General features: G+C 67.3%; 36 protein-coding genes and 1 tRNA gene (2 of these 37 cut by a window edge). 18 read left to right on the top strand and 19 right to left on the bottom strand.

Annotated features, from left to right (window positions below):
- Nucleotides 1-51: transfer RNA gene (locus YM304_RS17165), tRNA-Arg, on the top strand (it extends 23 nt beyond the left edge of the window).
- A gap of 379 nt (nt 52-430) precedes the next feature.
- Nucleotides 431-817 (top strand): TIGR03618 family F420-dependent PPOX class oxidoreductase, encoded by a 387-nt coding sequence (locus tag YM304_RS25115; RefSeq protein WP_015442984.1) that lies wholly within the window; start codon nt 431-433, stop codon nt 815-817.
- Nucleotides 818-874: 57 nt separating this feature from the next.
- Here YM304_RS25115 and YM304_RS17155 read toward each other — a convergent pair whose 3' ends face one another.
- The 3 genes from YM304_RS17155 to YM304_RS22960 all read right to left on the bottom strand — a co-directional run bounded on the left by YM304_RS17155 (nt 875) and on the right by YM304_RS22960 (nt 3027).
- The gene (locus tag YM304_RS17155) at nt 875-1534 is read right to left on the bottom strand and encodes a VOC family protein (protein WP_015442983.1); all 660 of its coding nucleotides are present in this window, start codon (nt 1532-1534) and stop codon (nt 875-877) included.
- Nucleotides 1535-1601: 67 nt separating this feature from the next.
- Nucleotides 1602-2285 (bottom strand): M23 family metallopeptidase, encoded by a 684-nt coding sequence (locus YM304_RS22965; protein ID WP_015442982.1) that lies wholly within the window; start codon nt 2283-2285, stop codon nt 1602-1604.
- Nucleotides 2286-2391: 106 nt separating this feature from the next.
- On the bottom strand, nt 2392-3027 hold the full coding sequence (locus YM304_RS22960) for a TetR/AcrR family transcriptional regulator (RefSeq protein ID WP_015442981.1): 636 nt from the start codon (nt 3025-3027) through the stop codon (nt 2392-2394).
- Nucleotides 3028-3096: 69 nt separating this feature from the next.
- On the opposite strand from YM304_RS22960, the gene YM304_RS22955 reads away from it, so the two are divergent.
- Complete coding sequence (locus tag YM304_RS22955) at nt 3097-3669, top strand: PPOX class F420-dependent oxidoreductase (RefSeq protein WP_015442980.1); 573 nt, start codon at nt 3097-3099, stop codon at nt 3667-3669.
- Nucleotides 3670-3776: 107 nt separating this feature from the next.
- Complete coding sequence (locus YM304_RS17135) at nt 3777-4460, top strand: TIGR00266 family protein (protein ID WP_015442979.1); 684 nt, start codon at nt 3777-3779, stop codon at nt 4458-4460.
- Nucleotides 4461-4670: 210 nt separating this feature from the next.
- On the opposite strand, the gene YM304_RS17130 is transcribed toward YM304_RS17135, so the two are convergent.
- Nucleotides 4671-5876 (bottom strand): MFS transporter, encoded by a 1206-nt coding sequence (locus tag YM304_RS17130; protein ID WP_015442978.1) that lies wholly within the window; start codon nt 5874-5876, stop codon nt 4671-4673.
- Between the two features lie 124 nt (nt 5877-6000).
- Between YM304_RS17130 and YM304_RS17125 the strand changes: the two genes are divergently transcribed.
- The 6 genes from YM304_RS17125 to YM304_RS17105 all read left to right on the top strand — a co-directional run bounded on the left by YM304_RS17125 (nt 6001) and on the right by YM304_RS17105 (nt 19195).
- Complete coding sequence (locus tag YM304_RS17125; RefSeq protein WP_015442977.1) at nt 6001-7665, top strand: WS/DGAT/MGAT family O-acyltransferase; 1665 nt, start codon at nt 6001-6003, stop codon at nt 7663-7665.
- Between the two features lie 138 nt (nt 7666-7803).
- On the top strand, nt 7804-13638 hold the full coding sequence (locus YM304_RS17120; protein ID WP_015442976.1) for a beta strand repeat-containing protein: 5835 nt from the start codon (nt 7804-7806) through the stop codon (nt 13636-13638).
- Between the two features lie 72 nt (nt 13639-13710).
- A complete protein-coding gene (locus tag YM304_RS17115) occupies nt 13711-15552 on the top strand; it encodes an amidohydrolase (RefSeq protein WP_015442975.1) in 1842 nt (613 codons plus the stop codon).
- A gap of 162 nt (nt 15553-15714) precedes the next feature.
- Complete coding sequence (locus tag YM304_RS17110; protein WP_015442974.1) at nt 15715-16971, top strand: acyl-CoA dehydrogenase family protein; 1257 nt, start codon at nt 15715-15717, stop codon at nt 16969-16971.
- A 51-nt stretch (nt 16972-17022) separates the two neighbouring features.
- Entirely contained in the window at nt 17023-17505 is a 483-nt protein-coding gene (locus YM304_RS24860) for a hypothetical protein (RefSeq protein ID WP_154723518.1), read from the top strand.
- Nucleotides 17506-17521: 16 nt separating this feature from the next.
- Nucleotides 17522-19195: a M14 family metallopeptidase gene (locus YM304_RS17105; protein ID WP_015442973.1), complete on the top strand. Its 1674-nt coding sequence runs from the start codon at nt 17522-17524 to the stop codon at nt 19193-19195.
- A 284-nt stretch (nt 19196-19479) separates the two neighbouring features.
- On the opposite strand, the gene YM304_RS17100 is transcribed toward YM304_RS17105, so the two are convergent.
- Nucleotides 19480-20364, bottom strand: coding sequence for an LLM class F420-dependent oxidoreductase (locus tag YM304_RS17100; RefSeq protein ID WP_041298395.1), 885 nt, complete (start codon nt 20362-20364; stop codon nt 19480-19482).
- A 63-nt stretch (nt 20365-20427) separates the two neighbouring features.
- Between YM304_RS17100 and ilvA the strand changes: the two genes are divergently transcribed.
- Nucleotides 20428-22005, top strand: coding sequence for a threonine ammonia-lyase, biosynthetic (ilvA, locus tag YM304_RS17095; RefSeq protein ID WP_015442971.1), 1578 nt, complete (start codon nt 20428-20430; stop codon nt 22003-22005).
- 27 nt (nt 22006-22032) lie between these two features.
- Here the strand turns inward: ilvA and YM304_RS22950 are convergent, their stop codons facing one another.
- The 4 genes from YM304_RS22950 to YM304_RS25110 form a co-directional block, all read right to left on the bottom strand.
- Nucleotides 22033-24018: a putative bifunctional diguanylate cyclase/phosphodiesterase gene (locus tag YM304_RS22950; RefSeq protein WP_015442970.1), complete on the bottom strand. Its 1986-nt coding sequence runs from the start codon at nt 24016-24018 to the stop codon at nt 22033-22035.
- Between the two features lie 79 nt (nt 24019-24097).
- On the bottom strand, nt 24098-25273 hold the full coding sequence (locus YM304_RS17085; protein WP_015442969.1) for an acyl-CoA dehydrogenase family protein: 1176 nt from the start codon (nt 25271-25273) through the stop codon (nt 24098-24100).
- Between the two features lie 424 nt (nt 25274-25697).
- The gene (locus tag YM304_RS17080) at nt 25698-26471 is read right to left on the bottom strand and encodes an alpha/beta fold hydrolase (protein ID WP_015442968.1); all 774 of its coding nucleotides are present in this window, start codon (nt 26469-26471) and stop codon (nt 25698-25700) included.
- A gap of 139 nt (nt 26472-26610) precedes the next feature.
- Nucleotides 26611-27189 (bottom strand): TetR/AcrR family transcriptional regulator, encoded by a 579-nt coding sequence (locus YM304_RS25110; RefSeq protein WP_015442967.1) that lies wholly within the window; start codon nt 27187-27189, stop codon nt 26611-26613.
- 134 nt (nt 27190-27323) lie between these two features.
- On the opposite strand from YM304_RS25110, the gene YM304_RS24850 reads away from it, so the two are divergent.
- Nucleotides 27324-42833 (top strand): SdrD B-like domain-containing protein, encoded by a 15510-nt coding sequence (locus tag YM304_RS24850; protein WP_162142103.1) that lies wholly within the window; start codon nt 27324-27326, stop codon nt 42831-42833.
- A 66-nt stretch (nt 42834-42899) separates the two neighbouring features.
- Here YM304_RS24850 and YM304_RS17065 read toward each other — a convergent pair whose 3' ends face one another.
- From YM304_RS17065 to YM304_RS17055, 3 genes are all read right to left on the bottom strand, one after another.
- The gene (locus tag YM304_RS17065; RefSeq protein ID WP_041298393.1) at nt 42900-44987 is read right to left on the bottom strand and encodes a hypothetical protein; all 2088 of its coding nucleotides are present in this window, start codon (nt 44985-44987) and stop codon (nt 42900-42902) included.
- Between the two features lie 11 nt (nt 44988-44998).
- Complete coding sequence (locus YM304_RS17060; protein WP_083908437.1) at nt 44999-45532, bottom strand: SigE family RNA polymerase sigma factor; 534 nt, start codon at nt 45530-45532, stop codon at nt 44999-45001.
- A 123-nt stretch (nt 45533-45655) separates the two neighbouring features.
- The gene (locus YM304_RS17055; RefSeq protein ID WP_015442963.1) at nt 45656-46279 is read right to left on the bottom strand and encodes a VOC family protein; all 624 of its coding nucleotides are present in this window, start codon (nt 46277-46279) and stop codon (nt 45656-45658) included.
- Nucleotides 46280-46307: 28 nt separating this feature from the next.
- On the opposite strand from YM304_RS17055, the gene YM304_RS17050 reads away from it, so the two are divergent.
- A complete protein-coding gene (locus tag YM304_RS17050; protein ID WP_015442962.1) occupies nt 46308-47051 on the top strand; it encodes an SDR family NAD(P)-dependent oxidoreductase in 744 nt (247 codons plus the stop codon).
- Nucleotides 47052-47126: 75 nt separating this feature from the next.
- Here YM304_RS17050 and YM304_RS17045 read toward each other — a convergent pair whose 3' ends face one another.
- From YM304_RS17045 to YM304_RS17020, 6 genes are all read right to left on the bottom strand, one after another.
- The gene (locus YM304_RS17045; RefSeq protein WP_015442961.1) at nt 47127-48356 is read right to left on the bottom strand and encodes a thiolase family protein; all 1230 of its coding nucleotides are present in this window, start codon (nt 48354-48356) and stop codon (nt 47127-47129) included.
- A 340-nt stretch (nt 48357-48696) separates the two neighbouring features.
- Complete coding sequence (locus YM304_RS17040) at nt 48697-49104, bottom strand: Zn-ribbon domain-containing OB-fold protein (RefSeq protein ID WP_015442960.1); 408 nt, start codon at nt 49102-49104, stop codon at nt 48697-48699.
- Between the two features lie 14 nt (nt 49105-49118).
- Nucleotides 49119-50357, bottom strand: a complete 1239-nt coding sequence (locus YM304_RS17035) for an MFS transporter (protein ID WP_162142102.1) — start codon at nt 50355-50357, stop codon at nt 49119-49121.
- A gap of 77 nt (nt 50358-50434) precedes the next feature.
- The gene (locus tag YM304_RS17030) at nt 50435-50800 is read right to left on the bottom strand and encodes a VOC family protein (RefSeq protein WP_015442958.1); all 366 of its coding nucleotides are present in this window, start codon (nt 50798-50800) and stop codon (nt 50435-50437) included.
- Between the two features lie 54 nt (nt 50801-50854).
- A complete protein-coding gene (locus YM304_RS17025; protein WP_015442957.1) occupies nt 50855-51745 on the bottom strand; it encodes a MerR family transcriptional regulator in 891 nt (296 codons plus the stop codon).
- Nucleotides 51746-51817: 72 nt separating this feature from the next.
- Nucleotides 51818-52249, bottom strand: a complete 432-nt coding sequence (locus tag YM304_RS17020; RefSeq protein WP_015442956.1) for an acyl-CoA thioesterase — start codon at nt 52247-52249, stop codon at nt 51818-51820.
- 34 nt (nt 52250-52283) lie between these two features.
- Between YM304_RS17020 and ybaK the strand changes: the two genes are divergently transcribed.
- The gene (gene ybaK / locus YM304_RS17015) at nt 52284-52763 is read left to right on the top strand and encodes a Cys-tRNA(Pro) deacylase (RefSeq protein ID WP_015442955.1); all 480 of its coding nucleotides are present in this window, start codon (nt 52284-52286) and stop codon (nt 52761-52763) included.
- Between the two features lie 67 nt (nt 52764-52830).
- Here the strand turns inward: ybaK and YM304_RS22940 are convergent, their stop codons facing one another.
- Entirely contained in the window at nt 52831-53739 is a 909-nt protein-coding gene (locus YM304_RS22940) for a M48 family metalloprotease (RefSeq protein WP_083908436.1), read from the bottom strand.
- Between the two features lie 170 nt (nt 53740-53909).
- On the opposite strand from YM304_RS22940, the gene YM304_RS24165 reads away from it, so the two are divergent.
- The 4 genes from YM304_RS24165 to lgt all read left to right on the top strand — a co-directional run.
- Nucleotides 53910-55616 carry a tetratricopeptide repeat protein gene (locus YM304_RS24165; RefSeq protein WP_154723517.1) on the top strand — a complete coding sequence of 569 codons (1707 nt, stop codon included), beginning with the start codon at nt 53910-53912 and terminating at the stop codon, nt 55614-55616.
- Between the two features lie 372 nt (nt 55617-55988).
- The gene (locus tag YM304_RS17000) at nt 55989-56297 is read left to right on the top strand and encodes a 4Fe-4S dicluster-binding protein (protein ID WP_015442951.1); all 309 of its coding nucleotides are present in this window, start codon (nt 55989-55991) and stop codon (nt 56295-56297) included.
- Nucleotides 56298-56414: 117 nt separating this feature from the next.
- Complete coding sequence (locus YM304_RS16995) at nt 56415-57185, top strand: alpha/beta hydrolase (protein WP_041300440.1); 771 nt, start codon at nt 56415-56417, stop codon at nt 57183-57185.
- Nucleotides 57185-57671, top strand: partial view of a prolipoprotein diacylglyceryl transferase gene (lgt, locus tag YM304_RS16990; RefSeq protein ID WP_015442949.1) — the 5' portion only. The gene runs 473 nt beyond the window's last position; 487 of the gene's 960 nt are visible here — the first part of the coding sequence; the start codon lies at nt 57185-57187; the stop codon falls past the right edge of the window. The genes YM304_RS16995 and lgt overlap by 1 nt, the downstream gene beginning before the upstream one ends.

Here is a 57671-nt window from a genome sequence, read left to right as displayed (position 1 = left end):
AGCGGTCGCCTCCTAAGCGATAGGCCACAGGTTCGATTCCTGTCGAGGGCGCGTACAACAGCGGCGCGCCACGGGTTCGGTTCCTGTCGAGGGCGCAGTTGACAGTGGCATCTCGTGGTCGGCTCCTCAGCGAGAGGCCACGGGTTCGGTTCCTGTCGAGGGCGCAGTTGACAGTGGCATCTCGTGGTCGGCTCCTCAGCGAGAGGCCACAGGTTCGATTCCTGTCGAGGGCGCAGTTGACAGTGGCATCTCGTGGTCGGCTCCTCAGCGAGAGGCCACAGGTTCGATTCCTGTCGAGGGCGCGTACAACAGGGGCATCTCGTGGTCGTCTCCTCAGCGAGAGGCCACGGGTTCGGTTCCTGTCGAGGGCGCGGTTGTGAGTGGCGCGACACGGTTCGATTCCTGTCGAGGGCGCTGCGATAGTGGTGCGGTGAAACTTCCCGAGGCGTACTTCGATCTGCTCGACGCACCGGTCAACGGGCTGTTGGCCACCGTCATGTCGAGCGGGGCCCCACAGGTGTCGCCGGTCTGGTTCCTGCGCGACGGCGACGAGATCCTCGTCAGCTCGGTCGGCGGGCGGCTGCGCGAACGGCACGTGTCGGCCAACCCGTCGGTCGCGTTCACCGTCGTCGACCCCCGGAATCTCATGCGCTACATCGAGATCCGGGGCACGATGACCGTCACGGCCGATCCGACGGCGTCGACGCGAGATGCCGTGTGTCGCAAGCACGGGTTCGAGGACGGCACGGCGTTCGACAAGCCCGGCACGCCCCGCATCACGTTGCGGCTCACGCCGACGTTCGTCGTCGAACACTGAACGTCCCGTTGCGACCCGTCATGTCGCGATGGCGACGGCTCGGGCGACGCGGCGTCGTCACACGAGCGTGAAGGTGACCCCGCAGAGTTCGACGACCTCGCCGGTGCGCGACCGGTCGACCGACACCAGATCGACACCGTCGATCCCGTCGCCGCGCTCGCCGGCCTCCGTGAACCGGACGGAGACATCGAGGTCGAGCGTGCTCCAACGGGCCGACATCGCCTGCGGGTCGGTGGCCGCCACGGTGAAGCCGGCGATTCCGCTCGCCACGCTCGATCGATGCGGTGCCCAGTCGGGCCCGGCCCACGTCCAACTCCCGGGTGGGGTCGCCTCGTCGATCGACACGATCGCGCCGCCGACATCTCGCGGATGAAGGTGGCGGCCGCGGATCGTCGAGAAGTCTCCAGCCCACACGACACGGACGCCGTGTTCGGCCAAGCGGTCGATCCGAGCATCGAGATCGTCGACCTCGTAGATCGCCATGTAGCCACCGTCCCCGTCACGCTTGTCGAGCAGACGACCGGCCGTGGTGCCGGGTGCGGTCGGCGACACGACCTCGAGAAACTGGTCGCCGATGACCATGAGCGCATTGTGGAGGCCGAACTCCCCGACGCCCGGATCTCGGAAGCACACCGAGAGGTCGAACGTCGAGCACAACGTCTCGACGACCGGGTCGAGGTCGGCAGCGACGAGTGCGATCTGGCGGAGTCGGATCATCCTGAAACGGTAGCCAGGTCGACCTCCTCGACTGGCCGCGGCGGTGGCGACTTCGTGACCCCGCAGATCAGAGCTGCGTGCCGAGCCGGTTCGACGCGTGCATCTGGGCGATCTCGTTGACCACCGGGGGCGGGGCGGGCACGCACGCGCCGAGCGTGTGAGGGAACGGGTTCTCGACCACGCCGTCGGGCATCGTCTCGAAGTGGAGATGCGGGCCCTGCGCATTGCCGGTGCTCCCCACGTAGCCGATCACGTCGCCGGCAGCGACGGTGCGACTCTCGCCCTCCCAGTCGTCGAGGTGGGCGTAGTAGAACTTGTCGCCGTTGTCGGCGGTGAGCCACACGGCGCGTCCGCCGAGGTTGCTCGTCGTGAAGTTCGCCCAGCCGTCACGGACGGCGATGATCGGCGTGCCCCGGCTGGCGATGAGGTCGACACCTTCGTGGCTGCGTCCGCCGGAGCGAGCCCAGCCCCAGCTGTCCTCGAAGGTCGACGACCCGTCGATCGGGCAGGCGTCGAGGAGCAGTTCGTCATCGGGGCGAGCGCTCGAGCCCGCGACATCGTCGGTGGCGAACTGCGTCACGATGTCGGTGTGGAGTGGCCGCGGTTCGGCGCGGGCGCCGAACGGCACGCTCACCACGGCGGCGGCCACCGCGATACCGACTTTGAGGTGCTTGGCGACGACGCGTGTGCGGCGACGGCGAGGGATGGCGCGCCGCTCGGCCCGCGTGGAGGTTGCGTCCGGTCTGAACATGATCGCCGAAGTTACAGTTGTATTACGAACCTGTTGCGGTCAGGTGGCGGGAGTCACGAACGGTGATCTTCTCGTCTCGCCGCGTGGAGGCGAGGGCCTCGATGCGCTAGGCGGGCCGCCGGGTGGTCGAACCGTTGAGCTGGCTGAGGCGGATGAACGTCTCGACCGTGTCGTCGAACTCGACGTCGAAGTCGCACGAGGCGAGCGCCGCGCCGTACTCGGCGAGGGCGCGGCACTCGTCGACGCCGACCTGGTTCTCGAGGGGTCCGGTCTGTTGGCGGGCGGCGGTGGTCTCGCTCAGGAGTGCGCCCGACGTGAGGTTGACGAACAGTCGAAAGCTGCGCACGACGTCGTCGGCGCCGAGGCCGCTCTCGTCGAGTGCCTCGAGGATGCCGTCGATGCGGGTGCGGACGGCAGGGCATGCCGGAGGCGAGGTGATCATGGCGATCAGGAGTTCGGGGTGGCACAGCGCCACGCGTCGCAGTTCGCGTGCGGCGTGTCGAATTCGGTCGTCCCACGGATCGGAGGGATCGGGCGGTGTCATCTCCGCGTATGCCGCCTCGATCACCGCGTCGAGAAGCGCCGCCTTGTCGGTGACGTGCTTGTAGAGCGCCATTGCCTCGTAGCCCAGTTCGTTGCCGAGGCGTCGCATCGAGAGCCGCTCGAGTCCGTCGCGATCGATCACGGTGATGGCGGCGGCGACGATCGCGGCGCGCGACAACGGTTGGCGATCGGTGCTCATGGCGCCTGATTCTACGTTGCGAGGGGACGGAGGTTTACGCCGTACGCCGATCTGCGCTACGTTGCCGACATGGATTACACCGTAAACTCATCCGGCGCTTCGATCACGCCACTCGCAGCACTCCCGTTCGCACCGCTCGGTGGTCAGCCCGGTTTCGACGCCGAGGCACTCGATTCGTTCCTCGCCGACACGCGAATCGCCACGTTCACCTACGTGCGCAAAGACGGCCGCCCCAACGCGGCACCGCTCTGGTACACGTACCGAGACGGCGTGATGCTGTTCGTCGTCTCCACCGGGTCCGACAAGCACCGGGCGCTGCAACGCGACGACCGCGTCTGCGTGTCGGTGCAGGACGAGCGGCCGCCGTATCGCGCCGTCATCGTCGACGGCCGAGTCGAGCTGGTCGACCTCGGCACCGACGGCACGCTGTCGAAGGCGATGGCGGTGAAGTACTTCGGCAAGCTCGGCGCCGCCGAGTACGACAAGATCTCCGCCGCCGACCGCGAGGCGACCGGTCAGACGTTGATCCGGCTCGTTCCCGAACGGGTGAAGGGCTTCGACAACACCAAGGCCATCAACAAGGCGCTGCTCGGCTTCGTGCGGCTCCGAGATCGCCTGCCCATCCCACGCCGCTGGCTCTGAGCTCGCCACCGCTCCCAACCCGCCGGTGATCGCAGCGACCGGACGGTTTGTCTCTGAGACAAACCGTCCGGCCCGGCGCACCCGCTGTGTTCTGCAACGATGGGCGCATGGAGATCCAGGAACGCCACAACCCATCCTTCTCGGTCGCTCGCGCGCTGCTCGCGCCCGGTGAATCGATCCGCGCCGAGTCGGGAGCCATGATGGCCATGGCCCCCGACATGCAACTCGCCGCCAAGGTCGAAGGCGGCATGATGAAGGGCCTCAAGCGCAGCGTGCTCGGCGGCGAGTCGCTGTTCATCACCACCGCCACCGCCGGCCCGCAGGGCGGCTGGATCGACTTCGCACCGTCGTTGCCAGGCGACCTCACCACGTTCGACGTCACGCCCGACGCGCCGCTGCTCGTGCAGAAGGGGTCGTTCCTCTGCGCCGAGAGCACCGTCGAGATCGACACGAAGTTCGGTGGGCTCAAGACGATGGTCGGCGGTGAGGGAGCTTTTCTGCTGCGCGCCTCGGGCCACGGCAAGATCGTCGTGTCGCTCTACGGCGCGCTCGATCGCTTCACGCTCGCCGAAGGCCAGCAGGTCATCGTCGACACGAACCACATGGTCGCGTTCCACGAGTCGGTCACGATGGAGCTCAAGCGTGTGAGCGAGGGCCGCATCCAGTCGATGAAGACCGGCGAAGGGTTCATCTTCCTGTTCACGGGGCCGGGCGAACTGGTCATGCAGTCCCGCAACCCCGACGACATCGTCCGCTACGTCGCAGCGAACATGCCGGGCAACCGCAACTGACCAGGACGAGGGCCACCGCACCAACCCGTCGCGACGATTTCTGGCCTGGCTGAAAATCATCCTCTGGGAGAACGGTTCGCGACGATTTCTGGCCTGGCCGAAAATCATCCTCTGGGAAAACGGTTCGCGACGATTTCTGGCCTGGGCGAAAATCATCCTCTGGGCTCACGCGACGATTCTTGGCCTGGGCAGAATCACCCTCGGTGGGGGTCAGGCGTGGCGGGGGCTGGTTTCGCCGACGACGAGGACGAGCCATGCGATGACGAAGACCATCAGTCCGGCGAGCACGAGGGATGCCGTGCCGAGTGACGCGGCCGAACCGACGAACCCGACGAGGAGCGGTCCGATGATCTTGCCGACGTCTTGGATGACGGCGATCGCCGCGAGGAACGGGCCCGGCGCGTCGGCCGGAGCGAGATCGGAACCGAGGGTGAGCAGCGAACCCGAACTCAGCCCGTTGCCGATGCCCATGATCGCGCCGGCGACGACGGCCGCTCCGGTGGTGTCGGCGAAGCCGAGCACGACGAGTCCGATCGCGATCAGACCGAACGAGGGCACCATCGCAGCGAGCCGGCCGAACCGGTCGAGCACGTAGCCCGCCACCGGAAAGAGCACGAGGTCGGCCGCCGTGCCGACCGTGACGAGCGCGCCGACCGCTGTCGGCGACAGGCCGAGGTCATCGCCGATCAGCGGCACCACGACGTAGCGACCCTCGCGCACTGCCATGGTGAGCATCGGAACGAATGCCACCAGCGCCAGCACGCGGCGGTGCACGCGGATGGACTCGAAGAGCCCGATCGGGTCGACCGGCGATCCGTCCTCGGCGTCGAGCACATCGTCGCGCTCGGCAGCCGGTTGCAGCAGCGGCGGGATCATGCCGAGCGCCGTGACCGCCCCGGCGATGGCGAACGTCGCCTCGAACCCGAGCGTGTCGGCGAGCACCCCGCCGAGCAGCGGACCCACGAACAACGACATGCGGAACGAGCCGCCGATGGTCGACATCGCCCGCCCGCGCACGGTCCTTGCGACACGTCGGGTGATGTACGTCTGCCGCGAGAGGCGCAGCGCGATGTTCGCCGCGCCCGTACCGAGACGCATCGCGACGAGTGCGATCGACGCCTCGGTGAGACCGAGTACCGCGGAGGTGATCGCCACGGCGGCGATGGCCGCGAACATCACACGCCGTTCACCGAACCGCGCGATGAGCGCACCGGCGGGCAACCCGCCGATCGTGGCGCCGATGCCGACGCCGGACAGGACCACCGACGTCATCCGCAGCGACAGGCCGACCTCGGTGAGATACAGCGGAAGCACCGGGACGAGCAGCGCCAGTCCGAACGTGCCGGCGACGATCGGGAGGTAGACGGGCAACACGAGCCGGCGAAGCACTCGGCTCACTCGTTCGTCGGGTGCCACACGTCGGACCGTATCCGCGGACCGTCGAGCAGCCGCTGCTCGGGTTCTGGCGCGCGGCACCTCGTGGATGGTGCATGATGCAGACGTGCCGAGGTGGATCGGTGCGATCGACAAGAGGGGGATCATGAAGCAGCTCACCGGACTGGATGTCAGCTTTCTCGTGATGGAGACGCCCACCACGTATGGCCATGTGAACGGCCTGAGTATCTACGAAAGACCGTCCGACGACTTCGACCCCTTCACCGAAGTTCGCAAACGGCTGAGCATCATGGTCGATCACCTCGAGCCGCTGCGTCGCAAGCTGGTCGAGGTCCCGTTCGAACTCGATCGGCCGTACTGGATCGAGGACGCGGACTTCGACATCGACTTCCACGTGCGTCACCTCGGCCTCGCCCCACCGGGCGCCACCGATCAACTCGCCGAGCAGGTGGCGCGAATCGTCGGGCGCAAGATGGATCGCAGTCGGCCGCTGTGGGAGGCGTACGTCATCGAGGGCCTCGCCGACGGTCGGTGGGCGCTGCTGCAGAAGACGCACCACGCCACGATCGACGGCGCCTCTGGCGTGATCATGCTGAAGATGTTCACCGAGGACTCGCCCGACGAGGTGTACGGCTACGAGCACCAGCCGTGGGTCGGCGAGGAGCCGCCGAGCCGGGCCGAGATGCTGCAACGCGCCGCTCGCAACCTGGCGCTCAACCCGCTCCGCGGGGTACGGCTCGGGCTGAGCATGGTGCGAGACGTCGCCGATGCCGCGGGCGTGTCGAGTGTGAGCGGGGCCGTCACGACCGCGCGCAAGCAGCTCGGCGCGATCTCGAAACGCAACGACCCGTCGCACGCCACCGAGACCGATGGTTCGTCGGTGATGATTCCGCTCACGCCCGCGCCGCCGACGCCGTGGAATCACACGGTCACGCCGCACCGCCGCTTCGCCATGCGTTCGATGCAGCTGTCGAACCTGAAGCGGTTGAAGGAGGCGACCGGTGGCACGCTCAACGACGTCGTCATGGCCATCTGCGCCGGCGCACTTCGCGAGTACCTCATTCGACACGAGGCGTTGCCCGACGATCCACTGCGGGCGATGGTGCCGGTGTCGATCCGAACCGGCAAGGAAGAGGATCCGTGGACCAACCGGGTGTCGGCGATCGTGGCCGAACTGCCGACCAACTGCGCCGACCCGCTCGAACGAGTCGGGCTCTGTCGTGACGCGATGCAGACGGCGAAGCGTCAGTTCGAACTCGTTCCGGCCGAAGCGCTCGCCGAGGCGACCACGTACACGTCGCCGGTGATCGCTGCGTCGGCCGCGCGGCTCATGCAGCGGCTCAAGTTCGCCGATCGCATCAACACGCCGATCAACGTCGTGATCTCGAACGTGCCGGGACCGCGTCAGGCGCTCTATTTCGCCGGCGCGAAGCTCGACGCCTACATCCCGGTGTCGACGATCTCCGACGGCGTGGGGCTCAACATCACCGTCCACAGCTACGAGGACCGGATGGACTTCGGGTTGATCTCCGACCGCGAGCTCGTCCCCGATCTCTGGGATCTCGTCGATCTGCACATCGAAGAGATCCATCGACTCTTCGAGGCGACCGGTGCCGACTGGGCAGAGGAGCCGCTCCCGCCGACGATGCGACAGGGCGGCGATGGCGTGGCCGCCGTACCGCCACGCTCGCAGGCGAAGAAGGCCGCCACGAAGAAAACCGCGACCAAGAAAACCGCGACCAAGAAAGCCGCGACGAAGAAGACCGCGGCCAAGAAGACGGTGAAGAAGAAGAGCTCGAAGAAGTCGTAGCGCCGAGCGGCGCACGCCGGACCGGCCGGCGCCGCGAGTCGGGCGGCGCAGGTCGAGATGGCGGCATGGAGCCTCGACGGGGACGAAGGTGGTGCAGGCACACCTGTTCCGCCATCGTGAATCGGTCAGACTGGGCTGATGGTCTTGTCGAAGCGCCGTGTCGGAGCCGTGCTGATCGCTGTCGCGTCGTTGGTCGGGTCGATGCTCGTGCCGGTGACCGTCGCGGCAGAGACGCACACCGGCGCCGTGCACGCCACGGCAGAACTCTCGGTCGCTCCGGCGTACCAGGCCGTGCCGGTTGCCCGCGTCGCCGACACTCGCGGCGACGTCACGGCGGCGCTCCAGGTGCCGATCGGTCGGCTCACACCAGGGGTGCCGCTGGTGCTCGACCTCGCCGGGGAAGCGGGCATTCCGAACGACGGTGTCGCAGCGGTCGACCTGAACGTCGCCGTCACCGCGGTGGCCCGGACCGGCTACCTCGCCGTGTACCCGTGCGCCGATGGCGACGACGGTACCGCCAGGCTCAACTACACCGCGCCGGCGACCGGTTCGTCCGCCATCGCTGTCCAGGTCCTCGCGCAGCTCGACGTCGACGGTGCGGTGTGCATCGCAGCGTCGGCACCGGCCCACGTCATCGTCGACACGAGCGGCTACCTCGCCGACGGCGGTCCGCTCCGGCCGCTTGCTGCAACCCGGTTGTTCGACACCCGCACGGGTGACGGCGCAGTTGCCGTGAAGACGGCGAAGCCAGCGGTCGAGACGCCCTTCCCGATCGAGGTCGCCGGTGTGGCCGGTGTTCCCGAGTCCGGTGTGTCGGCGGTGTTGTTGAGCGTCGCCGCGGTCAAGGGCACGGCACCAGGGTTCGTGTCGGTGTACCCGTGTGCCGACGGCTACCAGGGCACCGCCAACCTCAATCACCGAGTGACCGACCCTGTCGCCAACTCGGTCATCGCACCGCTCGATGAGAACGGCGAGATCTGCTTCTACAACTCGGCGTCGGTCGATCTCGTGGTCGACATCTCTGCTTGGTTCGCCGACGACGGCGGGTTCGAGGCGCTCGAACCGACCCGTGTCGCCGACACGCGAGATGGTGTCGGCGACATCCCGATCGGACGCCTCACTCCGTTCGAGCCGCTCGCGATCACGCTGGCCGGAGAGGGCGGCGTGCCCCCGACGGGAGTCGATGCCGTGTCGTTGAACGTGGCGGTCGCCCGCTCGACGGCCGCAGGCTTCCTGGCGATCTTCCCGTGTGACGAGGAGTGGAACGGCACGGCCTCGCTCAACTTCCGGCTCGGCGAACCGATCTCCAATGCCGCGCTCACGCCGCTGGCCGCCGACGGCACGGCATGTGTGCTGGCGAGCTCGCCCGTCGACGTGATCATCGACGTCAACGGTTGGTTCGGAAACGGTGAGCAGGCGGTCGACGACGAGTTCGCCATCGACGAAGACTCGGGGTTCAACCAGTTCGACGTGTTGGCCAACGACGTCGGTACCGACACCGTGACCGCGGTGACGCAGCCGGCCAACGGCTCGGTTGCCATCACCAACGACGGCGACGATGTCAGGTACATCCCGCAGGCGAACTACTGCAACACCGGCGACGAACCCGACGAGTTCACCTACACCGCCGAACCCGGCCCGACCACGGCCACGGTCAGCGTGACGGTCACGTGCATCGACGACGCTCCGAGCGCCGTCGACGACGCGTCGACCATGACCGAAGATGCGGCCACCACGTCGATCGACGTGTTGTCCAACGACACCGACGTCGACGGCGGCCCGATCAGCATCGCCTCGGTGACCCAGCCGGGCGACGGGGTGGCGACCACCGACGGTGCGACCGTCGCCTACACGCCCGACGCCGACGCGTGCAACGACGGATCGCCGACCGACGACTTCATCTACACCCTTGCGCCGGGCGGCGGCACAGCGACCGTGTCGGTCACGGTGACGTGTGTCCCCGACGCACCGGTCGCGGTCGACGACGAGGGCGTCGGCTTCGTGATCGCCGAGGACGACACGCCGCTGACGATCATGCCGCTGGCCAACGACACCGACGTCGACGGCGGGCCGATCTCGATCGTCGCCATCACCGACCCGGTCAACGGGACGGCCGAGATCACCAACGGTGGCGCCGATCTGACATACGAGCCCGATCCCGGCTATTGCAACGACGGGTCGCCGACCGACGACTTCACCTACACCCTCGAGCCCGGAGGCTCGACTGCGACGATCGCGATGGCGGTGACGTGTGTGAATGATGCTCCACTGGCGGTCGACGACGTGTTCGCGTCCGACGTCACGCCGGGCAGTGCGAACGATCGCAACGCCATCGGCAACACCACGCTGAAGGTCGGCGCTGCCGCCGGCACCGGCATCGAGCGGGCGGTGGCGGGCAGCTTGCTCGACAACGACACCGACGGCGACGCCGGACAGGCCGACGCCGACACGTTGAGCGTGTCCGACGTCGAGGCGGTCGGCGGCGCGGCTCCGTTCACGGCGACCACCGCCGAGGGTGGCACCGTCGTGGTGGACGACGACGGGACGTTCGTCTTCACGCCGGCACCTGGCTTCGGGAGCGACGTGGCACCGTTGCCGACCGACTCGTTCGAGTACACGATCACCGACGGCACGGCCACGTCGACGGCGACCGCCACGATCGAGGTGTCGGCACCGGTCTGGTACGTCGATTCGGCGGCTCCGGCCGGTGGCGACGGTCGTTCGACGTCTCCCTTCGACGGGCTCGACTCGTTGAACGGCGAAACGGCAGACCTCGACGACCCCGGCGACACGATCTTCCTCTACACGGGGAGCGTCTACGAGGGCGGGCTGCCACTCCAGACCGACCAGCGGTTGATCGGCGAGCCCGTTGGGCTGTCGGCCGACGGCACACAACTGCTCGCGCCGAACGGCGGTGTCTTGCGCCCTGAGATCACCACGACCGGCAGTGGTGAGATCGGCATCGAACTGGCGAGCGGCGTGATCGTCGACAGCGTGGCGACTCGGAACACCGGATCCGGGCCGTCGGGCCGCGGCGACGGATGGTCGGCCGACGGTGTCGGCGACATCTCGCTGCACCACGTCGCGCACTTCGGCGTCGGTTTCCACGGCTTCGACATCGACGGACTCGTGGGCGACCTCGCGGTGACCGGCACCCTCGCCGTCTTCCCGGCGGTCGAGGGCACCACGTCGGCCGATGCGGTCGCCATCGCCGGGTCGACACCCGCCGCGTCGGTCACGATCGACGACCTGGCCGTGTTCGGTTCGGGGTCCGGGGGAGTCGTCATCGCCGGCAACGCCGGGCCGGTCACCATCACCGACGGCTCGATCCACGGCAACGCCGGCACGGGACTGTCGATCCTCACCGGGTCCGCCGCCGTCTCGTACGGGGGCACCGTCGGCGTGCCGGTCTCGAACGACGGCGCCGTCTCGATCTCCGGGCGCCAGGGAACCACGACGCTGACCGGCGCGATCTCCGACAGCGGTGGTACCGGCGTCGGAATCCTCAACACCGCAAGCGGTTCGACCATGTTCTCGGGGGCGATCGATCTGAACGACGGCGCCGGGCTCCACCTCGTGGGCAACGCCGACGGCTCGACGTCGTTCGACGGCCCGGTCACGATCACCGGCGGCACCGGCATCTCGGTCACCACGCCCGCATCGAGCACCGCCTCGACGACGTTCAGCGAGTACGTCGATGTCGACATCACCACCGAGACCGGCGTGCACGTCAGTTCGGCCAACCCGTCAGCGGCGGTCGTGGCGTTCGAGGGCGGTCTCGAGGTCGACACGACGAGCGGAACCGCCGTGTCGACCTCCGGTGGACGACTCGACATCGTCGACTCGACCGGTCAGGGCGAAACCCTCCGCACGACCAGCGGCATCGTGCTCTCGATGAACAACACGTCGGGGACCATCGACCTCGAATCGGTCGACAACGTGCTCGCCACCGGCGTCGGCACCGTGATCCTCGACTCGGTCGGCTCGGTCGATCTGGGCGTCGCGACCCTCGATGGGCAACACGTCGCGGGTGGCGGCGGGTTCCGGTACGGGCAGGTCATCACGGTCGACGGCGCGACGCGGTTCGCCACCGACCCGGCATCGGCCATCACCGGCACGACGGTCGGCTCCGTGAACCTCGCGAACGTCACCGACCTCGCATTCGCTGCCGCCTCGCTCACGTCCACGCCCGACAACGGCGGGAGCGGCGTCGTGCTCACCGACATCGCCGCCGGCACGTTTGCCGTGTCCGGGCAGACGAGTTCGGTGGGCGGCTCCGTCGGTGTTCGAGTCACGAGGTCAGCGGCCGATGTGACGATGGGGTCGCTGGTGCTCGGCGACGCGGTGACAGCGTTCGGTACCTACGGGGTGGTGCTCGACGACGTGTCGGGTTCGGTCGACATCGACGGCGGTGCGATCCAGAACGCGCTGTCACGAGCCGTCTGGGTCACCGGTGGCTCCGGCGCCGTCTCGTACGCCGGTACCGTCGCGGCCGACACGGGCCACAGCGTGCGGGTCCAGGACCGTACGTCGGGTCTCGTCGAGTTCACCGGACTGGTCTCGGCGAGCGGTCCGGCGTCGGGCGTCGACGTCAGCAACGTGTCCGGCGGCGTCTCGTTCGTCGGAGGCATCGACATCGACGTCTCGTCCTCACTCCCGGCGTTCCAAGCTGTCGGCAGTGCCATCACCGTCGTGTCGCCGGCCAGCGGAACCAACGAGCTGTCGAACACGGGCGGGGGAGCGGCCCTCGTCCTCACCAACTCGACGATTCCCGTCGCCGGCGTCACCTTCGACTCCGTGTCGGCGGGAGGGGCCGGCGGCGCGGTCTCGATCTTCGGAGTCGACGGGCCCGGAGCGTTGACGCTCGACGGTGGTGCGATCACCGGCGACACCGCCGCAAATGCGATCAGCCTGTGGAACACGACTGCTCCGATCACGATCTCGTCGATGACGGTCGACGGGTCGGCCGGGCGGGCGGTGTACGCCCAGAACTCGGCCGACGTCACGATCAGCGACATCAGCATCACCGGATTCGGCGGCGACGCAGCGATCGCCGCGATCGCCAACGGAACGGCGGGCGCCTTCACGCTCACCGCTTCCGATGGCCAGCACTCGACGATCACCCAGCCCGGGCCCAACGGGCGAGCCGTCGACGTCCGCAACTTCGGAACGACCGACATGACCGCTGTCGTCGAGCGACTCGTCACCAACGGCGGCGCGACCGGGGTGTTTCTGCGAGGCGAAGGCACCGGCGAGTTCCTGGCCACCGTCGGGCACCCGGGAGCGGATGATCCCGACGACACGACGGGCGGTGCCCCGGCGAACGTGACGATCACCGACCCGTCCGACGTCGCCGTCGACCTCGAGATCTTCGCGTCGGTGTCGACCCGTGTGCTGCTCGACGACGTCGAGCACTCCGGAGCGCCAGCGAGCACCGGCGGACTCGCCGTCGACGTGACGGCGATCGGTTCGGGCGCCGAACTCGATCTCGTCATCGAGGACTCGTCGCTCCAGCCGACGTCCGGCTCCGGCATCGACATGAACTACGACACCAGCGCTGCGTTCCAGACCGCGCTCGACGTGCTGCTGCGACGGGTCGACGCCGGCGGCGACGGCTTGACCGCCGAGGTCGCCAACGCTGCCGAGATGAACATCGTGGCGACCGACTCCACATTCTCCGGCGCGACGACCGGGGCCGCGCTCACGGTGCCTGGAGCCGGAGGACTCGCGGCTGCGATGTGCCTCGACCTGTCCGACAACTCGTTCTCCGGAGCGACGAACGACGTGACCATCGACGGACAGGGTGCCCGCTACTCGATGGTCGACCTCGCCGGATCGCTCCCCGCCGATGTCCAGACCTGGCTCGACGCATCGAACGACGACGGCGGTGACCCGGGAACCGCGCTGGAGACCGTCATCGCCGACACCGGCTACAGCTCAGCCACGACCTGCACACAAGCCACCGCTCCCTGACCCGGCCCAGCGACTCCGCAGTGAGCTTGGTGCGCAGCCTCTGACGTCGCGGAGCAGCACTAGGTTCAGACGATGAGCGGAATCACGATTCACACCGCCGCGGCCGTGGTGACCGTCAGCGATCGGTGCCCGGCCGCGAACGCCGTGGCAGTCCGAGGCGATCGCATCGTGGCGGTCGGGATGCTCGACGACGTGATCGCTGCGCTCGCCGACGAGCCCTACGACGTCGACGAGTCATGTGCGGGCCGGGTGATCTTGCCCGGCCTCATCGACCAGCACCTGCATCCGATCCTCGGTGCCACGACGCTGGCGACGGAGGTCATCGCCACCGAGGACTGGGTGCTGCCCGACGTGACCCACCCGGCAGCTCATTCGCACGAAGAATACGTCGAGCGGCTGCGAGCGGCCGACGGCCGACTCGACCCCGACGAGTGGCTGTTCTCGTGGGGCTATCACGAGCTCTGGCACGGAGAACTCAGCCGCGAGATCCTCGATTCGGTCAACGACACCCGCCCCATCGGGGTGTGGCAACGGTCGTGTCACGAGTTCTACCTCAACACGCCGGCGCTCCAACAGCTCGGTCTGCTCGACCGCGACCTCGCTGCCGAAGTCGCGGCGGGGACGCTCGACGCGGGCATAGCCGACACCGCCAGCATCGAACGCGGACACTTCTGGGAGCGGGGAAACTTCGTGCTCGTGTTCCCGCTCGTCACGCCGATCCTGTTCGAGCCCGGCCGCTTCATCAACGGACTCCAACAGATGGTCCGCTATCTGCACCAGAACGGGGTCACCGCGTTCAACGAGCCGGGAGCGATCCTCGTCCCCGGAGCGTGGGAGCTGTACGAGGCCATCCTCGGGGCCGACGACACCCCGTTCTCGTCGTTCTTCCTCACCGACGGTCGCGGGCCTGCCGAGCAAGGCATGTCGCACGACGATGCGTTGGCACGCGCCGAACGCGAACTCGCGATGGCACCCACCGGCAAGGTGCGCTTCTTCGAGAAGCAGGTCAAGCTCTTCGCCGATGGGGCGATCATCAGCCAACTCATGCAGATGTCCGACCCGTACCTCGACCGAGACGGAAACCCGAACCCTCACCATCACGGAACCTGGCTGATGGAACCCGACGTGTTCGACGACCGGGCAAAGCTCTACTGGGACCACGGGTTCCAACTCCACATCCACGTCAACGGCGACGCCGGACTCGACATGGTGCTCGACACGATCGAACGGCGCATGCGCGAGAACCCTCGCCCCGACCACCGAACGGTCATCGTGCACTTCGCGAACTCGACCGAAGACCAGGTCGATCGGATCGCCCGGCTCGGCTGCGTCGTGAGCTCGAATCCGTACTACCCGGTCGGATTCGCCGACAAGTTCGGAGAAGTGGGTCTCGGTTCAGCACGCGCCGATGTGATGACTCGTCATCGCTCGGTGCTCGACCGAAACATCCCGCTGAGCTTCCACTCAGACCTGCCGATGGGGAGGAGCGACCCGATCGGCATGATGTCGTGCGCGGTCAATCGCGTCACGCAGTCCGGTCGTGTCGCCGGCCCGGAGCAGCGGATCACGATCGCCGAAGCGTTGCGGGCGGTCACCATCGACGCCGCGCAGTCGTGGCGGCTCGAACACGAACTCGGTTCGATCGAGCCCGGGAAACTCGCCAACTTCACGGTCGTCGACCGCAACCCGCTCGACTCCGACCCCGAAGCGCTCGACGACATCGACGTCGTCGGCACCTTCTACGAGGGCCGTTGGTATCCCGTCCCCGCCGGAGGTTCGCGGCGAGACCTCTCTGTCGGGCGCTCCTCGGCGCGTCGACAACATCGGGCCAACCTCCACCGGCTCCACGCCGCCGGGACGGAGTCGGTTGGCTGCATCTGCAGCGTCGCGCACGAACTGGGCCGGGCCAGCTGACCAAGCCAGTCATCCGGTGTCAGACACCCGATGACGCTGACACCGCTCTCTGGCGCTTGCGCTTTGGCCAGCCGCCCGAGACGCTCGTGATCGATCGACCCGGATCGTCGGCGGCGGCGTTCGATTCTCCCCGAGCGCGATCGTCGCCGTACGGTCGGCGACATGGATTTTGCCATCCCCGACTCCACACAAGAACTGCTCGGCCGTCTCGACGACTTCATCGAATCGACGATCAAGCCGATGGAGCAGGAGGACGACAACATCCGGTTCTTCGATCACCGTCGCGAGGATTCGCGCACCGACTGGGATCGCGACGGGCTGCCCAACGCCGAATGGGAAGCACTGCTGCGTCGGATGCGTGTCGCCGCCGACGAAGCCGGTTTCTACCGACATCAACTCCCCGAGCGTTTCGGGGGCAACGGCGCCGGCAATCTCGAGATGGCGATCATCCGTGAGCACCTCGCCCGGAAGGGTCTCGGTCTGCACAACGACCTGCAGAACGAGAGCTCGATCGTGGGCAACCTCGTCACCGTGTTGATGATGGAGCGCTACGGATCGGAGGCCCAGCAGGCCGAGTGGATCCCGAAGATGCTCGAGGGCACGGCCCGAATCGGGTTCGGTCTCACCGAGCCGTTGCACGGGTCCGACGCCACGTGGATGGAGACCACAGCAGTGCGTGACGGCGACGAATGGGTCATCTCCGGCGAGAAGACCTGGAACACCGGGCTGCACCACGCCACCCACGACTACATCTTCGCTCGCACGTCGGGTGACCCTGGCGACGGTCGAGGCATCACGTGCTTCATCACGCCGACCAGCTCGCCTGGCTTCGAGATCCAGGAGTTCATGTGGACCTTCAACATGCCGACCGATCACGCTCACGTGAAGCTCGACGAGGTCCGCGTGTCGAACGACGACATCCTCGGTGAGGAAGGGCTCGGGCTACAGACGGCGCAGTTGTTCGTCCACGAGAACCGGATCCGGCAGGCCGCCTCGTCGCTCGGTGCCGGGCTGCACTGCATCGACACGGCGGTCGCGTATGCGAACGAGCGAACCACGTTCGGAAAGCGGCTGTCGACGAACCAGGCCATCCAGTTCCCGCTCGCCGATCTCGCCGCCGAGGCCGAGATGCTGCGCGCGTTGATCCACAAGACGGCCTGGCAGCTCGATGAAGGCATCGACCACATGGAGATCACCGACAAGGTCGCGATGTGCAATTACCGCGCCAACCGGTTCTGCTGCAACGCGGCCGACCAGGCGATGCAGACCTGCGGCGGCCAGGGCTACAACCGCGCGATGCCCTTCGAGCACATCTACCGGCATCACCGTCGCTACCGGATCACCGAAGGCTCTGACGAGATCCAGATCCGCAAGGTCGCCGGCAAGCTCTTCGGCTACTCCGGCCGCGCCAAAGGCTGAACCTCCCGGCCTACGTGGTCGACATCACAGGAACACCGCTCGCTGCGTTCCGTGAGCGGCTCGGTGACGGCCACAGTCAACGTCGCCGCCACGCGCCTTGCGAGCGGCGCCCCTGAGCGCCCTCGACACATTGTCGAAGGCAACGGGGCTGGCCGCCAGACCTTCTCGCGACGACTTTTGGCCTGGGCAGATATCGCCCTGTGGCGACGACTTTTGGCCTGGGCAGATATCGCCCTGTGGCGACGACATTTGGCCTGGGCAGATATCGCCCTGTGGCGACGACATTTGGCCTGGGCATATATCACCCTGTCGCGACGACATTTGGCCTGGGCAGAAATCATCCTGTCGCGACGACATTTGGCCTGGGCAGATATCGCCCTGTCGCGACGGCATTTGGCCTGGGCAGAAATCATCCTGTGGCGACGACTTTTGGCCTGGGCAGATATCGCCCTGTGGCGACGACTTTTGGCCTGGGCAGATATCGCCCTGTCGCGACGACATTTGGCCTGGGCGAAAATCGTCGTCTGGAGGTGATCGGTAGGTTTGCGGGATGGACTACGGCTTCGATCGGTACCTGCGCTACGACGAGTTGGTCGAGTGGCTCCGAGGGGTCGAGGCGGCTCGTCCCGGTCTCGTCAGCATCGAGTCGTACGGCACGTCGCACGAAGGGCGCGACCTCCTCATCGCCACCGTGACCGACACGTCGAGCGGCTCGCACGACACGAAGCCGGCGCACTGGGTCGACGCCAGCATCCACGCCACCGAACTCACCGCAACGGTCGCTGCATGCGCGTTGATCGACCACCTCGTGTCGGGTCACGGACGTGACGAGCAGGTCACACTCGCGCTCGCGACGCGCACCTTCTACATCGTCCCCCGGGTCAACCCCGACGGTGCGGAGTGGGCGCTCGCCGACTCACCGAAGTTCCGCCGATCGAGCACGCGCGCCTGGCCCTGGACCGACGGGCATCGCTGGCCGGGCCTGCACCGTGAAGACGTCGACGGTGACGGGCGACTTCTGCAGATGCGTCTCGCCGACCCGAACGGTGCCTGGATGCCGCACCCCGACGACGAACGACTGATGATCCCGGTGCCACCCGACGGACGGGTCACCGACGGTGCACCTCGCTACCGACTGCTCGCCGAAGGAACGATCTCGGAATCGGACGGATTCACGATCCCGACGCCGTCGCCGGTCGAAGGACTCGACCTGAACCGCAACTTCCCGGCCGGATGGGGCACGTCGGTTCCCGGCAGTGGCGACCATCCACTCAGCGAACCCGAGATCGACGCACTCGTCCGAGCGATCGTGGCCCGGCCCAACATCTGCGGGTCGAACGCGTTCCACACCAGCGGCGGTGTTCTCCTGCGGCCGTCGTCGACGCGCCCCGACTCCAAGGTCGCCCCGATGGACGTGTGGGTCTGGAATCAACTCGCCGAGCGGGGAACGGCGCTCACCGGCTACCCGGCGCACTCGGTCTACGAGGACTTCACCTGGGACCCGTCGGAGACGATGAGCGGCGCCGCCGACGACTGGACCTACGAACACCTCGGCGTCTACGGATGGACCACCGAGTTCTGGGACATCGTCCACGCGGCGACCGGGACGAAACAGTCCACGCACTTCTGGTACACCGGTCCGACCGTCGACGAGGCGATCGCCGTGCTCCGCTGGTGCGACGACAACCACCCCGAAGGCCACGTCGACTGGTACGACTTCGACCACCCTCAGCTCGGGCCGGTGCAACTCGGCGGTTGGAACACGTTGTCGACCTGGACCAACCCGCCGCTCCACCTCCTCCACGACGAGGTCGCGACCCACGCCGACTTCGCCGTGTACCAAGCGCTGTCGTCACCGCGACTCGAGATCGTGCACCACGCCGTCGAGAGCCTGGGCGACGACATGTGGCGGGTCGAGATCGGCATCGCCAACACCGGCTGGCTTCCGACCGACGTGAGCGCGCTGGCTCGCAAGGAGAAGCTGGTCGCACCGATCACCGCCCGAGTCGGCGGCGATGGCGTGACCGTGATCGGGTCGGCCGGTCGAGTCCAACTCGGACAGCTCGACGGGCGAGCGGCACTCCGTTTCCGGAACGGCAACGACGGCACGCCCGACCGAGTGCTCGCCACCTGGACCGTTCGTGCTGCTTCCGGATCGCGCCTCGACGTGGTCGTCGATCACCCGCGCTGCGGCTCGGTCACCACCGACCTCACCCTGGCCTGACCACCATCATCCGCTGAGCCCGGTTTGCGTGACCGAAAGCGCGTGCCACGCACGGATTCGGTCACACAAACACGGGGGTGCGGCTCTGCGTGACCGAAAGCGCGTGCCACGCGCGGGATCGGTCACACAAACTCTTGCCAGGTTTGCGTGACCGAAAGCGCGTGCCTCTCGCGGATTCGGTCACGCAAACACGGGGGTACGGGCTTTGCGTGACCGAAAACGCGTGCCTCGCGCGGGATCGGTCACACGAACCGGGTGGATGGGCGACAGGGTGGCCGGGCGGGTCAGACGTTGGCGATGGGGCCGATGATGGTTTCGGCGAGTTGGGTCGCCTTGGCCTCGGCGCCTTCGGAGCCGAGCAGCATGAACGCCGGGATGATCGTCCGAGTCACGCCGATCGATGCCAGCTCCTGCGCGGCGCCGACCGGGTCGTCGCCGAACAGGCCGGGGTGCGCAGCCGTGATCTCGATCGCGGTGCCGTCACGATCGTGCTCGGCGGCGGTCTGATGCACGATGTCGATCATCTCGGTGAGCTCGGCGATCGACCCCTTGCCCGGGAAGAAGCCATCACCGAGCCGGCCAGCGCGCTTCGCCGCAGCCGTCGAGTGACCGCCGATGACGAACGGCACGGAGCCTCCCGGCGGCTTCGGGTTCGAGCTGACGTTCGTGAAGTCGACGAACTCGCCGCTGTACGACGCGTCGTCGCTCGCCCAGAGCTCGCGCATCGCGTGCACGTACTCGTCGGTGCGCGCACCACGCTTGCCCCACGGCACGCCGATCGCGTCGAACTCCTCCTCGAGCCAGCCGACGCCGATGCCCAACTGGAGGCGTCCGTTCGACAGGTCCGCGAGGGTCGCGACCTCCTTGGCGAAGACGACCGGGTTGCGCTCGGGCAGGATGACGATGCCGGTGCCGAGCACCAACGACGTCGTGTGCGCCGCGACGAACGACAACCAGATGAGCGGGTCGGGAATCGGCGAGGTCTTGTCGCCGGGCATCTTGCCGGTGGGGGAGTAGGGGTACTCCGAGTCGTACGAGCTCGGCCAGATGACGTGTTCGACCGTCCACAGGGATTCGATCCCGGCACCCTCGGCAGCGGTCGCGAGTGAGACGACACCATCGGCGGTGCTGAAGGGTCCGGTGTTGGCAAAGGCGAGTCCGACTTTCATGAGGGCGAACCTAATCCGCTCCGGTCGCCGACGACGCATGTGCCCAGCCGCCAGACTGGGGCGGTGAGCACGCCGTCCCAGGAGTCATCAACACCCACGCCAGCCTCCGCGGGGCCAGGGCTCTCCGGAGACGACGACGCGCAATACCTCCGACGCATTCTCAACGCACAGGTCTACGACGTGGCCATCGAGACGCCGCTCGAACCCGCACCGCTGCTGTCGGAGCGCATCGGCAATCAGGTGTTGCTCAAACGAGAAGACCTCCAAGAGGTCTTCTCGTTCAAGCTGCGCGGCGCCTACAACAAGATGGCGCAGCTCAGCCCCGACGCCCTCGAACGCGGGGTCATCGCCGCCTCCGCCGGCAACCACGCTCAGGGTGTCGCACTCGCGGCAAACGAGTTCGGCTGTCGCGCGGTGATCGTGATGCCGACCACCACCCCGCAACTGAAGATCGATGCCGTCGTCGCCCGTGGCGCCGAGATCGTGCTGCACGGCGAGTCGTTCAGCGAGGCGAACGCCTTCGCGCAGCAACTGATGGAGGAGAAGGGCCTCACCTACGTTCATCCGTTCGACGACCCCGACGTGATCGCCGGGCAGGGCACGGTCGGCATGGAGATCCTTCGTCAGCACGGCCGTCCGATCCACGCGATCTTCGTCGCGGTCGGAGGCGGCGGGCTGATCGCCGGCATCGCCGCCTACGTCAAACAGGTGCGCCCCGACATCAAGGTGATCGGCGTACAGCACGAGGACTCCACCGCCATGGCGCAGTCGCTCGCCGCCGGGCACCGCGTCGAGCTGACCGACGTCGGCCTCTTCGCCGACGGAACGGCAGTCAAGAAGGTCGGTGAAGAGACGTTCCGCATGGCGTCGAAGTACGTCGACGAGATGGTCATCGTCGACACCGACGAGACGTGCGCGGCCATCAAAGACGTCTTCACCGAGACGCGCACGCTGCTCGAACCCGCCGGCGCGCTGGCGATCGCCGGAGCGAAGAAGTACGCCGCGACCATCGGCTGTACCGACAAGACGCTCGTCGCCGTGTCGTGCGGCGCGAACATGAACTTCGACCGCCTGCGCTTCGTCGCCGAACGCGCCGACATCGGCGAACAACGCGAAGCGGTGTTCGCCGTCACGATCCCCGAACGGCCCGGGAGCTTCCGCGAGTTCTGCGAGGTCGTCGGGGCACGCAACGTCACCGAGTTCAACTACCGCATCAGCGACAGTTCCGACGCGCACGTTTTCGTCGGCGTCAGCATCGGTCGGCGCGACGAGGCGACCGAGATCGCCGCCTCGTTCGAAGCGGCCGGGTTCGCCACGATCGACCTGACCGACGACGAACTCGCCAAGGTGCACATCCGCCATCTCGTCGGCGGGAAGTCACCGATCGCATCCGACGAGCTGCTCCACCGCTACGAGTTTCCCGAGCGTCCCGGCGCGCTGATGCAGTTCCTCAATGCGATGAACCCCGAGTGGAACATCTCGCTGTTCCACTACCGGAACCAAGGCTCCGACCACGGACGTGTGCTGGTCGGCATGCAGGTCCCCGCGGCCGACCACACCGAGTTCGACGCGTTCCGTGCCGCTCTCGGATACCGGTCGTGGGACGAGACGCAGAACCCCGCGTATCGCCTCTTTCTCTGACCGGCGCCGTCGACTCGCTCGACGTCGTCAGCCGGCCAGCGCGTGGCGACGCTGCAACTCGGTCGACCCGACGAGGCGTTCGAGCTCCGAGATCGGCATCGCATGGTGATACAGGAATCCCTGTGCGAGCCGGCAGCCGATCAGCTCGACCGCCGACGCCTGGAGCGGCGTCTCGATGCCTTCCATGATCACGTCGAGACCCAACGCGTCGCAGAGCGTCACCAACGACGTCGTCACGGCGTACGCCACCTCGTCGTCGAGGAGATCGGCGACGAAGGTGCGATCGACCTTGACCACGTCGACCGGCAACTCCCGAAGGTGGGCGAGCGACGAGAAGCCCGTACCGAAGTCGTCGAGCGCGATACGGAACCCGGCAGCACGCAGCTCGCCGAGCACCTCGATCGCCCGACCCGTCGTGAGCACCATCGACTCGGTCACTTCGATGAGAAACATCGACGGATCGAGATCGGCCCGGGCGACACGATCGATCAGATCGGCCGCGAAACCAGCGATGTGCAATTCGGGGTCCGACACGTTGATCGACATCTGCAGCGGACGCCCGCCAGCCGCCAGTCGTTCGGCAGCCGCGACCGTGGCACTGATCACCAATCTGCTCACCCGGGGCAGCAGGCCGGCGTCTGCGGCAACGTCGAGGAACTCGCCCGGAAGGACCAGCTGCTCGGGAGTCTGCCAACGCACGAGTGCCTCGGCGCCGACGATCTCGCCGTCGGGAACCGACACGATCGGTTGGAAGTGCGCCACGATCTCGCCGTGGTCGAACGCGCGCCGCAGACCGGCCTCGATCTCGAATCGCCGCTCGGCTTCGTCACGGAGCCCTTCGTCGAAGATCACGCAACGCTTCCGGCCGAGTGACTTCGCCTCGTAGGCCGCTCGGTCGGCGTCGCGCAACATCTCGTCGACCGTGCGCAGGTTCTCCTTGTTCTGGAAGCAGATGCCGATGCTCATCGTGAGATGGACCGTGCGACCCAGCGCTTCGAACGGTCGCTCCAGACAGTCGAGCAAGCGGGCCGCAACGAGCCGAGCGCGTGCCTCGCCACCATCGTCGAGCATCACGATGAACTCGTCGCCGCCGAACCGCGACACGAGCGCATCGTCGCCGAGGTCGAGTGAATCGATGCGCTGCGCCAGTTGCGCCAGCACCTGGTCGCCCGCCAGATGGCCGAGAGAATCGTTGACGACCTTGAAGCGATCGAGGTCGCAGAACAACAGCGACGGATGTCCGCCGGCATCGATCACCTCGTCGAGGTGAGCAACCAGCTGTGACCTGTTGGCCACGCCGGTCAACTCGTCGTGCGTCGCCCGATGCTCGAGCTCGGCGGTGACCATGTCTTCCTCGGTCACGTCACGACCGATCCCGAAACACCGGCCGACCGAGATGTCGAACTGGAGGGTCCAACGAACACGCCGGTAGCTCCCGTCGGCGGTCCGCATCTGGAAGCACGTCTCGGAGCGGCCGTCCTCGCGAAGCTCGCGCTCCACACGTTCACGGTCCGACACCTCGTCGTCGGGCAACAACGACCACGAATCGATCCCGAAGATCTCCTCCGTCGTGTAGCCGAGCAACTCCTCCCACGCGGCGTTCGACTCGATGATCAGACCGGCCTGGTCGTAGACCACGAACAAGGCGTCGCCGTTCGCGAAGAAGCGACGCAGCAGATGGTCGCCCGCGTCTTCGTGCTCCTGGGTCGCGAGCAGGACGTCGCCGCGTTCGTCGATCGGTCGAGCTCTCCAGCGAGCGCCGTCGACCCCCGAGCGAAGCGGGACGATGTGATCGAGCGGTTCCTCACGGAACAGCGGGTCGCCGACGGCGACGTCGAGCCAGCGGTTCGCCGCAAGTACCTCGCCATCGACACTCACCAGCGCGCCCGGTATCGGCATCGCGTCGACCACGGCCGACCATGCATCGAGCTCCGGTGTCTCCGTGCTCGTCGCCGGTTTCGACCGCTCGTCGTGTTCGTCGATGCCGTCGCTGTGTTCGTCCGCCAGGCCCATGCAGCGTCATCGGTCTGCCACATCGACGAGTTGAGTAATTTCGTGACGCAACGAGATCGAGCGTCACGGGCCGTGGTCGTCAGACGGAAAGCAGATGCCCCGCGATGATCATCTTGCGAACCTCGGTCGTGCCCGCACCGATCTCGAGCAGCTTCGTCCCCCGGAACAACCGGTTGACCTCGCTCTCCCAGATGTAGCCGTTGCCGCCGTGGATCTGCACGGCGTTGTCGAGCACCTGATTGCACATGTTCGCGGCATACATCACCGACGCCGCCGACTTCGCGTGGATCTCACCCATACCCGCCTCGCCGTGCTCGAGTTGGTCGCACTCCGCCAACACCTGCCAGCAGAACGTCTTCATCGTCTCGACCCACACGTACATGTCGGCGAGACGCGACTGGATCATCTGGAACGACCCGATCGGCTGATCGAACTGCCGGCGTGTCTGTGAGAAGTCGACCGACAACTCCAGCGCCCGCTCGGCCATACCCACGTTGATCGTGGCGATCATCGCCCGTTCGAGATCGAGGCCCGACATGACGACCTTGTGGCCCTGATCGAGCTCGCCGACGATGTTCTCCGCCGGCACGACCATGTCGTTGAACACGAGCTCGGCGGTCTGGCTCCCGCGGAATCCCATCTTCACGAGTTTCTGCGCCACTTCGAATCCCGGCGTGTCGCACTCGACGGCGAACGCCGTGATTCCCTTCGACCCGGCATCGGGCGTCGTCTTCGCATACACCAGACACACGTCGGCGACCGGGCCGTTGGTGATGTACAACTTCGAACCGTTGAGGATGAAGGTGTCGCCATCACGCACCGCGGTGGTGCGCATCGAGCCGAGCGCATCCGAACCCGCCCCCGGCTCGGTCAACCCCAACGACCCGATCCACTCACCACTGCACAGTTTCGGAAGGAACCGTCGACGGATGTCGTCATTGCCGTTCGCGTACAGATTGTGCGCACAGAGGTTGTCGTGCGCCACCCAGCTCAGCCCGAACGCATGGTTGTAGCGGGAGAACGCCTGCAGCACGAGACCACTCTCGAGCATGCCCATCCCCGCCCCGCCGAACTCCTCTGGCACCGTCGCGCCCAGCAACCCGTTCGCGCCCAGCGTCCGCATCAGCTCCGGCGGCCACCACTCCTCGTCGTCCATCTTCGGCGCCAACGGCAACAGCTCGTTGCGACCGAACCGGTCGGCGAGATCGAACAACGCCTCTTGCTCCGCAGTGAGTCCGAACTGTGTGGCGACCATGAACTCACCCTAGATCGGATTCGCCCATCGCGGTACTGCAATGCCCATTCCAGTACCGCGATGTCGGCCATTGGTAGATCCCACGCCGGTGAGACCACTCTCCGACCGCGTGCCTGGCGTTCGCGACGATTTTTGGCCTGGGCAGAAATCATCCTCAGATGTCGGCCGTTGGCAGAACCACTCTCCGGTCGCGTGGGTGGCGTTCGCGACGATTTTTGGCCTGGGCAGAAATCATCCTCAGATGTCGGCCGTTGGCAGAACCACTCTCCGGTCGCGTGGGTGGCGTTCGCGACGATTTTGGCCTGGGCAGAAATCATCCTGAGATGTCGGTGGTTGGCGAATCCGACGTCGGTGAGACCACGCTTCGACCGCGTGGGTGGCGTTCGCGACGATTTTTGGCCTGGGCAGAAATCATCCTGAGATGTCAGAGGTGATTCCAGAAATCGAGGAGGGCGTCGGCGGCCGGCTCGGCATCGCTCACCATCCACCAGTGGCCCGCCCCGTCGAGCACCAACTCGGAACAGCCCAACTCCGAGGCCACCGGGTGTGCGAGGTCGGCGCTCACATAGGCATCGTCGGTCGCCGTGATGATCAGGCCGGGGGAGCGGTCGGCTCGCCGCAACGTGTCGGCGAACCCCCGAATCGCCGACTCGGGGGCCGACCGATACAACGCGAGAATCGCGACGCCCATGTCGGCATCCATCGCGTCGGCCAGCTCGGAGGCGATCGACTCGGGCAACCCGAGGCCCGTGTATGTCGCCACGCGATCAGCGCGTGACATCGACACCATCAAGTCGATGACCTGCTCGCCGACCTCCGGCGTCTGCCACGCCTTGGCTGCCTCGTGCCACACGTAGTCGGGATGGAGCAGCCCACCGATGTCGGCTGCCCACGACCGAACGAGATCGGGTCGCTCGCCAGCGAGTCGATACACGTGACCCGCACCCCAGTCGTGGCCGACGAGGTCGATCGAACGCCCGTGCTCGCTCCGCAGCTCGTCGAGCGCTCCGATCAGCCAATCGAGATAGCCGTCGCTCGTCGGCTCGAAGTCGGGAGGAAGCGGCGCACCGAACCCTGGAGGAGACAACAACACGATGTCGTCCGGAGCGACCGACCGACGGCTCAGCTCGTCGACGAGCGGTCGCCAGATCGCCGCCGTCTCGGGGTTGCCGTGCACGAACACCTTCAGCGACGTCATCGAGGAAGTATCACACCACGCCGAGCCGCCGCTCGACTCACAGTCTGTTCGGCAGTGTTGGCAGTGACTGTCACATGCGTTCATCCTGCCCGTTCGTCTTCGTGGGCGTGCCGGCGGAACGCGAAAAGGATGTGAGGTGCTACGCGGGAGTGACTCTCTCAGCGAGCGCGATCGCCTCGAACGACTTCGCCAGCAGCTTGTCGAGTGGCTTCACGCCGCCTGCGCGTTGCCAGCCGAGAACCGCTGTGGCCAGGACGGCGATGGCAGCCGCGGCGAGCGCCTCGTCTTTGGTCCCCGGTGTCTTCTTGCCACGTCGGCGCGCGAAGAGTTCGGCGACGGCCGGGCGCTGATCGAGGAGCTGGCGCTCGAACCGCTCGACGAGCGCCGGGTTCGCGACCACGAGCGACACCTCGGCGGCGAGGGCGTCGTCGCCGTTCCAGACCTTGTTGGCGGCGCGCTCGAACGCGGCGAGCGCGGTGCGATCGGACTCATCGCGCGCGAGTCGCTCGACGAGTTGGATCGGACGCTCGGTCGACAAGACGAGCGCCTCCTTCGTGCCGAAGTACCGGTACACGGTCGACGGTGACACGCTCGTCGCCGCTGCGATCTGTTCGACGGTCACCGCGTCGAACCCGTGCCGGTACATCAATGTGAACGCCACGTCTCGAACCTGTTCGATCGCCGCCGCCTTGTTTCGCTCCCGCAAGCTCCCCGTCATGGGCGGAAATGGTAGTCGGTTCCGCGAACACGTCTGTCCGGCGTCGCCCGTGTGGCGGACGAACACGCAGCGTGGCGGCCTTGAGCCAGTTCAGAAACTCTCAAGTTGGCAGTGAGACTGGCCGAAGAATATGGGTGAATTTCGTGTCGTCCGCCGTGCGCTCCGCCACCCGTCTGGGTCGCGCCGGCATCGCTGTGCTCCTCGCCATCGCTGCCTTGCCTCTCGTCCTGCTCCAAGGAGCCTCCACCGTGTCGGCGGGTGAACGCCCCGTCTTCACCATGTACGTCCCGTTCGAAGACGCCGACGTCATCGCGGGACTCTCGAGCATCTATCCACCGGGAACGTTCACCGATGCGGTGACCACGATCGACATCACCTCTGCAGCCGACGGCTCGGTCATCTACTGGGACCACTGGGAAGACGGCTACGAGACCGACATCGCCAACCCGGCCCCGGGCTCGTCGACCCTCGTGTGGGGCGACAACGACAACAGCAACGGCTCGACGCCCGGCGCCGCGACCGACGACGTCGACGCCGGCACCGTCATCTTCCTGCAGAACACCGTGGAGTTGCCGCGCAACAGCAGCGACTTCCGCTTCGACGGACGCGACAAGGTCGCCTCGACGCGAGGCTTCGCCATGACCCGCGCCGGCTGGAGCACCGACGTCGGCACGCTGCACGCCGGTGCCGTTGCCGCCACCGACCTCTCGAAGTGGGGCACGCAGTTCGACGTTCCGGTCGGTGAGAACATCGGCTTCGCCGCGTTCGACTACACCGGGCTGAGCGTGATGGCCTCCGACGACGACACGCTCGTCGAGATCGACACGAACGGCGACGGCGCGTACGACTCGGTCTCGACGCTCCAGGAGGGCGAGTCGGTCTACATCGACGGCGGCGTCAACGCCGGGGCCTCCGTGCAGTCGTCGAAGCCGACGCAGGCGCACCTGCTGACGGGCCGAACCGGGCTGACCTACGAAGGTCGATGGTTCGAGTTGTTCCCGAAGGAGATCCGAGGTGACGAGTACGTGGCCGCCGCTGGCTCGACCAGCGACACCGAGAAGGTCACCGTCTTCCTCCACAACCCGGGCACCGACACGATCACCATCGCGGTCGATGCCGAAGGCACCGCGAACGACGCCAACATCACCGTGGGTCCGTCGGCGGTCGGTTCGTACACACTGCCCAACCAGTCGGGTGCTCGCTTCTCGTCGCCCGGCAACCCCTTCATCGCGATCTCCGGCACCGTGGCCGTCACCGGCTTCACCTACGGGTACGACTGGGGCTACAGCCTCGTCCCGACGTCGAGCCTCACGCCCGGCGTCGTCGTCGGCTGGGGCAAGGGCAACCCGAGTGGCGACGCGAACCACAGCCGCATCTGGGTCGCACCGCTCGACAACATCACCGACACCGGCATCGAGATCTACGCCGACTTCGACGGCGACGGCACCGCCGACCTGATCGACACCAACGACGACGGCATCGCCGAGGCACCGTTCATCACCGCCGACGCCTTCGAGAGCGTGGCCATCGTCGACACGTCCGACAACGACGCGACCGGCGCACGCATCTACACACAGGACGGCACGCTCATCTCGGTCGCGTGGGGCCAGGACCCGGCCGACGGGGAATGCTGCGACGCATTCGACCTCGGCACGGCCGTGCTGCCGAGCACCGCGCTCGTGACGACGAAGTCGCATCGGCTCGTCGTCGACCTCAACGGCGACGGCAACGTCAACCCGGGCGACACGCTCGAGTACACGATTCGTTCGGTCGACGCCGGTGCGCTCGCGCTGACCAACATCAACGTCACCGACAACCTGCCGCCGACGTTGAACTACGTCCCGAACACGACGGAGGTCACCTACCTGTCGCCGTCGGGCCCTGCCACCGGTGGCCCCGTCAGCGACGACCTCCTCGGCACGCCGTTCCCGGTCGACGAGGGCGGCATCGACGTGCCGTTGCTCCAAGCCGGTGCTGCGGTCGAGATCTCGTTCCGCACCGAACTCGTCAACCCGTTCCCGCTGTTCGTCCAGAACGTTCGCAACGACGTCAACGCGACGTCCGACCAGGGCAACTCGACCGCGACGTCGATCGTCCCGGTCGTCATTCCGGACCTCTACATCGCCAAGACCGGCCCGACCGATCCGGTGATGCCGGGGGAGACGTTCGACTACACGCTCGACATCTCCAACATCTCGCTCGCTCCGCAGACGAGCATCGACGTCATCGACACGCTGCCGACGCAGGTCTCGTGGAACTCCACCACGGTCACCCGCCCGATCGACGATCCCGCTCCCGGCGGAGCGCTCACCACGACCGACACCTTCGACACCCCGGCGTACGACAACAACACCGCCGACTGGTCGTCGAACTGGATCGAGACCGGCGACGACGGGTCGCCCGCGAGCGGCGACGTCCGCATCATCTCCGAGCTCGGGAGCAACCGCATCCGGTTGCAAGGCGACAACAACAGCATTCGGCGTTCGTTCGACGCCACGAACTGGGACAAGGCGTTCGTCAACTTCGACTGGCGTCGTGAGTCGCTGGCGGCCGGCGACTCCGTCTCGTTCGAGATCTCGACGACCGGCGGCACGTCGTGGATCGAACTCGACACGTTCGCCGGTGCAGCCGACGACGCCGGATACTCCAACATCTCCTACGACCTGACGCGCTACGTCGGTCAAGACATCGACCTTCGCTTCGTGACCTCGGGCCTCGGCACCGCGAACCAGTTCTTCGTCGACGACGTCGAACTCGTGCTCGCACGACGCATCCTCGAGACCGTGCCGGGCAACGCCCCCTCGGCCCTCTACAGCGGCGGCGAACTCCTCACCGGAGAGAACCTCACGATCGACATCAGCGTCACCGTCGACGCCTCCATCGATCCGACCATCGACGACTTCACCAACACCGCCAGCACGCTCAGCGCGCAGAACGCGACGCCGGTGATGTCGTCGTGGACCGTCGACGTCGCCCGTGCCTCGATCGGCGACACGGTCTGGCACGACCAGAACGGCGACTTCGTGGTCGACGCGAGCGAGCCCCGCCTCGCCAACGTCGAACTCACGCTCTACGACGCGGTCGGTGACTTCATCACGACCACGACCACCGACTCCAACGGTGAGTACCTGTTCCCCGACCTCGATCCGGGCGAGTACACGGTCACGGTCACCGACGGCATCATCGCCGGGTTCGTCCCGATGGACGACGACGACGGCGACCAGGACGGAACGACCGACGTCACCCTCGAGTTCGGTGAAGACAACGTTCGCACCGACTTCGGCTACGCCATCCCGGTCTCGCTCGGCGACCGCGTGTTCGCCGACCTCGACGGCGACGGCATCGAGAACGGTGCCGACTTCGCGATCGGCACCGGAGCCACCCCCGACCTCGATGTGACGATCACCGGCATCACGCCGACGGCGTCCCACCTCGGCGGCTTCACCACGACGACCTCCGGCGGCGACTACCTGTTCACCGATCTGCTGCCGGGCACCTACGAGGTCACCGTCGACGTCAGCCCGCTCAGCACGGCTGCCTACCCGACCACCGTCGACGGCAACACGCAGACGCACGTGCTGACGTCAGCGAACGACATCGACACCGCCGACTTCGGCTACGTGATCCCCGCTTCCATCGGCGATCTCGTGTGGCACGACCTCGACGCCGACGGAATCTTCGATGCTGGCGAGCCGACGTTCTCCGGTGTCACCGTCACCGCGCAGCGCACCGACGCCGCGGCGCCGGCGATCACGCGCACCACCGATGCGAACGGCTACTACCTCTTCGCCAACCTCGATGCGGGCGACTACGACATCGTCGTCTCGACCGGCACCGGCGACCTCCCGGCCGGGTTCCTCTCCAGCACCGGTGGCGCCACGCAGAGCCACACCGTGGGGCAGGACGACGTGGTCGACACCGCCGACTTCGGCTTCTACACCCCCGGCACGATCGGCGACCTCGTGTTCAACGACCTCAACGGCGACGGCGTGCGCGACCCGGGCGAGCCCGGGCTCGAAGGGCTCACCGTGTCGCTGCTCGACGGAGCGACCGTCGTCGACACCACGACCACGGCGACCGGCGCCAACGCCGGCGAGTACGACTTCACCAACGTCGACCCGGGGGACTACACCGTCTCGGTCGACACGTCCGGTTTCGCCGCAGGCACCTACACCTCGCTCGACGGCAGCGCCCTGATCTCGCTGCGCTCGTCGGACGACTACGACCTGGCCGACTTCGGCTACGTCTTCCCGGCGACGTTCGGCGACTTCGTGTTCCACGACCTGAACAACAACGGCGTGTGGGACGCGAACGGGCCGGGTACCGCCGACGACGAACCGGGGATCGAGAACGTGTCGCTCACCCTCACCAGCCCGGTGCTCGCCGCCCCGCTCACCACCACCACCGACAGCGACGGCAACTACCTGTTCTCGACGCTCGACCCGGGCGACTACACCGTCACCCTCGACACGGCGTCGCTGCCGAGCGGCTACGTGCTCTCGACCGGTGGCAACACCCACTCGACGACGATCGTGTCTGGATCGTCGTACGACCTCGCCGACTTCGGCGCATGGACCACCGCCGACATCGGCGACTTCATCTTCCACGACCTGAACGCCAACGGGTCGTTCGACGCCGGCGAACCGCCGCTGGGCGACGTGAGCGTCACGCTGACGGGCACCGCCTCGTCCGGCGTCATCACCCCGGTCACCACGACCACCGACTCGGTCACCGGCCTCTACCTCTTCCCCGACCTCGAGCCGGGCAGCTACACGGTCACCGTCGACACGACGACCGTTCCGGCCGGCTACGTCGTCACCGCCGGCGACGACACGCGCTCGACCACGTTGCTCTCCGACAGCGACGACCTCACGCTCGACTTCGGGTACGCCACGACGTCCAGCATCGGCGATCTCGTGTGGGACGACCTCGACGGCGACGGCACGCGAGACCCCGGTGAAGCCGGCATCGCCGGCGCCGACGTGACGATCGTCGGCACCTCGAGCGGCGCCTCGCACCCGGGCGGTTCGACGCAGCAGACCGGTGCCAACGGCGACTATCTCTTCGACGATCTCGAGCCCGGCACCTACGAGGTGTCGATCGCGCTGACCGGCGTGCTCGCCGACACCGTCAACTCCGGCCCGGGCGTCGTCACGCCCGGCGTCGTCACACAGACCGTGACGGTCGAATCGGACGAAGTGCTCGACACCGTCGACTTCGGCGTCTACACACCTGCCGACATCGGCGACCTCGTGTTCGAAGACATCGACGGTGACGGCACGCGCGACCTGCCCGACGACGTCGGCTACGGCGGCGTCGACATCACGTTGAGCGGCACCACCTACCCCGGTGGCGTCGCCACGGCGATCACCCCGATCACCACCACGACCGACACCGCAGGCGCCTACCTCTTCGGCGAACTCGCTCCCGGCGACTACACCGTCACGCTCACGTCGTCCGACCTGCCGTCGGGCGCGGTGAGCACGCTCGGCGGTACCAGCCAGTCGGTCACGCTCGTCTCGGGCACCGACGACCTCGACGTCGACTTCGCGTTCTTCGACCCGTCCGACATCGGCGACATGGTGTGGGACGACCTCGACGGCGACGGCGTCCACGACGCCGGAGAACCGGGCATCGACGGCATCTCGATTGCGCTGTTCAGCGGCTCGACCGCCGACCCGCTGAACCTCATGGCCACGGCGATCACCGCGTCCGGCGGGATGTACTCGTTCGAGAACCTCGCGCCCGGCACGTACACCGTCGAGATCGACGTCGCCGACCTCGATCCCGATGCCACCATCACGACCGCCGGCGGCAGCACCACCTACACCACCACCGTCACCTCTGGAACCGACGACTTCACGCTCGACTACGGCATCGCCAACCCGGTGACGCTGGGCGACACCATCTACGAAGACGTGAACGGCAACGGCGTGTTCGACGCCGGCGAGCCGGCCATCACCGACGCGACCGGCATCACCGTCACACTCGACGGGGCAACCAACGTCTCGAGCACCGACGGCACCTACTCGTTCGGCCCACTCCTGCCCGGCAGCCACACGGTCACCGTCGACCCCGCAACGGTGCCGACCGGCTACACGGCCAGTTCACCGACGACGATCACCGCCGTCTACGAGTCCGGCGACGACGTCGACACGGTCGACTTCGGCTTCGTGCGCCCCGCGTCGATCGGCGATCTCGTCTTCGAAGACAGCAACGGCAACGGCGTGTTCGACAGCGGTGAGCCCGGCCTCGCCGGTGTCACCCTCGGCATCACCGGACCGGGCGTGCCGCTCGAGACCACGTACCTCACGACCTCGACCGGCGCCTACAGCTTCGACGACCTCGTGCCCGGCACCTTCACCGTCACCGTGCTGTCGGTCCCGGCCGGCTACACCAACACGGTCGGCGGTACCAGCCAGACCACCACGCTCGCCTCCAACGAGTCCGACAACACCCTCGACTTCGGCTTCTTCCAGGGCGCCGCCATCGGCGACGTCGTGTTCCACGACCTCGACGGCGACGGCACACAAGACGCCGGCGAGCCCGGACTGAACAACGTGACGGTCACGCTGTACGACGGCGCGGTCGTCGACCCAGGCAACATCAACCAGACGGCCGACACCGGCACCGACGACAGCGGTGCCTATGACTTCACCGGTCTGCCGGCCGGCACGTACACCGTGGCGGTCACCGCAGGGCTTCCCGCCGGCGTGGTCAACACGCTCGGCGCACCGAGCTACACCTTCACCGTGGCCTCCGGCGACGACGTCGACACGGCCGACTTCGGCTACTACACCCCGGCGACCATCGGCGACTACGTCTGGGACGACCTCGACGGGAACGGCATCGACGACGATGGCGCCGTGGCCGACCGCGGCATCGAGAACGTCACGGTCACCCTGTACACCGGCACGACGGTCGACGCGGGCAACATCGTCACGACCGACGACACCGACGCCAACGGCGCCTACGCGTTCACCGGGCTCGCTCCCGGCACCTACACGGTGGCCATCGACACCGCCGACCTCGCGACCAACGCGGTCAGCACCACCGGCGGCTTCGTCATCGACACGATCGTCGTCGAGTCGGGCGACACCGTCGACACCGCCGACTTCGGCGTGGCCAACCCGGCGGCGATCGGCGACCTGATCTTCGCCGACAACGACGGCAACGGCTCGTTCAGCGTCGGCGACGCCAACCTCGACGGCGTCACGGTCACCCTCACCGGTGGCAACCTCGGCGCCGGCAGCCTCGTCGACACGACGGGTGCCGACGGCATCTACGGATTCACCGACCTCTACCCGGGCGACTACACCGTCACCGTCACGCCGACCGGCGACCTCGACGGCGACGAGTTCTCGACCACGGGCGGATCGGTCCAGACCGTCACCGTCGTGTCGGGGCAGACCGACGACACCATCGACTTCGGATACGCAGAGCCGGCCTCCATCGGCGACACCCTGTTCCACGATCTCGACGCCGACGGCGTGCAAGACGCCGGCGAGCCCGGACTCGGCGACGTCGACATCACGATCACCGGCACCAGCGCAGGTGCGTCGCACCAGAGCGGCCTCACGATCCAGACCGGAACCGGCGGCAGTCTCGGCCAGTACGCCTTCACCGGCCTGCAACCCGGCGACTACACCATCGTGGTCGACACCGCCGACACCGACATGAACGCCGCGTTCGTCTCGACCAACGGCGGCGACAGCCAGACGGCCACGCTCTCGGCCGGCCAGAACATCGACACGATCGACTTCGGCTACGCCGCACCGGTCACCATCGGCGACTTCGTGTTCACCGACCCCGACGGCGACGGCGACCAAGCCGACGCCGTCGCCCTCGGCGGCGTGCAACTCGAACTGCGCGACGCCCTCGACGGGTTGGTCGCCACCACCACCTCCGACGCGACGACCGGCGCCTACAGCTTCACCGGCGTCATGCCCGGCGACTACCGGGTCGACGTGGTCGGCGGACTTCCCGTCGACGCCTTCTCGACGACCGGTGGAAACAGCCAGACCCTCACCGCGGTGTCGGCGACCGACGTCGACACCATCGACTTCGGCTACGCGCAACCGGCCACCATCGGCAACCAGGTGTACGTCGACGCCGACGCATCGGGCACGTTCGACGGCGGCGAGAGCGGGTCGACCGCCACGATCACGATCACGGGGACGTCGGCCGGCGCGAGCCATCCGGCTGGCACCTCGATCGAGGCCACCGGCGGTTCGTACTCCATCACCGGGCTCAACCCCGGCACCTATGACGTCTCGGTCAGCGGTCTTCCCACAGGAGCGACCCTCACCCAGGGAGCATCCGGCCACACGATCACCGTCGAATCCGGTGAGACCGACAACAGCGCCGACTTCGGCTACTGGCTGCCGGCCTCGATCGGCAACGAAGTGTTCGAAGACATGAACGCCGACGGCGACCGCGACCTCGACGACCTCGACTACGCCGGCGTCACCCTCACCCTGACCGGGCCCGGCGTTCCGGCGAACACCACGGCCACCAGCGGAAGCGACTACAGCTTCGACGGCCTTGCCCCCGGCACCTACACCGTCACGGTCACCACCGCACCGGCCGGTGCCGTCAACACGCTCGGTGGCTCGAGCCAGACCGTCACGATCACGTCGGGCGAGACGAACGACACCGTCGACTTCGGGTTCTACGAACCGTCGACGATCGGCGACTACGTGTTCGACGACCTGAACGGCGACGGACTCCAGAACGACGGCGCCGCCGCAGACCGAGGCGTGGCCGGCGTGGAGTTGACGCTGACCCGCACCGACGGCACCCCGTTCACTCCCGTCACCGACACCACCGACTCCTCGGGCGGCTACGACTTCGGTTCGCTCGCACCGGGCACGTACCAGGTGGCCATCACCTCGGGACTTCCGGCGGGCGCCGTGAGCACCACCGGCGGCACCACGATCTCGACGATCGTCGTCACCTCCGGCACCGACGAGAACGACGTCGACTTCGGCATCGCGCTCCCGGCCTCGCTCGGCGACATGGTGTTCGAAGACGTCGATGGCGACGGCACGCTCGACGCCGGCGACACCGGTTTCAGCAACGTGACGATCACGGTGCAGGGAACCTCCGCCAACGCCAGCCACCAGGCCGGCACGACGATCACGACCGGCAGCGGCGCGACCGCAGGCGACTATGGACTCGGCGGCTTGCTGCCCGGCACGTACGACGTCACCGTGAGCACCGGCACCGGCGATCTGCCCGCCACCGCGGCCTCGTCGACGGGCGGCGACACGCAGACCGTGACCCTCATCTCGGGCCAGACCGACACCACGCTCGACTTCGGCTACACGCTGCCGGCGTCGATCGGCGACCAGCTCTTCGTCGACAACAACGCCAACGGTGTCTTCGACGCCGGCGACACGGGGCTCGGCCTCGTCGACGTGACCCTCACCGGACCGGGCCAGGGCGCCGGCAACACGCAGGCCACCCTCGCCGACGGCTCGTACGACTTCACCGAACTCGCCCCGGGTGAGTACACCGTGACCGTCGACGTCGACGACCCGCAGTTCGTCGCCGTCTTCGGCAGCGGTGCATCGTCGACCGCGATCTCGTCGACGGGTGGCAACGCCCAGACGGTGACGATCTCGTCGACCGACAACATCGACACCGTCGACTTCGGCTACTACGCCCTCGGCTCGATCGGCGACTTCGTCTTCACCGACGCCAACGGCGACGGCGACATCGACCTGCCCGACGACATCGGCATCGAGAGCATCACCGTCACGCTCGACGGCGGCGACCTCGCCGGCCCGATCACGACCACCACCGGTACCGGCGCCGGCGCGGGCGACTACCTCTTCGACGACCTCACCCCGGGCACCTACACGGTGACCGCCACGGTCGCCGGTCAGACGGCCACGACCCCTGGCGCCGCCGGCGGCACGGTGCAGACCATCACGCTCCTCTCTGGCGGAGCGATCGACACCGCCGACTTCGGGTTCATCGCTCCGGCATCGCTCGGCGATCTGCTGTTCGACGACCTCGACGGCGACGGCGTGTTCGACGCCGGTGAACCCGGACTCGAAGGCGTGACCGTCACGCTCACCGGCACCACGGCCGCAGGCGCGATCACCCCGGTCGTCGCGACCACCGGAACCACGGCGGGCGGCGATGCCGGCGAGTACGGCTTCGACGACCTGCTGCCCGGCGACTACACGGTCACCGTCAGCACCGACACCGGTGACCTCGCCGCCGCGACCTACACCTCGACGACGGGTGGCGACAGCCAGACCGTGTCGCTCGCCTCGGGCGACGACGACACCACCGTCGACTTCGGCTACGTGGCGCCCGGCGCCATCGGCGACTTCGTGTTCGACGACCTCGACGGCGACGGCGTGCAGGACGCCGGAGAACCCGGCCTCGGCGGCGTGGTCGTGCGGATCTCGGGCGGCGACCTCGCAGCACCGATCACCACCACCACCGGCACCGGCGGCAGCCTCGGCCAGTACACGTTCACCGGACTCGCCCCGGGCACCTACACCGTCGAGATCGTGTCGGGTCTCCCGACCGGCGCCGTCCAGACGCTCGGCGACGGCGGCATCACCGTCACCCTCGACTCCAACGAATCGCTCGACGATGTCGACTTCGGTGCCTACATGCCGATCTCGATCGGCGACCTCGTGTTCACCGACGAGAACGGCAACGCCACCTTCGGCGCAGCCGGCGGCGACGCTCCGATCAGCGGAGTCGAACTCACGCTCAGCGGCGCCGCGCTCGCCACCGACCTCGTCGACACCACCGACGTCAACGGCATCTACGGCTTCGACTCGCTCGCCCCGGGCACCTACACCCTGACCCTCACCGGCGGGGTTCCCGCCGATCACGTGTCGACCACCGGCGGCAACTCGGTGACCTTCACGCTCGTGTCGGGAACCGACGACTTCGATCTCGACTTCGGTCTCGTCGAGCCCGCCACCATCGGCGACCTCGTCTGGCACGACACCAACGGCAACGGCACCTTCGACAGCGGCGAACCCGGAATCGGCGGCGTCCAGGTCGAACTCGTCGACGGCGGCGGCGCCGTCGTGGCGACGCAGACCACCACCGCCGGCACCGGGGCCTACGAGTTCACGAACGTGACCCCGGCACCGCTCGACTACACGGTGCGCATCGTGGCGGCCACGGTTCCGACCGGCTACACGGCCACCACACCGCAGTCGATCGACCTCACGATCACGTCGGGTGACGACGTCGACACCGCCGACTTCGGCTACGTCACGACCACGTCGATCGGCGACTTCGTCTGGGACGACACCAACGGCGACGGCGTCCAAGACGCCGGAGAAGACGGCCTCGGCGGTCTGACCGTCACGCTGACCGGCGGCGCACTGGTGACCCCGCTCGTCGACACCACCGACGGCAACGGCGCCTACCTGTTCGAGAACCTCGCACCCGGCACCTACACGGTGACCGTCACGCCTCCGGCCAACGCGGCGACGACCACCGGCGGCAACAGCCAGATCCTCACCGTGCTGTCGGGCTCGCCGGACGACACGATCGACTTCGGCTACGCCTTCGGCGCCGCCATCGGCGACCGCATCTGGCACGACCTCGACGCCGACGGCATCGACGACGGCGAGCCCGGCCTCGCCAGCGTCGAAGTGCTCCTGAACGGCAACGGCCTCAGCCTGAGCGACACCACCGACGGCACCGGTGCCTACAGCTTCACCGGCCTCGCCCCCGGCGAGTACACGATCACGATCAACGCCACCACGGTGCCCGTCGGAGCGAACTCCGGCGCCCAGCTCACACCGACCACCGCGATCACGACGACGCTGACCGTCGAATCCGGCGACCTCGTCGACACGGTCGACTACGGCTACGCCACGACGGCGACGATCGGCGACACGATCTTCGACGACCTCGACGGCGACGGCGTGCTCGACCTCCCGGCCGAGCCGGGTCTCGACGGCGTCACCGTCGAACTGGTCGACAGCGGCGACAACGTGGTCGCGACCGACACGACGGACGGCACCGGTGCGTACGAGTTCACCGGTGTGGCACCCGGTGACTACACCGTCCGTGTCGTCACGGCTTCGCTGCCCGCCGGCTACTCCCAGACGACGAACCCGTCGGTGGCATCGGTCTCGGTCGAGTCCGACGAGCTCATCGACACCGTCGATCTCGGCTTCGCCCGCCCGTCGACCATCGGTGACTTCATCTGGCACGACCTCGACGCCGACGGCGTGTTCGACGCCGGCGAGCCCGCGCTGAGCGGTGTGACCGTCAACGTCTACGACGGCGGCTTGAACCTCGTCGGAACCGACGACACCGACGGCAACGGCGCCTACCTCGTGACCGGCCTCGAGCCGGGCACCTACACCGTGCAGGTCGACACCGCGTCGCTCCCGAACGGTGCGAACTCCGGAACGCAGATGGTCGCGTCCGCCGGCGTGCCGTCGTCGATCAGCCGCACGGTCGAGTCGGGCGACAGCGTCGTCGACGCCGACTTCGCCTTCCACACGACCGCCACGATCGGCGACCAGATCTGGCACGACCTCGATGCCGACGGCAACGACGACGACGGCCCCTACACCGACGCCTGGCTCGACACCGTCGTGGTCGAGCTCATCGATGCCAGCGACGACAGCGTCGTCGCGAGCACCACCGCGACCGACGGTGCGTACTCCTTCGCCGGTGTCGCACCGGGTACCTACGAGGTGCGCGTCGACGAGACGACCGTTCCGGCCACGCACTCGTCGACCACCGGCAACAACCCGGCCACGGTCACCGTGGTGTCGGACGAACTCGTCGACGACGTCGACTTCGGCTACGCCGCACTCACCGGCGGCTCGATCGGCAACGAGATCTTCGACGACCTCGACGGCGACGGCGTGCGTGATGCCGGCGAACCCGGCATCGAGCTCACCGTCGAGCTGTGGAGTGGCGGTGCGCTGGTCGACAGCCGCACCACGACCGCTGGTGGCTACACGTTCGCCAACCTGGCGCCGGGTACCTACGAGGTGCGCGTCGTCGAGTCGTCGATCCCGGCCGGCTACGCCTCGAGCACCACGACGGGCGCCAACGTCTCGAACGGTGGCAACACGCAGACCTTCACGATCCAGTCGGGCGACGCCCCGATCGTCACCGCCGACTTCGGCTACGTGGCGGCGGCGACCGTCGGCGACTACGTCTGGCACGACCTGAACGCCGACGGCATCCAGAACGACGGCGCAGCGGCCGACGTCGGCCTCGCGGGCGTCACCGTCGAGCTCCGCAACGGCGCGACGGTCGTCGACTCCGACGTGACCGACGCCAACGGCGCCTACCAACTCACCGCCGCTCCCGGTTCGTACGACGTCGTCGTGCTCGGCACGTCGGTCCCCGATGGTGCCAACTCGGGCAGCCAGATGACCGCCACCACGGCGTCGTCGATCCCGGTGACGCTGATCTCGAACGAGGTCCGCACCGACGTCGACTTCGGTTACGCGACCACCGCCTCCATCGGCGACACGATCTTCGACGACCTCGACGGTGACGGCATCGAGCAGGCCGGCGAGCCCGGACTCCCGGGTGTGACCGTCGAACTGTTCGACGGGGTCAGCACCGTCACCACCACGACCGGACCGAACGGTGAGTACACGTTCAGCGGCCTGGCGCCCGGCGACTACTCGGTCTCGGTCGTCGCCTCGTCGCTGCCGACCGGTGCACTGGCCACGACCACGACCGACCCGGTCGACGTGACCGTCGAATCGGATGACCTCGTCGACACCGTCGACCTCGGCTTCACGCTGCCGGGCACCATCACCGGCGAGATCTTCGTCGACGCCGACGCCTCGGGCACCCTCGGCGCCGGCGAGAGCAACGTCGCCACCGAACTCGACGTCGACCTGCTCGACGGCGGCGGCTTCGTGGTCGACACCGTCACGACGGTCGGCGGGGTCTACACCTTCACCGACGTCGTTCCGGGCGACTACACGGTCCGTCCGTCGATTCCTGCGGGCTCGTTCCTGACCGTTCCCGATGTCGGCGGCGACGACACGATCGACTCCGACATCGATCCGAGCACCAGCGAATCACACGTCATCACGATGACGAGCGGCGCGGCCATCACCGACGTCGATGCCGGCGTGTACGAACTCGCCACGATCGGCGACACCGTGTTCGTCGACCTCGATGGCAACGGCACACAGACGAGCGACGAACCCGGCCTCGTCGGTGTGGCCGTCGCAGTGCGCGACGCCGGCGGCAACGTGATCGGAAGCGCCACCACCGATGCCGATGGCATCTACTCGGTCGACGTGCTCCCCGGCACTCACACCGTGTCGATCACCGTGCCGAGCGGCTACGCCGCCGGTGTCGGCGGCACCAGCCAGACGGTCACCATCGCCTCGGGCGAAACCGATGACACCGTCGACTTCCCGGTCGTGGGAGCGGGCGAGCTCAGCGGCTCGGTCGTGTACGACGTCGAGAACGACGGCGGCATCGATGCCGACGATCCCGGCCTCGGTGGCATCACCGTCACGGCCACGTGGGACGGCCCCGACGGGCCGGTCGAGTACACCACCACGACCGACTCCGACGGCGCGTACTCGTTCGCCGGACTCCCGCCCGGCGACTTCACGGTCGTCGTCGACCCCACCACGCTGCCCGATGGCATCGTCGACCCGACCGTCGACCCCGACAGCACGGTCGACCTCGAAACCGTCGCGACCGTCGGCGGCGGCACCCCGGCGACCGACATCGACTTCGCCGTCAGCGGCACCGCATCACTCGGCGACAACGTGTTCCTCGACGAGAACCAGAACGGCCGACTCGACCCGGGCGAAACCGGCGTGCCCGGCGTGACCGTGATCGCAACCGTCTCCACCCGCGCTGGAGTGATGACCTACACGACGGTCACCGACAGCAACGGCAACTACGAGTTCACCGACCTCCCGGCCGGCGACTACTCGATCTCGATCGACACCACGACGGTGCCCGCCGGCATGCGGCCGACCGTGGGCACGCTGACGGCCACGCTGGTCATCAACGGCGCCGACGACTCGGTCGACGTGCCGCTCGTGCAGGTCGCCGGACCCGTCGCGATCGACGATGCCGACACCACACAGCCGTCGACCCCGGTCACGATCGCGGTGCTCGACGACGACGACATCCGCGACGGCACGACCGTGACCGTCACCTCGATCACGCAGCCGCCGAACGGGACCGCCATCCTCAACACCGACGGCACCGTCACCTACACACCCAACGACGGCTTCGACGGAACCGACACGTTCGAGTACACGATCTGTGACCTCGGCGGGCTCGAAGCCGCCGGTGACACGCCGGCCAACCGTGCGATCTTCTGCTCGACCGCCTCGGTCGACGTGGTCACGCCGGCTGCCGAGGTCGTCGCCCCGCCGACGACCACGCCGACCGGAACCACGCCGCCGACGACGGTGCCGACCACCCCGACCACGACGCCGACGAGCACGACGACCGGAACCACATCGGACACGCCGAACATCCCTCGTGCCGGTGCCGAGAACGGCTCGATCCAGCTGCTGGGCCTCGGTCTGCTCCTCGTCGGTCTGGCGCTGTGGGCGGTCAGCCGCCGACGCCGTGACGACGACGATGGCTCCGGTGTCTCATCCAGCAACGCCTGGCCGGCGCCGACGCTCTGACCGGAAACGCTCCGACCGGGACGGCGTGATCGGCGCGGCATCGAACATGCCGCGACAGGTCGAGCGTCAGCGGCGGGCCCAGGTGTACGTGCCGGCGATGACGCGGTCGCCGACGCGGAGGGTGCCAGCGGTGTCGACCCAGATGAGTTGACCCGGGTCGAAGAACCAGGCTGAGGTCGTCACGCCGGGAAGCGTGATCACCTCCAGCGAGCTGCCGGCTTCGTCGCCGTTGTTGTTGCCGTAGTCGTCGATCGTGCCGCTCAGCACGGTGTCGGTGCCGACCTCGTGCACGGCGATCTCACCGTCTCGGGCGACACCGGCGAACACCAGGTCGTCGAAATCGTTGGTGAGGCCGAATGGCAGGCTGGACTCGATGGTCAACACACCTTCGGTGTGGTCGAGTGTCGACAACATCCACACGCTGCCGGCCCGGCCGATCGCCGCGATCGAATCGTCGTCGATCCAAACGAGATCCTGGAGGTCGCCGGCTTCGGCGGGCATCCTCAGGTTGGTGAACCTGTCGGTCGCTGCATCGATCACGACCACGGCGCGGCCGTCGCCGACGATCGAGGCGCTCATCGAACCGTCGAGGTTCAGAGCGGGGGCGTATCCGTAGCCGTCGAAGACGAGATCGGGTTCACCCATCTGATCGGTGGGCGGCACGATGTCGGCGGGCATTGGAAGGTCGTCGATCGGGGAGGTCACGATCTGGCCGACGATGGGGGAGCAGCAGCGACTCAGCACGACACGGTCCTCGGCCAGCGAGTAGGCGACGCGGTGCGCCCCGTTCGGGCCGTCGCCGATCGTCGACTCGGCCACCGCCGGACCGTCGAAGATCAACGTCGGGTTGGCATCGTCGGCGTCGAAGAACACCGCATCGCCATCGGTGGTGATCGCCACGAGTGGACGAGTCGACTCGTTGGTCGCAGCCTCCGACTCGGGGTGCGGCGAGATCGGATCGGTCTCGTCTGCTGCCGGTTCGGCGAGTTCGGCGAGGGCGTAGGCCTGGTCCTCGAGGTCTCGAAGTACGGCCCGGCCGTCGGGCAGGACGTGCAGGATGCTGCCGGGTGACTGGCCGACATCGACCGTGCCATCGGGATCGAGATAGATCGGCAAGGACGAGTCTCCGCCGCTGTGGAGCGGTTCGAAGTCGTAGAGCACTCGGCCGTCGGCGAGTTCGTACAGCAGTGGCATGCCTCGCGGTCCGGCCTCGCGGTCGGGGAACGCCCACGACCGGGTGTCGTCGCCGCGCTGTGCCGTGATGGTCAACGTCTGGTCGATGAACTTGGTGCTGAAGAACGTGTCGTCGTCGTTGGTGATCTCGTTGCCGTCCCGGTCGACCCACGGGATCACGACCTCGGCGTCAGGTGCCGGCCGGACCGTGTCGGGACCGCAGCAACCGACTTGAACGAACCCGTCACGCGTCGGCACCTGTTCGGTGTCGCCCGAGAAGTCGAGGCCGACATCGAACTCGATGATCTGGCGACCGGCCTCGGAGCCCGTGATCTCGAACGCTCCCATGCGAGCCGTCTCGCTCTCATCGCGTCGGGTGTACCAGACGTACGCGATGTCGCCCGGGCCCACATCGACCAGGAACGCGCTGCTTGCATCGAAATTGCCGAGGAGTCCAGTGGCGTCGACCGAGGTCGCAGTGTCGTCGTAGATCGTGAAAGTCGGCGGGCCAGCCTCGCCGCCGTCGTTGCCGATCTGCACCAAACGACCGTCGGCGAGATGATCGAACGTGCACACTCGGAAGCCGCCGCATTCGAGTGGGATCGACTCGCCGACGATGGGCGAGACGCCGCCATCCACGACGGTGGTCGTCGGCGCCTGAATGGTCGTCGATGGTTGTGTCGACGGCGCGACCGTGGTCGCAGGCTGGTCGGGGGTGGTCGATGCCGGGAGCGACAGCGGCGTGTCGACAACGGGCGCCGTTGGGTCGGACGCTGCATCGAACGTGGCGATGCGCTCGTTGTCCCGGTCGCGTCCGATCGCGGTGGCGACGACGACTCCTCCGGCAACCAAGGCGACCGCGCTGACCGCGCCGACGATCGTGCGTCGGCGCCGTCGCATAGCGTTCGCTCGTTCCGCCACAGCGGCGAAGTGATGGCTGTTTGCGGACGGGGGCGAGGCGTCGTGGAGTTCGTCGAACATGTCCGTTCCTCTCAACTCGTGGTCGGGTTCAGATCGAAGGCGGTTGGATCGTCGAGGAGTTCACGCAGCTTCGCCAGCCCTCGAGATGTCGCGCTCTTGACCGTGCCGGGCGAGCACTTCAACGCGGTCGCCGTGTCGGCTTCGGAGAGATCGAGCAGATGTCTCAGTACCACCGCCTCGCGCTGACGGCGGGGGAGTGCGCGCAACGCACGGACCAGATCGTTGCGCTGCCGGACGATGGCGAGCGGATGCGTCGGGTCGGTCAGCGAAGGATCGCCGAATCGGATGATCTCGTCGTCGGGCCAACTTCCCCTCAGCGTCCGGCTGCGTCTACGCCACCGATCGATCGCCGCGTTGGTGGCGACCCGCGCCGTCCACGGGATCGGGTGATGCCCCACGCGGTGCCACCGGACCAGCGCCTTCGCCAACGTGTCTTGAGCACAGTCCTCGGCGTCGCCGCGCTCGCCGAGCACGGCATAGGCGGCGCGGTAGGCCACACCGAACATCTCGTCGAAGCGAGCGACGTAGTCCTCGGGGGCCTGCACGCTTGGAGGACGTACGAGATGCTCGAAAGGTTGCCCGTACGGACGGGATTCTTCGATCGGCCGCGTCACGGTCGGCTCAGCTCGTTGGATCTGGACAGGTGCACGGACGCGCGCACCGAGAGATCAGGTGAGAACGAGATCGCCCTGCGGGGTGGCGATCGTGGCGGTGAGACCCGAGTCGCCCTCGGTGACCGGAAGGTCGAGAGCGAGCGCGGTGAGCACCGATCTGACGGTGGCGATGTCGGCGGTGGCGCCGTCCAGACGCTCGAGTCGCAGCCCGGACGGTGCCGTGTCGGCCGGATGGGTGGTGTCGCCCCAGTCGATCAGAAACGGGATCACGCCATCGTGCGTCAGCGGCGGAAGCGTGAGACGCCACCGCAACGTGTCGCCGCCTGGGGGAGTGCGGTTCATGCTGACGATGTCGCCGGGGTCGGAGCCCGAGTAGGCCGCCGCAGCCGCGAGCGACTCGATCGTCTCGCCACGCCCGGGGCGGACAGCGAACGTGACGAGCCTCGGCTCCATGTCGAGAACCACGCCGAACGGTCTCCCGGACTCGGGTTCGGGCTGTCGTGGGTCGGGACCGATGATCTCGAGGTAGGAGTCACCGAACGAGGCGAGGGCATTGCGCGTCCCGCGGTTCGGGTGCGAGCCCCCGATCGCCGGTCGGACACCGGTCGTCAACTCGAACCAGTCGATGCTGGCATCGAGATCTGATACCGCGTACACGAGGTGATCGATGACAGCCATGCCCCATCATCTCACTACGTTCTCCTGCATGAGTGAAACAGAGTTCGCGAACCGGGTAGCGATCGTCACGGGATCATCGAGTGGCATCGGCGAAGAGACCGCCCGTCGGCTCTCCGCCCTCGGCGCAACCGTCGTGGTGAACTCGGCGACGTCGGTCGAAGCCGGGCAGTTGATCTCCGACCAACTCCCCGGTGAATCGACCTACATCCAGGCCGACATCTCCGACCAGGAACAAGGCCACGCGCTGATCGATCAGACCATCGAGAAGTACGGCCAACTCGACTTCTTGATCAACAACGCCGGGTGGACCACCTCGGTTCCGCACGACAAGCTCGACGACCTGACCGACGAGATCTTCCAGAAGACCTTCGACGTCAACGTGTTCGGTACGTGGTGGCTCACGAAGCGTGCGATCCCGCACCTGTTCGAGTCCGACGATCCGGCCATCGTGAACATCACCTCGATCGCCGGTGTCCGCCCCGTCGGATCATCGATGGCCTACTCGATGTCGAAAGCAGCGCTCAACCAGATGACGCAGTTGCTCGCGAAGTCGTATGGCCCGATCCGCGTCAACGCCGTGGCTCCTGGCCTGGTAGCGACGCCGTGGACCGCCGACTGGGACGAGATGCACGCCGCCGTGGCCAAGATGGCGGCGATCCCACGCTCGGCGACCGCCGACGACTGCGCCGAAGCCGTGCTCGCACTGCTGCGCAACAAGTACACCAGCGGCGAGATCTTCGTCGTCGACGGCGCCCTCACGCTCCGTAGCTGAAGTTGATTACATCGCTCCCGGAGCGATGTAATCAACTTGGTCATTTCCATCCGGGATGGAGATGACCAGGTCGGGTCAGGCGGCCGAGCCGAGGCCCGACTTCTCGAGGACGTGGATGCCGCAGGCCGAGCCGAGTCCGATCACGTGCGCCATGCCGACCTTGGCGCCCTCGATCTGACGAGGACCGGCCTCACCACGCAGGTGATGGCACACCTCCCAGATGTTGGCGATACCGGTCGCCGAGATCGGGTGACCCTTCGACTGCAACCCGCCCGACACGTTGACCGGCGTCGAACCGTCACGCCAGGTCGCACCCGAGTTGAAGAAGTCGACCGCTCCGCCCTCCTCGCACAACATCAGGTTGTCGTAGTGGACGAGCTCGGCGGTGGCGAAGCAGTCGTGCAACTCCACGAGATCCATGTCGGCCGGGCCCACGCCCGACAGTTCGTACGCCTGCTTCGCGGCGTTGCGGGTCAGCGTGTTGACGTTCGGAAGCACCTGGCACGCCTCCTCGTACGGATCGGACGTGAGGATCGACGCCGACACCTTGATCGCCCGACGCTGCTGTTCGAGCGACAGCGTGCGCAGCTTCTCGCCGCTCACCACCACCGCAGCGGCGGCACCGTCACAGTTGGCCGAACACATCGGCCGCGTGTTCGGGTAGGCGATCATCATGTCGCCCATGATCTGCTCCAGCGACATCGCCTTCGTGTAGGCCGCCAACGGGTTCAACGTCGAATGCGAATGGTTCTTCTCGCTGATGCGAGCGAACAACTCGAAGTCGGCACGCGACCCCTCGCCGCCGTACTTGTGGTCGTACTCCGTGCCGATCTGCGCGAACAGCGCCGGCATCGTCGCGCTCCCGATACGACCGTCGACGCCGGTCACCGCGCCCACCCGGCCCTTCGGTTCCCACTCGTGCTTCTCGGACGCCGATGCGTTGCCACCGCCACCGAGGAGGCCGGCACCCGCCAGCTTCTCCACGCCGACCGCCAAGCCCATGTCGCACTCGCCGGCCTTGATCGCCATGATCGCCGTCCGCAACGCCGTCGCCCCCGTGGCACACGCGTTCGACACGTTGTACACCGGGATGCCGGTCTGCCCGACCTGCTTCTGCAGCTCCTGGCCGATGCCACCCGAACCCATCAGGTTGCCCGCTGCGAGGATGCCGATGTCGGCCATCGACACGCCACCATCGGCGAGCGCAGCCATCATCGCCTCCGCGCCGAGATCGACGACGTCCTTGTCGAAGTGCTTGCCGAACTTCGTCATGTTGATACCGAGAATGAAGATGTCCATGATCATTTGTCTCGCCTCACCTCGGTCGCGTGGTGGAACCGTCTGATCGGCGAGACGCCAGCCTTGGTCGCTGGCGCTCCCGGCGGCGGCCGCGAGTCGATGTGAGTGTGAGTTCCTTTCGTGGTGTTTGGTCTCGCCTCACCTCGAGTCGGTGCGGTCAGCGTCTGATCGGCGAGACGCCAGCCTTGGTCGCTGGCGCTCCCGGCGGCGGCCGCGAGTCGATGTGAGTGTGAGTTCCTTTCGGGTCTGAGATGCTGGTGTCGTCAGGTGTGAGTTGTCGGGAGAAGAACGCGCCGCAGGGAACGCAGGGAGGCCGAGCGAAGCGAGATGCCGACCGCACGAAGTGTCATGGCTCGAAGCCGTAGCCGATGGCTTCGACGCCGTTGTCGTCGGTGCCGAGCGAGTAGGTGGCGAGGCGAACCTTCATGCCGGTCTGGATGTTCGCCGGGTCGGGATCGACGTTGATGATGTTGCCCTTGACGCTCGTGCCGTCGCAGTCGACGACCGACGCAACGAACGGCACCGGCACACCGGGCGCCGCGAACGCCACGATCGTGAACGCCGTCACCGTGCCCTCCCGAGCGATCGGCACCGTCGTGAACTCCGTCGCGAAACAGGCGGCACACGCATTGCGCCGACCGAAGAAGCGAGCGCCACACGACGTGCACTCCTCGGCAACGAGGTACGGGTCACCGTCGTCGAGCACCAAGTAGTCGACGTGCGGGATCTTCGAGGCGAGCGCGGCATCGGACATGGATGTCACGCTAGTCAGCCGGTGACGGCCGCTTCCGATCCGGGTCGCCGCCCGAGCCGCAGGTTGGCCGTGACCACCGCCGTCGCCACCACGCACACACCGGTCACCGTGCACAAGGCGGTCGTCGTCGACGTCAGGTTGCCGAGCCCCGTGATCACGAGCGGCATCGACATGCCCGAATAGGCCGCCAGATAGAAGGTCGCGCTCAGCGAGCCGCGGTTCGACTCGTCAGCGATCTCCTCGGTGATCGCCAACCCGCTGCCCATCAACACGCCCGACGCCGAACCGAGCAGGATCGCCGCGCCTGGCACGAGCCACCACGCACCGGTCGTGAACGAGACGATGCCGATGCCGTACCCGACGATTCCCATGACCAACGCGACCGGGATCGCCCGGCGCGGGTCGCCGACCCGCTCGACGATCGGCCGGGCGAGCAGCACGACCACCGCCGTCAGCGTGCCGTTGGCTCCCGCCAGCAGTACTTCGGATCCGTCGATCGCATCACGCAGGATCACCGGGAACAGGGCGAAGCTGACCGACGGAAACCCGAACACCCAGATCGCGGCCGGGGCCAGCACGCCGAAGAACTCGGGGCGGGCCGGCACCGGGATACCCAGGCGAGGTCGCAGCGCGACGCCGGGATCACCGGGCTTCGTCTCTGGCACCGGCCACATCAACGCGATCGCAGCCACGCAGGCGGCAGCGTGGATCACGTACGGCCAGACGAGCGCGCCGCCGACGAAGCGATCCCACAGCGCCGAGGTGATCGGCCCGAACCCGAAGCCGACATAGATCACGACGGTCGTCATCGTCGCCAACCGCAAGCGCCGGTCGCGCATCGCAGCCGCCGTCTCGCCATCGGTGCCGCCCATCGACGCGAACGATGTGGCGGCGACCTCGTTGAGCCACGCCGTGCCGACCGACAACATGGCGCCGCTCACGGCTCCGAGCAGGAACCGCCCGGCGAGGAGGGTGGCGAACGAGTCCTGTCCGCCGATGAGCACGAGCGAACCGGCGGCTGACAGCACGGTCGACGGCAACACGAGCGGACGACGACCGAACCGGTCGGACAGCCTCCCGGCGAACAACAGCGCGAGCAGGATCCCGACCACGTACACGCAGAAGATCGCGACCGCTTCGCTGTTCGACAGGTCGAGCCGGTCCTGGTAGCGGAGGATCAAGGGCGTCGAGACGTTGGTTCCCCACGCCACCGCGAACAAGCCGGCGGCGAGTCGTCGCACGTCGCCGCTCACCACCTCACTCTGCCACGCTGATCACTGCGGCAGCGTCGTCGGGCCGACACCGGTGGAGCGACGGCGCGCGTCGATGTTCAGTGAGTCGCCACGCAGAACTCGTTGCCTTCGGGGTCGGTCAGCGTGGTCCACCGGACGCCCCACTCGTCCTTGTCGTGCACGACGCTCGCGCCGAGCCCGACGAGCCGTTCGACTTCCGCGGCGCGGTCCTCGGCATCGAGATCGAGGTGCGTGCGATTCTTCACCGTCTTGCCTTCGGGCACCTTGATGAACATGAAGGCCGGTGCTCCGGGCGTCGGGTTCGTCCGCCCGATCGAGGCGAAGAAGATGCCGGTGCCTCCGTCGTCGGGATCGACCGGGCGTCCGAGTGCTTCGGCCCAGAAGGCGGCGAGGGTCTGTGCGTTCTCGCAGTCGAAGGTGATGGCGGCGATGCCGAGGCTCATGGTGATGGTGCTTTCTCGTGTGGTGCTCGAGTCGAGCGGGTTGGGAACGATGGGTCAGGCGGATGCCGAACCCGGAACGATGGGCCAGCAGATCTCGGTGCGGAGCTGTTCGGGCGGGAGCAGTTCGTGCGTGTCCGGGTCGGTGCTCACCACGTAGTGCTCGCGGACCGGGAGGTCGGCCGACGTCGCGTGGCGCGCCACCCACGCGCCGAGGAGACGGTAGGTGTCGCCGATCGTGTCGTAGCCGCCGATGTGCGTTGCGACGGCGCACGTCGCCGCCGGGATCAGTGTCAGGACGACGCCGGTGTCGTGCACGCCGCTCGGGATCGGTATCGGCGCCGCGATCGGGACGTAGGCCTCGACCGGCTCCTGGTCGGTGTCGACCGCTGCCGGATAGCGCGCCGAACCCGACCCGGTCGGGATCGCCCCACTCATGTCGACGGCGGCGAACAGAGCGGCGTAGGCACCGTCGAGGAACGTCGCGTAGTCGCTCTCGTCGACGAACCCCGAGAACGCGAGCGCATGGGTCGCCGCCTCGTCGCGCACGTGGACCGGTGTGTGGAGCGACGGTCGATCGATCGCTTCCTGGAGTTCGTCGACGATGCGCGTCACCTCGTCGAGGCGGCGGCGCATGTCGGCTTCGTGTTCGGCGATCACCTTCTTCGTCACGTCGGGATCGCGGGCCCCGACGATCTCGGCGATGTCACGCAGCGGCACGTCGAGATCGCGCAGCCGCTTGATGATGACGGCGTCGGCCAGTTGTGAGACCCGGTACGACCGGTATCCCGACGACGGGTCGACCGAGTCGGGCACCAGCAGACCTTGCTCGTGGTACGAGCGCAGCGCTTTGACCGACACGAGCGACGCTCGCGAGAACATGCCGATCGACATGAGCGGATCGGTGTCGTCGAGATGTCGGTCGGAGTTCGGTGTTGCGGCGGGCACGTGACCCAGCTTTCACCCTCCCCCTGGGGGAGAGTCAAGGCCCCGTTCGCGACGATCTGTTGGAGCCGGGCTTCAGGCGGACGGTGCGAGTTCGACGAGCCAGGCGGGCAGCCGCGTCGGTCGCCCGGCGGTGGTGGTGCAGCCGTGCACGGTGGCCCCACTCGTCCGCACCTCACCGTCGACGGTGATCAGGTAGTTCATCTGGAACGTCGCTCGCGTCGCTGCAGCCAGGTGGAGGTGGACGGTCATCACGTCGTCGAACCGGCACGGCTGGCGATACGTCACGAACGACTCGAGCACCGGCGACTCCAACCCGTCGTCACGCCACTGGGTGAACGGGTGGCCGATGTGAGCCAGGTACGCGACACGCGATTCCTCGAAGTACGCGAGGTAGTTCGAGTGGTGCACGATGCCCATCGCATCGGTCTCGACGAAGCGCACCCGGATCTGATGCGTGAACTCGTAGTCGTTCGGGTCGGTCGTTGGTTCGACGGAAAGACGCACGCTGCGAGTCTGGCGCACTTGCTTGAATGATGTCGTGACCCCGGCGATCCAACTGCTCGACGACCACGGCCTGCGTTACGAGGTGCACGAGTACGAGCGTGGTGACGAACTCCGCGACTTCGGACGCGAAGCCGCCGAGGCACTCGGGCTTCCGTTCGACCAGGTCTTCAAGACGCTGCTCGTCGACGTCGAGGGCGGCACGCACGGCGATCGAGTCGTCGTGGTCGTCATCCCGGTGAGCTGCATGGTGTCGATGAAACTCGTCGCCGCTGCGGCCGGCGCCAAGAAGGCGTCGATGTGCGACCCGGCGGTCGCCGAGCGCATCACCGGCTACGTCGTCGGTGGGATCAGCCCGCTCGGTCAACGCAAACGGCTCCCGACGATCCTGGACGAGACGGTCGAACTCTTCGACACGGTCTACGTGAGCGGCGGAAAACGCGGACTCGACATCGGCGTCGCACCCACCGACCTCGCCAGCCTCCTCGACGCCACCATCGCCCCCATCACCGCCTGACCAACCACAGTTGATGACATCGCTCCCGGAGCGATGTCATCAACTTCGGCATTGCCGGACGGTCGTGTCAGCGGGCGGGATGGCGGAGCAGTGCCTCGATGCGGGCGACTCGCGTGCGGGCAGGAGGGTGACTCGCTGCGATCCGAGCCCGCCACCCGATCGGACGCGGCACATGAGCACCCGCCAGGACCCGCCGCAACGCGCTCGCCAACTCCCGACCGAATCCCATCGCCACCGCACGCTGATCGGCCTCGAACTCGGCTTCGTGACCGACGATGTTGGCCAGCGCGTCGGCCGCACGCAGCCCGGCCGTGAAGATCCACGACGCGCCGCGCATCAACGACGCCACGACCGTGCTCGCCGCGTCGACCAACGGCGACCGCTCCCCGAAGCTCCGTGACGCCGCCACCGCGACGTTCTCGAGGTAGAACCCGACCCGAGCGAGCAGCAGCGGGGGAGCGGAGAGCCAGTGTCCGATCGTGATCGACACGGTGTGCAGACCGAGATGATGGCTGATCTCGTGCGCCAGCACGCCCTGCAACTCGGCTCGCGACAACCGCTCGATCGCGAACGTGGTCACCACCACCAGATGGCCACCGCACGCGAACGCGTTCAACTCGTCGGAATCGACGATCCTGACCACGTAGCGATCGGGCGACAGTGAATTGGCCTCGGCGATCGCCGTCCAGAGCGGCTCGATGGTGTCGGCTTCGCTCGGCGTCGGACGCCTCGCACCCAGCAGGGGAGTGAGGACCGACACCTGGAACGGACGGATGAACAACAACGACCCCAGCGCGGCGAACACCAGCACGACCCACCGAAACGCAAGCGGGGTGAGCCATCCCACCGGCAGCCACATCACGTACAACGCGAGCAACGAGAAGGGCACCATCGCCAGCACCGGAACGATCGCCCACACCGCGCTCCGTTCGACCTTGCGGCCTCGCGGCGTCACAGAGGTCGCCGAGCGGGCCATGACCAGCCAGGATAGGAACTTCTGCGGGCCGGAATGCCCGAAATGTGGCACGCCAGAAGATTCAAGTTCTGATCTGCATCGGTCGATACACCCTCAACGGGTGCGTTTGTGGGTTGGATGAACGCGAAACTCCCGACAGGGATCAGAACAGGACTCGAGTGCACGACCAGATGACAGATCAGGGCAAGGTACGCCAACTCCTCGACGACGCTGCCGCACAGCGAGCCACCGATCCGATGGCCGCCCGGAAGCTCGCGCTCGACGCTCGCGTGGTCGCACGCGCGTCGGGACTCGACGCCGAAGAAGCCGAAGCGCTGTACCAACTCGCCTCCATCTGCCACCAGCACGGCCAGACCGACGACGCCTTCGCCATGGCATCCGAAGCCGTGTCGCTCGTCGACGACGCCGAACCCTCACTCACCCTCGCCTGGTCACTCCACCTCATCGGCGTCGTCCACTACCAAGCCAGCAACTTCGCCGCTGCCCTCGAACAGTGCCTGCAAGCGATACAGGTGTACCGAGCCACCGGCGACCAGATCAACGAAGGCAAGATCCTCCACACGATCGCCGCGATCTACCAATCGATGGGCGACTACGACCGAGCCATCACGACCTACGAGAACGCGCTCGCCATCAATGAACCCCTCGGCCGCCGCGACCTCGACGCAATGGTCATGGGCAACCTCGCCCGCATCCGCGGCCGCCGAGGCGAGTACCTCCCCGCCGTCAGCCTTGGACGCAAAGCCGTCGAACTCGCACGCGAACACGCACCGCACCTCGTCGGCGGACTCCTCGCCGATCTCGCCGAGGCCTACGTCGGCGTCGCCGACCACGCCAGCGCCGCGCTCTGCTTCGCCGAGGCTCGAGCCGACTGGGAATACCGGACCGCCGGTGGCGCCGAACTCGCCCCGACCGAACAACTCGGGGTGCTCGTCTCGGAAGGCCGAGTCGCACTCCGCAGCGGCCAGATCGACGAAGCGATCGCCGCACTGTCGGCCGCACTCGACCTCGCCGACCGCACCGACATGCGCGAGAGCGAACTCGAGATCCACGATCACCTCGCCACCGCCTACAAACAGGCCGGCCGCTTCACCGAAGCACTCGAACACCGCGAACGACACTTCGCCCTCCACCGCGAGATCTTCACCGACGCCGCCGACCTCCGCCTCCGCACGCTGCAGGTCGCCCACGACAACCAGACCGCCCGGCACCGCGCCGAGATCACCCGCCTCCAGACCACCGAACTGATCGCCACGTTCGCCGCCGACCACGCCGACGCCGACGCCTACCACCTCGAAGCATTCGAACGCCTCGCCGCCCTCGCCGAGTTCCGCGGCGGCAACACCACCAAACACACCGACGGCGTCGGCGACCTCGCCGCCGAGATCGGCCACGCCATCGGCCAACCACCCGAATGGTGCGAACGACTCCGCCTCGCCGCCCGACTCCACGACATCGGCAAGGTCGCCATCGCCGACAACGTGCTCCTCAAGCCCGGCCCGCTCACCATCGAAGAATTCGACCAGGTCAAACAGCACACCGTGCTCGGCAAACGCCTCCTGTCCGGCGTGTCGACCGACCTCTTCCAACTCGCCGCCGAAGCCGCCTGGACCCACCACGAATGGTGGGACGGCACCGGCTACCCCAACGGACTCTCCGGATCGTCGATCGCCCTCTCCGGCCGCATCGTCGCCATCGCCGACGTGTTCGACTCGCTCTCGACCCGCCGCATCTACAAACGCGAATGGGACCTCGAAGAAGCCGTCAAATTCGTCGCATCCGGAAGCGGCGCCCAATTCGAACCCGCACTCGTCGACGCCTTCGTCAAGGTCATGGTCGCCCGCAACCCCACCCTGCGCGCCGAAGAGATGTACTGAGCCGTCATGCTTTTCAGCGGCTCATTGCAGGCCCTGTGGTTGCGGACCGTTGATCGCCGCTGAGCCAGGCTTGGTCGCTGGCGCTCCCGGCGCCGGCCGCGACGCACTTCGGCGGCTCATCGTCATGCTTTTCAGCGGCTCACCGCGGGCCCTGTGGTTTGCTGATTGTTGATCGCCGCTGAGCCAGGCTTGGTCGCTGGCGCTCCCTGCGCCGGCCGCGACGCACTTCAGCGGCTCATCGCGGGCTCTGTGGTTGCGGACCGTTGATCGCGCTGAGCCAGGCTCTGCAACCTGGTTATTTCCATCCGGGATGGGAATCACCAGGTCGTTCTCGGCTCGGGGGGTGCGCGCCGCCGATCTACACTCCCGACGATGGGGACGACGCGCGAGGAACGGATCGAGACGCGCACCAGGAACGAGAAATGGCAGAACGCGCCACTGCGCATCGAGATGCTCGAATGCATCAACTGCGATGCCTGCCTGCGCCACTGCCCTCCGAACTTCGGCGCCATCTTCAACCACGGCGCCGACGTCGTCATCATCCCGGAGCTCTGCAGCGGATGCGACAAGTGCCTTCCCGCGTGCCCCGTCGACTGCATCTACCCCGACCCCGACTGGCAGCCCGCCAACGTCCCCGACGACTGGTGGACCCTTCCGCTCTCGTCGCACGACCCCTACTGAGACGGGCCGGTGCGTCGAGCTGTGACGGATCGTTGACGAGATGTTGAAATCGTGAAGATCTCGGAACGTCTCGATGGCGATGCCCGGTGACCGGAACGGTCCTTGTAGACAATGGGGATGAGTGACCAAACCGTGATGGAAGGGTGTGAACCGTTTTCGCACGTCGGCAACGGACCGGTCGGAGTGCTCGTCCTCCACGGCTTCACCGGCAACCCCTCCTCGATGACCACGCAGGCCACCGCATTCGCCGCGGCCGATCTCCACGTCGAACAACCCCGGCTCCCCGGACACGGCACCACGCTCGCCGACATGCAGACCACCGACTGGTCCGACTGGTCGGGGGAAGCCGCCGCCGCGTACGACCGGCTCGCCGAGCGCGCCGAGCAGATCGTCGTCATCGGCCTGAGCATGGGCGGCACGCTCACCCTCTGGACCGGACTGCAACGGCTCGACGACCCGCGCCTGCGCGGACTCATCTGCGTCAACGCGGCCACCATGCCGCAGCCCGCCGACGTCGTCGAGATGGTGCAGGAGATGATCGACGAAGGAAACGAGGTCATGCCCGGCATCGGCTCCGACATCGCCGACCCCGACGTCGTCGAGATCGCCTACGAGGGCACACCGCTGCGTCAACTGCTGTCGCTCACCAACGACGGGCTCGCGCCCATCGCCGACCGCTACGGCGAACTGCAAATGCCGATCCTGATCTTCTCGTCGACCGACGACCACGTCGTCCCGGCAGACAACAGCGCACACCTCCGAGACACCGCCGGCGGCCCCGTCGAGTTCGTCACGCTCGAACGCAGCTACCACGTCGCCACCCAGGACTACGACCGCGACCTCATCAGCGAGCGCAGTCTCGAATTCATCGAACGAGTCACCGACTGATGATGACGTCGCTCGTCGCCTCGATCCCCAGCCCGTCGTTCAACTCGATCGACCTCGGGCCGCTCAGCCTCAACATCTACGGCCTGATGATCGCGCTCGGCGTCGTCGCCGCTGTCGCGCTCATGGGTCGGCGGTTCGTCGACCGTGGCGTCGGCACCACCGACGACGCGAGTTCGATCGCGATCTGGGCCGTCATCGCCGGCGTCATCGGCGCCCGGCTCTACCACGTCGCCACCGACTGGGAACGCTTCGAGAACAACTACCAGAACATCCCGAAGCTCTGGGAAGGCGGCCTCGGCATCCCCGGCGGACTGCTGTTCGGCATCCCCGTCGGGCTCTACCTCGCTCGTGAGAAGGGCGTCGGCATCGCAGCGGCGGCCACGTGCGCCGCGCCGGCCATCCCGCTCGCGCAAGCGATCGGCCGCCTCGGCAACTACTTCAACCAAGAGCTCTACGGGCGGGCGACCGACCTGCCGTGGGCGCTCG

Origin of the sequence: Ilumatobacter coccineus YM16-304 (assembly GCF_000348785.1) — a bacterium.
GTDB classification, from domain to species: Bacteria; Actinomycetota; Acidimicrobiia; order Acidimicrobiales; family Ilumatobacteraceae; genus Ilumatobacter_A; species Ilumatobacter_A coccineus.
This window is presented reverse-complemented; position numbering and strand designations above follow the sequence as displayed.

What these genes read in the sequence shown, in the direction of transcription:
- YM304_RS17155 (WP_015442983.1), bottom strand. Translation starts at nt 1,534, where the DNA reads ATGATCCGACTCCGCCAGATCGCACTCGTCGCTGCCGACCTCGACCCG.
- YM304_RS22965 (WP_015442982.1), bottom strand. Translation starts at nt 2,285, where the DNA reads ATGTTCAGACCGGACGCAACCTCCACGCGGGCCGAGCGGCGCGCCATC.
- YM304_RS22960 (WP_015442981.1), bottom strand. Translation starts at nt 3,027, where the DNA reads ATGAGCACCGATCGCCAACCGTTGTCGCGCGCCGCGATCGTCGCCGCC.
- YM304_RS22955 (WP_015442980.1), top strand. Translation starts at nt 3,097, where the DNA reads ATGGATTACACCGTAAACTCATCCGGCGCTTCGATCACGCCACTCGCA.
- YM304_RS17135 (WP_015442979.1), top strand. Translation starts at nt 3,777, where the DNA reads ATGGAGATCCAGGAACGCCACAACCCATCCTTCTCGGTCGCTCGCGCG.
- YM304_RS17125 (WP_015442977.1), top strand. Translation starts at nt 6,001, where the DNA reads ATGAAGCAGCTCACCGGACTGGATGTCAGCTTTCTCGTGATGGAGACG.
- YM304_RS17120 (WP_015442976.1), top strand. Translation starts at nt 7,804, where the DNA reads ATGGTCTTGTCGAAGCGCCGTGTCGGAGCCGTGCTGATCGCTGTCGCG.
- YM304_RS17115 (WP_015442975.1), top strand. Translation starts at nt 13,711, where the DNA reads ATGAGCGGAATCACGATTCACACCGCCGCGGCCGTGGTGACCGTCAGC.
- YM304_RS17110 (WP_015442974.1), top strand. Translation starts at nt 15,715, where the DNA reads ATGGATTTTGCCATCCCCGACTCCACACAAGAACTGCTCGGCCGTCTC.
- YM304_RS17105 (WP_015442973.1), top strand. Translation starts at nt 17,522, where the DNA reads ATGGACTACGGCTTCGATCGGTACCTGCGCTACGACGAGTTGGTCGAG.
- YM304_RS17100 (WP_041298395.1), bottom strand. Translation starts at nt 20,364, where the DNA reads ATGAAAGTCGGACTCGCCTTTGCCAACACCGGACCCTTCAGCACCGCC.
- YM304_RS22950 (WP_015442970.1), bottom strand. Translation starts at nt 24,018, where the DNA reads ATGGGCCTGGCGGACGAACACAGCGACGGCATCGACGAACACGACGAG.
- YM304_RS17085 (WP_015442969.1), bottom strand. Translation starts at nt 25,273, where the DNA reads ATGGTCGCCACACAGTTCGGACTCACTGCGGAGCAAGAGGCGTTGTTC.
- YM304_RS17080 (WP_015442968.1), bottom strand. Translation starts at nt 26,471, where the DNA reads ATGACGTCGCTGAAGGTGTTCGTGCACGGCAACCCCGAGACGGCGGCG.
- YM304_RS25110 (WP_015442967.1), bottom strand. Translation starts at nt 27,189, where the DNA reads ATGACGGGGAGCTTGCGGGAGCGAAACAAGGCGGCGGCGATCGAACAG.
- YM304_RS17065 (WP_041298393.1), bottom strand. Translation starts at nt 44,987, where the DNA reads ATGTTCGACGAACTCCACGACGCCTCGCCCCCGTCCGCAAACAGCCAT.
- YM304_RS17055 (WP_015442963.1), bottom strand. Translation starts at nt 46,279, where the DNA reads ATGGCTGTCATCGATCACCTCGTGTACGCGGTATCAGATCTCGATGCC.
- YM304_RS17050 (WP_015442962.1), top strand. Translation starts at nt 46,308, where the DNA reads ATGAGTGAAACAGAGTTCGCGAACCGGGTAGCGATCGTCACGGGATCA.
- YM304_RS17045 (WP_015442961.1), bottom strand. Translation starts at nt 48,356, where the DNA reads ATGATCATGGACATCTTCATTCTCGGTATCAACATGACGAAGTTCGGC.
- YM304_RS17040 (WP_015442960.1), bottom strand. Translation starts at nt 49,104, where the DNA reads ATGTCCGATGCCGCGCTCGCCTCGAAGATCCCGCACGTCGACTACTTG.
- YM304_RS17030 (WP_015442958.1), bottom strand. Translation starts at nt 50,800, where the DNA reads ATGAGCCTCGGCATCGCCGCCATCACCTTCGACTGCGAGAACGCACAG.
- YM304_RS22940 (WP_083908436.1), bottom strand. Translation starts at nt 53,739, where the DNA reads ATGGCCCGCTCGGCGACCTCTGTGACGCCGCGAGGCCGCAAGGTCGAA.
- YM304_RS24165 (WP_154723517.1), top strand. Translation starts at nt 53,910, where the DNA reads ATGACAGATCAGGGCAAGGTACGCCAACTCCTCGACGACGCTGCCGCA.
- YM304_RS17000 (WP_015442951.1), top strand. Translation starts at nt 55,989, where the DNA reads ATGGGGACGACGCGCGAGGAACGGATCGAGACGCGCACCAGGAACGAG.
- YM304_RS16995 (WP_041300440.1), top strand. Translation starts at nt 56,415, where the DNA reads ATGAGTGACCAAACCGTGATGGAAGGGTGTGAACCGTTTTCGCACGTC.